Genomic DNA, 57,671 nt, shown 5'->3' with positions numbered 1-57,671 from the left:
GGGATTTTATTTGTTGTGTGATTTTATCACTTTACGTTACGAAGGCAAAGTGGGAAAATGGATGTCGGATAGTTTGTAAAAAGGGAGCAATGTGCATGAAATTAATTATTGCCGAAAAACCGGACCAGGGCTCAACGCTTGCTTCAATTTTTAAACATAAAAAACAAAATGGGTTTATTGAAATTTTTCCAAACGAAATATTTAAAAATGGAGCCTATGTGACTTGGGCAATCGGACATATTTGCCAATTGGTTTCACCTGAAAAGTATCAGCCCGGCTGGAAAAAATGGGCGCTGGAATCACTGCCGATGATTCCTGAGCACTTCGAATATGAAGTGACACGAGATAAAGCAAAGCAATTCACTGTTATTAAAAAATTAATTTCCGACCCGAAGGTAACCGATATCATCCATGCAGGCGATGCTGGAAGAGAAGGGGAACTGATCATTCGAAATATTCTCCGTTTAACAAAATGCAAAAAGCCGATGAAAAGATTATGGATTTCGTCTATGACTCCCAACGCCATCAGAGAAGGCTTTCACAAGCTATTGGATGAAAATGAAACCCGAAGCTTATTTTTTGAAGCATACACAAGGGCATGTGCAGATTGGGTTGTGGGAATGAATGCTTCTCGGCTATATAGTCTTCTCCTGCAAAATCAAGGCTTTTCAGATGTATTTTCAGTCGGAAGAGTCCAAACCCCAACATTAGCCCTTATTGTGAAAAGAGAATTAGAAATAGAAAATTTTAATCCCGAACCGTTTTGGGAAGTAATTGCTCATTTTTTCATAAATGGTAAACGATATAGCGGCAAATGGTTAAATGATGGAGAAACACGCGTTAAACATAAGGACCTTGCCGACAAAGTTGCGGCATTTTGTAAGGGAAAACCTGCAGAAGTTTCAGAAGTGATTGCTGAAAGAAAAGAATTTTACCCGCCTCTGCTCTATAATTTATCAGCTCTTCAAGCTGAAGCAAATAAACGTTTTAAATTCTCACCGAAAAAAACATTGGATGTCCTGCAAAAGCTTTATCAAAAAGGGAATGTTTCTTATCCACGTTCCGATTCGCGCTATGTTACGAAAGAAGAGGCAAGTACATTCCCGGAGATTTTGGGGAAATTAAGTCATATGAAAGCTTATGAATCATTCTTTCCTCTGCCAAACTCTTCTTTAATCGATAACAAACGGTATGTAAATGAAAAGAAGGTAACGGATCACTATGCCATTATCCCGACTGAACAAATTCCAAAAATCGATAGATTGGATCCGGATGAACGAAAAATTTATGAATTGGTTGTAACGAGCTTAATTGCTGCGCATTATAACAAGGCAATTGCTGAATATACAACGGTAACAACATTGGTGGATGGGCGTGCTGCTTTTCAATCAAAAGGTAAGGTACAAATTGAAGAAGGCTGGAGAAAGGTTTTACAACCGCCTAAGGAACAAGAAGATGAATCGGCACTTCCGTTTTTGGAAAAAGGGGAACAGGGCATTACTGAAAAAGTGAATGTAAAAGAAAGTCAAACCCAGCCACCAAAGCGTTACACCGAGGGACAATTGATTACCTTAATGAAAACAGCCGGCAAACATATAGAGGATAAGGAACTGGAAAAAGTTTTGACCAGGACTGAAGGACTTGGGACCGAAGCCACTAGAGCAGGAATTATTACGATGCTAAAGGACCGTCTTTATATTCAAGTTACCAAAAACCTTGTTTACGCCACTGCAAAAGCGAAAATTTTGATTGAGGCGCTCGGGCAACAAATCTTGGCTTCACCGGAAATGACGGCTAAATGGGAGCAGAAGTTAAAAGAAATCTCGGAAGGTGCTGCATCACCTAAGAATTTTATGGAGCAAACCAATAAAATGGTTGTACATCTCATTAACACAAGTGTTGATCAATCAAAAAAATGGAACTTTTCAGATGAAATGAGGGATAATTTTTCTCCAGGGAAGAAAAAAACAAAAACCCTCACTAAATTAGGCCCATGTAAAAAATGTGATGGGGCGGTTGTTGATAAAGGAAGCTTTTACGGCTGCAGTAATTATCGAAAAAATCAATGCGATTTTACTATTTCCAAAAAAGTTCTCGGAAAAAATATTACGCAAAAAAATATTAAATTAATGCTTTCTGAGGGGAAAACGGAATTGATTGAAGGGTTTACAAAGAATGAAAAAACCTTTAATGCCCGGCTTTATTTAGATGAAACCGATAAAAAGGTGAAGTTTCTATTTGAAAAGGTTCCACAAGGATAATTTTCTTTATTTGTGATAACTGTGACAAAGCATCTTGTCACTCAAAATTATCTATAGTACACTTTTAATGATGATTTGTTTGGAGGGAACGGGATGCCAACACCAAGTATGGAAGATTATATTGAACAGATTTATAAACTAATTGAAGAAAAAACCTACGCTCGAGTCTCTGATATAGCGGAAGCGTTGTCAGTACATCCCTCCTCGGTAACAAAAATGGTTCAAAAGCTGGATAAAGATGAATATTTGGTTTATGAAAAATATAGAGGACTTACGTTAACATCAAAAGGCAGGAAAATAGGAAAAAGGTTGGTCTATCGCCATGCCCTTCTTGAGCAGCTGTTAAAAATTATCGGTGTTAAGGATGAAAATATTTATAATGATGTGGAAGGAATTGAACATCATCTAAGCTGGGATTCGATTGACCGGATTGGCGATCTTGTTCAATTTTTCGAAGAAGATATAACGAGAATTGATGCATTAAGAGAAATTCAAAAGCAGAATGAAAGTGAATTAGAATAGCGATCATTGCAAAAAAGGAAGCACCTGGACATGTATGCCAGGTGCTTTTAAAATAAATTTGGATAGTCGTCGAAGGATTGTTCGAGTCCGGGGCCAAAGGTCAGATTGCCTTCAGAATCTACCTGTGCTTGAACGCCATCCAGCAAGCCGCTTTCAGCCTCCATTAACGCCTTGCGATAAGAGATAACCCTGCCTCCCGATGTAACGAAGCTAATGATTTCACCAAAATGATTCCGGTGAAGTCCAACAATCGTCTCCATAGTAGATACCTCCTTTTTCCATTATTCTTTCTAAATGGTATGGAGATTAATCAAAAGGAAATTTATAATTTGAAACGAATTATAGATATAAAGTTTAAATTTGGAGGTTTGACTTTGGATATTAAATGGGTTGATGAAGCTGAAAAACAATGGGATATGCGGGCAGACAGCTGGCATTCAAACAGCAGAGGGATGTGGGAATCAGGCAGTAGAAAGGAAATTATACCGTTTTTGAAAAAATATCTGCCGGATGGGGCGGCCATTTGTGATTTAGGCTGCGGGGATGGATTTGCTTCGGTTAAGCTTGCCAAAATGGGTCACCCCGTAACAGGAGTCGATTTATCAGAGCAAATGCTTGAAAAGGCTTCATTGCTGGCAAAAGGCACATCTGCTCAATTTATCAAGTCGGATATTTCAGAGGTTCCTCAAGCGGCAAATTCTTTCGATGCAGTTATGGCGATTAATTCTTTAGAATGGACGGAAAGCCCCATAAAAGTGCTTTTTGAAATTAAACGAATTGTAAAAGAAGAGGGCTTCGCTTGTATTGCAATTTTAGGACCGACCGCGATGCCGCGAATCAATAGCTTTCGAAGACTCTATGGAGAAAAAGTCATTTGCAATACAATGATGCCATGGGAATTTGAAAAGCTGGCAGAGGAAAATGGCTTAAAAAAAATAGCCGAAATGGGTGTGTACAAGCGGGAGGCAGAAAAACTGCCCGTTGAAAAGCTTCCGCTCGAGTTGCGGCAATCCTTGTCCTTTATGTGGGTATTTATGTTTAAGGTAAAATAAAAGGAAAGCATCGGCTCGTGTGAACCGATGCTTTGTTTAATCCCATAAATATGGTGTTTCTTGGTAGACGTAGTAATTCAACCAGTTTGAAAAGAATAAATGTCCATGTGAACGCCAGCGGTTAACGGGCGGGTTGCTTGGGTCATTATTAGGAAAATAATTCTCTGGAATATGGATATCGAGCCCTTTATTTACATCTCTCGTATACTCTTCTGCCAATGACTCGGATTCATATTCCAAGTGTCCGGTAATCATGACATGTTTTCGATCACGAGATGCAATTAATAATGGTCCCGCTTCTTCTGATGCGGCCAACAGCTTTAATTCAGAATGGTCCTTTATGGCATCGATCGATACATCCGTATACCTTGAATGCGGTGCATAGAAAATATCATCAAAACCGCGAAGTAAAATATCATTAGTATCAAATACACGATGTGAATAAATACCTGAACATTTACGTGGCAGCTCAAATTTACCAATATCATAATGGTAAAAAAGTGCGGCTTGTGCCCCCCAACAAATATGCAAGGTAGAAGTAACGTTCGTTTTTGACCAATCCATAATCTCGGTTAACTCCTGCCAATACTTAACCTGTTCAAACTCTAATAGTTCGACAGGGGCACCTGTAATAATCATGCCATCATACTTTTGAGACTTTACCTCGGGAAAGGTGATATAAAATTGTTCAAGATGCTGCTTACTTGTATGGGTAGATTCATAGGAACTTGTTTTTAAAAATTTCACATTAACCTGCAGCGGCGAATTTCCTAATAGTCTTAATAGCTGTGTTTCCGCTTTTTCCTTTATGGGCATTAAATTTAAAATCAAAATATTTAACGGACGAATGTCTTGGCTAATCGCACGTTCAGCTTCCATGATAAAAATATTTTCTTGTTCAAGAATCTCTCGTGCTGGTAAAAGCCTTGGTATATTTATAGGCAAGTGACCATCTCCTTCTTTGTGTTCAACAATTATGTCTTAATTAAATTTAAATTTTTAATATTTGGTCAATAACATTATAAACATTATCTTTCGTACAGAAAAGAAAATAATTTTTGATAAAATAAAAGTAATTGATTAAAAGCAGGTGAAAAATATGTTTGACCCAACTGCATTCGATAACATGAAGGTCGTCATCGAAGGTGCCATTTATGATTTGGACTTGGGTGGCGAAATCGTAATTACCGATCGCAACGATATAATCAATATGGCAAAAATGTCGCGAATATTTGAGATTTCTTTTAAAATGACTGAAACAATAAAGAAGAGTGCTTCTGTTAAAATTTCACTGGAATCCAGTATGATAAATCTTGCAGCAGAATTGATTCCAGGTATGAAGGCAGAAAAAATGGCAGGCTCCTCCTTGAAATTGGAGTTCTTTTTTGAATCTGTCGTAAATCAAGTTGATTATGATAAAATTGAGAAACTATTTTCTGATATATGGGGACCATCGAGAAAAATTTCACAACGGGTACAATTGGATCCATTATATAAGGAATCAGAGGCACTGCATACGATTACCGTTGAATTTGACCGGATCATTCAGGAAGCGCAATTAGATGACTTGATAGATATGATTGAATATATTATTACATCGGTAAAGCGGCTTGAGTTGCTCATTTAAAGGGGAGAGAAAAATGGGAATTTACGAGTTTCATGCAAAAACCATCGATGGTATGGAAGTTTCACTTGAGCAATTTAAAGGGAAAGTCCTCATGATTGTTAATACGGCTAGTAAGTGCGGATTTACACCGCAATATAGCGAACTCCAGCAAATCTATGAAAAGTATAAGGATAAGGGTTTGGTTGTTCTAGGTTTTCCGTGCAATCAATTTATGAACCAGGAACCCGGCAGTGAAGAGGATATTAAATCATTTTGTGAATTAAATTATGGGGTTACTTTTCCGATGTTTGCAAAAGTGGAGGTGAATGGCAGCAAGAAGCATCCATTATTTTCGTATTTAACATCACAAGCTCCCGGGGTTTTGGGATCAAAGGCAATCAAATGGAATTTTACCAAATTTTTAATAGATCAAACCGGGAAGGTCCAAAAGCGTTATGCTCCGAGTATTAAACCAAATGAGATTGTTCAGGATATTGAAGCGTTACTTTAGGTTTTTGAAGGTTTTAAATATTTACATTATTAATGTGTGAGGATACCATTAAAGTAATGATATTCCTAAAGTTACAGATTTTTGGGATAAGGAGTGGTCATTTTGGCCAAAACGGCTTGGGTAACCGACAGCACGGCATTTTTAGATGATGAATTAATAAATCATCCCGATTTATATACAGTCCCGCTTTCGATTGTTCTTGATGGTGAGGAATATTTAGACGGTATTGATTTAACATCCGGACAGCTTTTTGAAAAATTAAAATCGTTAAAGACCGCGCCAAAAACCTCACAGCCATCGGTTGGCGCCTTTCAGGCGATGTATGAGCGCTTAGAGAATGAGTATGATCAGGTGATAACGGTGCTCGTCTCCGGGAAATTAAGCGGCACGGTTTCTTCTAGTGGCCAGGCGGCCGAGCTTGTGTCGATTCCGGTCACGACCATTGATTCGAAAATCTTAACCTATCCTTTAAACGCCTTGATTAAAAAGGGAATGCAGTGGCTGTCTGAAGGAAAAAGCTTGGATGATATCGTGGAAGGGCTTGAAAGGATTAGAAATACGAACGAAGCCTATGTTTTGGTTGGAAGTCTCGAACAGCTCCATCGCGGCGGAAGGATGTCAGGCCTGCAATTTTTCCTTGGCAGTATGATGAACGTAAAACCGATTATTTCGATTGATGACGGGGCTTTATCTGTAAAAGAAAAGGTCCGAAGTGAAAAGAAGGCAAAAGAGAAGATTGTTGAATATTTGCGGCAATCCTATGAAAGGTACAGTATGAAGGAAGTATATATTTTGTACGGTTTACATGAAAATCATGCTGATAATTGGAAAAAAGAGTTGAGCATAGAGTTTCCGGAACTAACGATTCTCTGCTGCCCGCTTGGAGCAGTAATCGGTGTTCATGCCGGAGAGAATACCTTGGGGATTAGTTGGTTTAATGGGTTAGAATAGGTGATTTGGGTCTGCGGGTTTCCTGCGGATTTTTCTTTTTTAGAGCAAGGATTCATCTATCCCTCTTTTTCATGATAGAATAGCAAAGGTGAGGGTAGGTGTTTTATGTGAAAAAACAAATAATTGAACAAACGGAGAAGTTTGTCCAAATTGAACTAGGTGAAGATGCAACGGGGCATGATTGGTTCCACGTGGACCGCGTCCGCCGTAATGCATTATATATAAACGAACAAGAAAAATTAGGAGACCCGTTCATTATTGAAATGGCAGCTCTCCTTCATGATATACCGGATGAAAAACTAAATGAAACCGCAGAAAAAGGCGAAGCAAAGCTGGATGGATTTTTAAAGGCAAGCGAATTATCAGAAGAAGATAAAAAGCAAATCAAAAAGATTATCGCCTCTATTTCTTTTAAAGGTGGAAGAAAAATAGAACTAGAATCAGTCGAGGCGAAAACCGTCCAAGATGCTGATCGACTGGATGCGATTGGTGCTATCGGGATAGCCCGTGTCTTTGCCTATGGGGGGAAAAAGGGCCAGCAGATTTACGATCCTTCCTACCAAATAAGAGAAGAAATGACGATAGATGAATACCGAAAAGGGAAATCAACAAGCATCAACCATTTCTATGAAAAACTTCTGAAATTAAAAGACTTATTAAATACAGAAACGGCAAAAAAAATGGCTGAAAGCCGCCATCAAATGATGGAGAGATTTTTAGAACAATTTTATCAAGAATGGAATGGTCAATCATGAAAATGCTCACGGTGGAAAACGTTACAAAGACCTATGGGGAAAAACAGCTCTTTAACAATATTTCCTTTACAATCGGTGAAAAGGAACGTGTCGGTTTAATTGGGGTAAATGGAACGGGGAAATCATCACTATTGAAAATTGTAGCTGGATTGGATCAGCCGGACGAGGGGAAAATTATTGCCGGGAAGGATTATTCCATTGCATTTTTGGCACAACAGCCTGATTTTGATGTAGAGCGCACCGTTCTTGAGCAAGTCTATCATGGTGAGGCACCAATTTTAAAATTGATGCGGGATTATGAAAACACACTTCAGAAGCTGAATGCGGCACCTAATGATTCCAAAGTGCAGGACGAGCTTTTTCAATTACAAAAACAAATGGATGCGCTGGGTGCATGGGATGCAAGCACTAATGCGAAATCCATTTTAACAAAATTGGGAGTTGAGGATTTTGGAAAGAAGATTGGCGAGCTTTCCGGTGGACAGAAAAAACGTGTAGCGATGGCACAGGTTTTAATTGCTGAGCCGGATTTACTTATTTTGGACGAACCGACCAACCATCTTGATTTTGATACCGTTAAATGGCTGGAGGATTATTTAAGCAGGTATAGCGGCTCGATTTTGCTCGTTACCCATGATCGCTACTTTTTAGACCGCGTGACAAATCGAATGTTTGAGTTGGATGGCGGGAACTTATACAGCTATAAAGGGAATTATGCGGCATTTTTGGAAGCAAAAGCTATCCGTGAAGAAAATGAGGCCGCAACGTTTGAAAAAAGGAAAAACCTTTTCCGACGCGAGCTCGAATGGATCAGACGAGGGGCAAAAGCAAGAACAACAAAGCAAAAGGCCCGGATTCAGCGCTTTGAGGAGCTGGATGAAAAGCTTGCCGGTGGAAAACTTTCCGGGGAGAAGCTCGATATTTCCTTAAATGGAAGCCGGCTTGGCAAGCAGGTTTTTGAATTAAAGGATGCTTCCAAACGGTATGGCGCCAAAACAATTCTTAATCATTTTGATCTGTTGGTAAAGCCGGGCGACCGGATCGGTATTATTGGCAAAAATGGAGCCGGCAAATCCACACTCCTCAACATTTTGGCAAAACGAATTCCACTTGATGAGGGCGAGTTCGTAATGGGGCAAACGGTTAAAATCGCTTATTACACACAGGAAAGCGAAGACATGGATGAAAACATGCGGATGATTGAATACATTAAGGAAACAGCACAAATTGTCGAGACATCCGATGGCAAAACGATTTCAGCTGCGCAAATGCTTGAGCGTTTCCTGTTTCCGCCGTTTACTCATGGAACACCTATCCGTAAGCTTTCCGGGGGAGAAAAACGCCGATTATACTTGTTAAAAATTTTAATGTCGGCACCCAATGTTCTATTATTGGATGAGCCGACTAATGACCTTGATACACAGACGTTGACCGTTCTTGAAGACTATTTGGAAGATTTCCCTGGAGTTGTGATTAATGTATCGCATGATCGCTATTTCCTCGATAAGGTCGTCGACCAGCTGCTAGTCTTAAAAGGGGAAGGAGCAATCGATTCGTTTTTTGGAAATTATACGGAATTTCTTGAAAAAGAAGCGTTGACCGAAGTGTATAATGCGTCCAGTGTTTCTAGCCAGCCAGCAAAATCTTCAGAAAAGGAAAAAAAGAAAAAAATGACCTATATGGAGAAAAAAGAATGGGAAGAAATTGATGGCGTAATTGCTAAAACAGAAGAAAAACTGGAAGAAACATCGGCGGAACTTGCCAAGGTTGGCAGTGATTTTACGAAAGCACAGGACTTGATGAAACAAGAAGCAGAATTAAATGAGAAGCTTGAACAGCTAATCGAACGCTGGTCCTACCTAGCAGAGCTTGCGGAAGGTCAATAATCTCATACATCAAAAAAGTTGCCCTTGACGTTGCGGGCAACTTTTTCAATTCGCTGATAAAGTGGTAAGATCCATTGATAAATCCGGAAAAAATACCGATTTTTAGATTTTAAGTGTAATTTTACAAAGGGGAATTTTGGGATCCGAGATTATTTACCCTTACATCGCCAATGTCAACGGGTAGTAATAGAAAATGAATGTAATAATGATAATAATGACACCGCTTATCATTAAATATGCAGGATATTTTTTCGTGATGGCCATTTCTTCTGGATCATTCGCTTCAATCGGACGTTTTAAAATATTTTCTTGAAATTCCCGCTCTTCCTTGGAAATTTCTCCAAATTTAGAACCAATCCAAAGGGAGAATAAACTTAATACGACTCCAATAATAACAGGATTTAAATACACCGGAAGCACAACGCCGGCTTTTTTCAATGATTCCCCAAGAACTACCCCTAAAAATCCCATAATAATACTCCACAATGCCCCATTTTTTGTTACCTTTTTTGAGAACACACTAGCAAAGGCAATTGGGCCCCAGGAAGCAGCAAATAAGGTCGCCGCAAAATAACCAATCCACATAATGGAAGGCGGCTGCCATAGACCAATAAGCAGGATGACAATACTGGAGAGAATCATCGAAATTCGGCTCGTCACCAACAGACGCTTATCTGAGTATTTTTTGTTCCTAGATTGTTCCATGATGTCCCGTGTAATGCTGCTGCCGATGAGTTGAAGGAAGCTGGCACAGGAGGACAGCGCTGCGGCCATAATTCCACTTACGATGATAATCCCGAGCCATTTCGGAACAATATTCATTGCTGCCCAGATGAATACTTTTTCTGTCGGTTTAATATCTGGGTTGATCGTTGTAATCGTTGAAATGCTGATGTGTAGGAACAAGTAAATCGTGATGATGGAAATGGTTGCCCAAACACCCGAGCGAATTGCGACATGTTCATTTTTCGCCATTAAATAACGGCTGCTCTGCCATGGGCTGATGGAAATAACCGCTGACCAAACCATACCTAAAATGACGGCCCAGATAAACGCTTCCCATGGTGCTCCCATATAGTTATTCGGGCCGGTGATTCCATGCCAGCTTAATAAATCCGGGCGCGCCGGATTCGTCGCTGCTTTGACAATCGCATCCGGAAAACCTCCGGCAGAATGAATGATGAACGGGAAGGCTAAGTAAGTGGCAATCGAAAAGATGAAGAACATGATGGTATCATTGACCATAACCCCTTTAGCTCCGGAAAGAACAGTAAAGGAAGCATAGACGACCCACATGATCAATAATGCAAAGGTGTAAGAAATACCGGAAATTTCCGAAAGCAATACAGCGGCACCTTGTGTAACAGCGACCAAATAAGCAGCAATACCAAGAATCGTGGTGATTGCCGCAGCCATACGAACTTTATTGGATTGAAAGCGGTTACCGAAATATTCAGGAACAGTCAATGATTTACTTCTTCTTAAATACCGTCCAAAAAAGAATACTCCAACAACATAGCCAGTTGCATTAAAAATAACGAGGATTAGCAAAAGGATTGGGTATCCTTCATAGGAAAAACCAGCCTCACCCATGAAAGAGACGGTACTTAAAAATGAAGCCACTAGCGTTCCGGTAACCATTAAGGTTGAGCCCTTTCTCCCTGATACATAATATTCTTCAGAATTTTTTACCCTCCTCGAAAGAATGACACCGATGATAACGTACACAAGGAAGGAGACAGTTATACCGATTGTATAAATCATCTTTACATCCCCGCCTTTTCATCTTTCGTTATTTTTGTTGTTGTAATTACGTCTTTTTCCATTCTGCCAACGAAAAATTTAGTAATGAGTCCTAAAATGATAAGTGAACCTCCATAACCTAAACAAAAAAGCAATTCCCCCATTCTGATCACTCCTTGTAATTTGATTGTTCACTATAAGTTAATGCAATTTTCGTGCCAATTTCTAAAAATTCTGCTTACTACAATAATTAAGTCGTTTCATTTGTCGTCATCTGATACTTATGTAGTTTTCTCATGATGGTGGTTTGATTTACTCCTAATGCCTTGGCCATCTTCCTTGTCGATTTATATTTCTTTAACGCATAGGAAAGAACCAGTTTTTCTGTTTCTTCAACGGCCCTTTTTAATGGAAGCTGCTGTAGTCCCGGATTGCTTTCAGGATGAAATCGGTGGTCCAGTACGAGCGGTAAATCTTCAATTCTTATGATCGGTTTATATGCAGTGACAACAATTTGTTCAATAAAATTCTCCAGTTCCCGTACATTTCCACGCCATTCCTGGAGCTGCAGCAATAGTTTAGCATTTTCATCTAATTCAATCTGCTGCAAGTATTTATGATTAAAGTGTTTTAAAAAATATTCCGTTAATACTAAAATATCCTGCTTCCTTTTTCTTAACGGGGGGATTCTAAGCGGGACAACATGAAGGCGGTAGTATAGGTCTTGGCGAAACTTTTTTTCCTCAATCATTTGCAATAAGTCTTTATTTGTGGCGGAAATAATACGGATATCAATCTTCTTTTCGGTGGTTCCGCCAACCTTTTTAAAAGTTTTCTCTTGAACCAAGTGAAGGATTTTTACTTGCAGTTCAAGTGGCATTTCGCCGATTTCATCTAAAAATAAGGTCCCTCCATCCGCCATCTCGACAAGGCCGGCTTTCCCCCGCTTATTTGCACCGGTGAACGCCCCGGCTTCATAGCCGAAAAGTTCAGATTCCAGCAAGCTTTCAGGTATCGCCCCACAGTTCACTTGTATGAATGATCGCTCTTTTCTTGGGCTATTTTCATGAATAATCCGCGCTAATACGCCCTTTCCGACCCCCGATTCACCATGGATGAAAATCGAGGAGTCGAGCGGAGCCACTCTTTCCGCTAATTGCAGGGTGTTGATCATGTTTTTGGATTGAGTAATAAACCTTTGCTGGCCAATAGCTTTTTCAATGATGGCTTCATTCAGATTTTCTTTCGTTAATGCATGCATTGCGGCCAGTTTTCTTTTCATTTCAACTAACTCTGAAATATCCCGTGAATTGCTGACGATCCTATATAATTTTCCTTCTTCATCAAATACAGGTTTGGCTGTCGCGAGGACAGTTTTTCCGTTAGGATAATTTTGTTCATTGGACTGAACTGTATGGGTTTGCATTGCTTTTATCGTGACAGAGTCAGTAATAATTCCCTTCTCCACTAGTTCAAAGATATTTTTATTGATAAAGGCCTCAGGAGGCAAGCCTGTAAAATGTTTGCAGGAGTCACTCACAAATAAAACATTTCCATCAGCATCCGTAACAAAAATTTCATCATAAGAAGAATTTAATATTTGGGTAAGTTCCTTGATTTTTCGCAGTGCTATATCTAGCTGTTCTTGAAGAGATTCATTAAGTTTTTCCAACCGAATAATATTTTGTTGTGCTTTCAATTCATTGATCATTCATCAACCCATCCTTTTAAAAAAATGAACACATTTTGCATCTGAAATAGAGGTTGCTTCTTCCAAAACTTAGTTCAAACTGATTATTTATAGGTGTTGGGCCAAAGTGAACCTTTTTTGCAACGATTGATGCAAAAAAGACCCGCTTTTTTCTTTCATTATACAATTAAATATTGCGGATAATTATGAACTGTCAAAAATAAAGGAAAAATTTCACTGCTTATACGACTGAAGTAGTTTGGCATGGTTTTTGCTAGTTACCTTGTTAAATCGAAACGATAAGGAGTGAGTCAATTTGACAAACTATAAACATTTATTTAGCCCTATCCAAATTGGTCACACAGAATTAAAAAATAGAATTCTCAGTACTGCACATCAAACCAATCATGTTGTTGATGGGATTCCAACTCCTGAAATGACAGCTTATCACTCTTCACGGGCAAAAGGTGGCGCGGGACTGATTGTATTGGAAGCAGCCGCTGTACATCTTTCGGGAATGTTGACAACTCATACGATTGCGGGGTTTGATCAAAGGATTGTACCGGCTTATTTAGAGTTATCGAATAAAGTCCATCAATATGGGACAAAGGTGTTCAGTCAATTATTTCACGGTGGAAGAGAAGTGGTATCAAGCGATTATCGCACTGCCGCATTAGCACCATCTGCAGTACCAAGTTTACGATTTGGTACGATGCCAAGACCGATGAGCATTGAAGAAATAAAAGATGTGATTGAGGGCTTTGCCCATTCAGCGAAACTTGCGAAAGAAGGCGGGCTTGATGGCGTTGAAATCTGCTGCTCGCATGGCTATCTTCCAGCACAATTCTGGTCCAGTCATACCAATCATCGTATAGATGAATATGGAGGGGCCTTCGAAAACAGGATGAGGTTTATTGTCGAAGTGATGAAGCGGGTATGGCTGGAAGTCGGCGAAGACTTTACAGTCGGAATCCGGATGAGTGCAGATGAGATGACAATGGATGGGTTGGATATAAAGGATTCCGTCAAAATTGTTGAATATTTGGTGGAACAAGTACGTGTTGATTTTATTAATGTCACGGCAGGGGATTCCAGTACCTATGCGGGCTCGACGCATATTGTGCCGCCATCCCCAATCAACCATGGATATAATTCGTCGCAAGCCTTTAAAATCCGCATGGCTGGTGCCGTACCAGTGTTTGTCGGTTCCCGGATTGTCGACCCGGTCGAGGCGGAACAAATTGTCGCAACAGGGAAGGCAGATATGGTCGGGATGACGCGGTCTTTAATCGTCGACCCTGAAATGCCCAATAAAGCTAAGGAAGGGAATCACCATTTAATTGATGCCTGTATTGGCTGTCTCCAAGCCTGCATCGGGCATTACCATAAAGGATTAGCAATCGGCTGTGTTCAAAATCCTTCTGCCGGAAAGGAAATTGAAGTGCAAGATTTACAGAAATCACCCCGGGAGAAAAAGAAAGTTCTTGTCATTGGCTCAGGTCCTGCAGGGTTAAAGGCTGCCTTAACATTAGATGAGAGTGGTCATGAAGTGATTTTGGCAGATAAAGCGGATGAGGTCGGTGGGCTTCTGCATACGTTAAAACGTACGCCCATGAGACAAGAGCTTGCAGAAACGATGCTCGATAATTTTATTAAAAAGCTGTCTATCAGCAATGTAAATGTCAAGCTTGGCTGGAATATCCAGCCTGATGATATTAATGGGATTGCACCTGATTCGATTATCTGTGCGGTCGGTTCCCGTCCGTTCATTCCGCAAATTCCTGGTATAAACGACCCAAGAGTACAAACGGTTGACCAACTTTTTAATCGCCAAAGAATAACGATTGGAAAAAATGTCCTTGTCTTTGATTTCGCCGGGGATTGGCCGGGGATGGAGGCAGCTATAGATCTTGCGGAAAAAGGTCATCAAGTATCGTTAATTTCATCTAGGCTTTATATTGGTGAGGAAGTCCATCAATATTTAAGAAATGAATATTTAAAGAAACTTTATCAACTAAATATTAAAATGATTCCTCACTATGATTTAGGCGAAATTAAAGAAAATGAAGTAGTGATTCGAAATTTATTTTCCTATGAGAAAGAATCGATTAAAAATGTCGACTCAATTATTCTTTCATTGGGGCGTGTTCCGAATGTGGAATTGTATGAACAAATTAAATATTCAGCTCCTGAGGTATGGCAGATTGGCGATTGCTTAGCTCCAAGGACATTGGAAGAAGCAACGTTCGAGGGACTGATTACATCGCTTCGAATTGGAATTAAAGGCAAAAATAGTGTAACAGCTAAACCGTAAGGAAAAAGGGAGTTTATCACTACATATGTGATAAGCTCTTTTTTTTTGAATGACCGCAGCAACCATGTAGATGCATCCATAGTGAATTTAACCTATTCATTATGTTAAACTGTTTACAGAAAACAAAGAAGGTGATTCATTTTGAAAATTAAAGCAATTGAGCCAACTCCAAGTCCAAATACAATGAAAATCCTCTTAAATGAAGAACTCCCTATGGGGAAAAGCCATAATTATAAAAAAGAAACCGCTGGGGATGCACCACAGGTAATTCAAAAGGTTTTACAAATAGAAGGTATCAAAGGTGTATACCATGTAGCTGACTTCCTTGCAGTGGAACGGAATGCAAAATTTGATTGGAAGGAACTATTGCCGAAGGTCCGTCAGGCATTTGGTGAAAATACTGATGATATTGCTAAAAATAAAGTAGCCATTGATGAACATTTTGGTGAAATCAAAGTTGAAATCCAGATGTTCAAAGGGATTCCTTTGCAAGTTAAATTAACCGATGGCACGACTGAAAAACGGTATGGGATGCCGGAATATTTTTTAAAGGCAAGGGAGGCGGCACAGCTTCCGGAAGAAAATTATATTTTATTGCGGAAATGGCAAAATCAAGGGGTGCGCTATGGTGACTTTGATCAAATCGGCCAGGAAGTGGTCGAAGAATTGATTGCTGCTTATCCAGATGCCCGGCTCGTGGCATTGGTTGAGAAAGCACAATCAGGTGACACAGCGGATAAAAAAACAGCAGTTTCTCGGAAAAAGGTTTCAAAATCGGATTTAAGTAACCCCGATTGGCATGTACGCTACCAGTTACTTGAGCAGATGGATGATCCTGAACTAGAAGATTTGCCAGTTCTAGAAATGGCTTTAACTGATGAGAAACCATCAATCAGAAGATTGGCAACCGTTTACCTTGGAATGATTAAAGATACGAAGGTCCTGCCATATTTATATAAAGCGCTTAGCGATAAAACTGTTACTGTCCGCCGTACAGCCGGTGATTGCTTGTCAGACCTTGGGTTCCCGGAAGCCCAAGACGAGATGATAAAAGCATTGAGAGATTCAAGCAAACTAGTCCGCTGGAGGGCGGCAATGTTTTTATATGAAGTAGGTGATGCAAAGGCAGTGCCTGCTTTAAAGGCTGCTGAGGAAGATTCTGAATTTGAGGTCAGCATGCAAATAAAAATGGCAATTGAACGAATCGAGGGCGGCGAAGAAGCAAAAGGATCTGTTTGGAAGCAAATGACCGAAGCTAGAAAAACAGGGGAGTAATCTTGATTGCAATTTAGCGATTTCTTATAGTATGCTAACACTGAAACAGGAGGGAATATTTATGTCAAATGCGTATGAAGAATTTATGAAACAAATGGTTGTACCAATGCGCCAAGAATTAACCAGAACTGGTTTTGAAGAGCTGACTACAGCTGAAGAGGTTGAAAAGTTTATTGAAAATGTTAAGGGGACTACCTTAGTCGCAGTGAATTCAGTTTGTGGCTGTGCTGGTGGATTAGCTCGTCCAGCTGTTACCCAAGCGGTTTTGAACAACGAGAAAAAACCGGATCACCTTGTGACGGTTTTTGCCGGACAAGATAAAGAAGCAACCGCAAAAATGCGCGAATACTTTGCAGGTTATGAACCTTCTTCCCCATCTTTTGTCTTATTAAAGGATAAAGAGGTAGTCCATTTTATTCCACGCCACGATATCGAAGGCCATGCAATGGAAGAAGTCATGCAAAACTTAATAAATGCGTTTGAAAACCATTGCAAATAAGGATGTCAGAATGACGTCCTTTTTCTTCTTTATAGAAGCTTATAAACATTAAAGAGGGATAACATGTTTGTTACGACAGCAGGACGAACGAACGAAGAAATGATAGAGAAAGCAAAAGATCTGGCAGAAATCCTTGAAATCCCGTACTTTCCAAGAAAAAAGAAATCAATTAGCAAAGTTCAAAAAGAGGCAGACTCTAGCTGTCTGGTAGTTGGGAAAGAGCGGTTGGAACTTTACAACCAGGAGCATCAAGAGCCGTTTTTCTTTCATCCAAACTCCGCGATGTTTCGGATTAAAAGACTATTAAAAGGCGAACATGATCCACTTATTGAAGCATCAGGACTATCAAGGGGAATGTCTTTGCTCGATTGTACTCTTGGACTTGCATCCGATGCCATTGTCGCAGGCTTTGTCGTTGGAAACGAAGGGGCTGTAACGGGGATAGAAGGACAGAAATACCTTGCTTATCTCGTAAAGGAAGGGCTCCAATTGTGGGATCCCGGACATGAGGAAATCGAAGCAGCCATGAAACGAGTTAGGGTGATGAACACATTTTCTCTCGATTTTTTAAAAAGCCAGCCGTCAGCCTCGTTTGACTGCGTCTATTTCGACCCGATGTTCGAAGAAAGCATTCTTGAATCAGATGGAATCAAATCGTTAGGACATTTTGCGCTACATTACGATTTGAATGAAGAAACGGTACACCAGGCACTGAGGGTTTGCAAGAAAAGGGTCATCTTAAAAGATCATTTTAGAAGCCAGCGTTTCGAACAATACGGATTCAACATATTCCGTAGGAAAACAGCCAAATTTCATTTTGGGATTCTTGAAAAATAACAGCTGAAAGCCGACGGTTTTCAGCTGTTATTTTTTATGGAAATTGAAAAAAATATATAACTCGATTTTTTTCAATTTCCATAAAAAAGAAGTATAATAGTTTGTAAGAATAAAATGGATTTTTGCACTCTTCCATTTAAAAAGGAGAGTTTAATATGAAAAAATGGGTCCGTAAATCTTTCATGGTGATGGTTTCGATTTTGACCTTTGGTCTTGTCTCACCATCCCAATTAATGAACAATATTAATGCTGGGAAACCTTCTGACCAAGCCACAGCACCATCGGGCAGTTTTGCCCAAACACCTAAAATTGCAGAAGAATCGGAGTTTAATCGGGAGCGATTTATGGAAGATCTCCTAAAACAAGCGGAAGAACAATCTTATCAAAAATTTGGCAGCAAAATAAAACCGGTAATCGCTCAGGAATTCCGTTCGATTATTTTACCTAATATTGAAGCAGCCATTACTGAAACCGCTGCCCAATTTCCCGAGGAGGATTTAAGAAATCTTACCATCACCGAACAGCCAAGTGGGGGTCTTTCGGAAAAAATTTTTCATATCAAGAACAGTGAAACAAATAAAGACATCCTAAGGTTTCATGTAAGAAGGGATCAACCTCCGCAACAGGGATACTGGTTTAATTTTCATTATCACACCTATCATGACAATTATCAAAACCACTATAGCCTTGGTTCAATCTATTGGGCAAAAAACACACCGCCTAAATGGATGAGTTGATGGAAATATTTGCAGAGGCTAGGTAAAAAATTTTATTATAATAATTGAAACCTTTTTAAGAAAAACTCGTAAAAAGACTATAACCCAAAAATGGAGGAATGAAAAATGGCAATTAGTTTATCAAAAGGGCAAAAAGTAGACTTAACAAAAACAAATCCAGGATTAACAAATGTTGTTGTTGGTTTAGGCTGGGATACGAATAAATATGATGGCGGTCATGATTTTGATTTAGATGCATCAGTTTTTCTTTTAGGAGAAAACGGTAAGGTTACAACTGATTCAGACTTTGTGTTTTATAATAACCCTCAAGGCGCAAATGGTTCTGTTGTACATACTGGAGATAACCGCACCGGTGCGGGTGATGGGGATGACGAACAAGTAAAAATCAACCTTACAGCAGTACCTGCCTCTATTCACCGGATCGCCTTCACGATTACCATTCATGAAGCCGACGTTAGAAATCAAAATTTTGGGCAGGTATCAAATGCTTATGCGCGTATTATTAACGAAGCAACAGGCGAAGAATTAATCCGCTATGACCTTGGAGAGGACTTCTCCATTGAAACTGCATTGGTTGTAGGTGAATTATACCGCCATAATAACGAATGGAAATTTAGTGCAATCGGAAGCGGATACCAAGGTGGACTAGCAGCGTTAGCTACTGATTTTGGACTACAGGTTGGCTGATAATTAAAACTTAGAGACCCGCCTAATATGCCGGGTCTTTTCTAGGGAAAATACAAGAACATCTGGGAGGAATTTTTTTAATGTCGGTTTTACAGGGAATATTGCACACCTATGCTCAGTTTTTTGAATGGGATATGTGGGTGAAGGTCTTAACGGATCCGGTAAGCTGGGGATTAATTGGTACTTTGATCATTCTTGAGGGATTGCTGTCTGCAGATAATGCCCTGGTGTTAGCGGTCATGGTAAAACATCTGCCCTCGGAAAAACGTAAAAAGGCTCTTTTCTATGGGTTATTAGGTGCCTATGCTTTCCGTTTCGTTGCGATTGGGCTAGGAGTTTACCTTATCAAGCTTTGGTGGGTAAAAGCACTGGGTGCAGCGTATCTTGCTTGGCTTGCGATTAAGTACTTTATTGATAAACATAAAGGCAGCGACGATGGTGAAGAGGAAGCAGAGGGGATCAATCAAAAAGGTTTATTAATCCGGATGTTTGGAACCTTTTGGGGAACGGTCGCTTCAGTAGAATTAATGGATATTGCTTTTTCTGTAGACAGCGTTCTAGCTGCATTTGGGGTAAGTAACGAAGTTTGGGTATTACTAGTAGGCGGAATGCTCGGCGTATTAATGATGCGTGGGGTTGCCGGTGTCTTCCTTGCCCTTATTGACAAAATACCTGAGCTTGAAACAACGGCCTATATTTTGATTTTAATTATTTCTATTAAGATGTTCGCAGGTGTCCTTTTCCATTATGAATTGGAACCACTTTATTTCTTTATTATCTTACTCTTTACGTTTGGTGCTACTTTTATCGTCCATTTCATCAACAAGAAAAAAGAAGTTAGCAAGGAAAATGGTTAATCAGCATATATATTTATTTTAAAGGGGGAGCTGGCGAAAGTCCGGTCCCTTATTTTTATCTGAGGAGTTAGCAAAATATGAAATTTTTCTCCTATTTTTATGATGAAGAGCTGGAGCATCTATTCTTTCAGAAACCGCAAAAATTTAATAAGTTTATAAATCGTGAGCTTTTATCCTATGGCCTTGGCGCCACTCTTTATATGCCGGCAACCCGCAGGAATATCCATCAGGAAATCTTATCAAAAAAACATGAAGGATTAACATCCCTTGTGATCGATTTGGAGGACGCAGTCGGGGACTTTGAAGTAGCTAGAGCGGAAGACAAGCTTGTTGAAGAGCTTTCAAAATTATTTAAAGAAGTAAATAAGCAATTTTTGAGTTTTGAAGATTTACCATTAATGTTTATCCGTATTCGCGACCGCTTGCAGCTTCAACGGCTGAAAGAACAATTAGGAGATGCGTTAAAACTGTTAACGGGTGTGGTGCTGCCAAAGTTTTCAACTGAAAGTGGGGATAAGCTTTTAAGAGAAGTCAGGGAAATACATAGTGATCACCATCCCTTTTATGCGATGCCAATCCTTGAGTCCGCAAAAGTTATACAAAAAGAGACAAGAATGGATGAACTGCTAAAAATAAAAAATCTTCTTGATCATGATCGTGAGTTGATTTTGAATGTAAGAATTGGTGCCACCGATTTTAGCGGTCTTTATGGCATACGAAGGAGTGCTGATACAACGGTTTATGATATTGCCATTTTAAGAGATTGTATCGGTGATATTGTTAATGTCTTTCAAAGAGGGGACGACCCCTATATTGTTTCAGGACCCGTTTGGGAGTATTTTTCCACAAAAGAAAGAATGTTAAAGCCTCAGCTCAGACAGACACCTTTCCGTGAAAGGTATGGGGACGAAGGGCTGAAATTGCGGGCCGAATTAATTGATCAAAATTTGGATGGATTAATTCGCGAGGTCCTCATGGACATTGCAAATGGTTTGACTGGAAAAACGGTCATCCACCCATCCCATATAAAAACCGTTCAAGCGCTGAATGCTGTTTCATTTGAGGAATATATGGATGCCAGTACGATTGTGGAAGCAGCCGGCGGACATGTTGGCGTAGTCCGGAGTGGCTTTTCGAATAAAATGAATGAAATTAAGCCCCATTATGTTTGGGCAAAAAAGATTCTTTTAAAATCACAGCTTTACGGGGTGTTACATGCAGAAGTTACAAACATCGACATTATTAAAAAAGAAGTTTACGTTTAATATTTTGGATTCCATTGAGGTTCAAGTGGAAGTGGCTGAAAATCCTTACGGGCTGCCGGTTGAGAAGCTTTTCACAATGGCGGCAAGAATTAATAAAAAACGTTCCTTTTTATTTGTTAGTAAAGTCATCGGGAAGCATTTGCCAATTGATGCAAATAAAGGGCTTCTGTCAGCTGCATTACTAGCTGCCCAATACTTGGAATCAGGAAAAGGAATAAAATGTTCGGAAACCTCGGATTTATTAGTTTCATTTTTTCGAAATGAACGATTTTCAGGCGGGGTCTTTTTACCAGCGGCAATCAATCCTGTCGTCATTGGATTTGCGGAAACCGCCACAGCACTGGGGCATGCTTTTTTTGACAATTTTCAATCAGCAGATTTTTTCCATACGACAAGAGAAGCACTGACCTGCCGGGAGCCTGAACTAACATTTGAAGAAGAGCATTCCCATGCCACTTCACATCGCTGTTATATTCCTAAAGAAATCATTCAGAATGAACGGGAAATTATCCTTGTCGATGATGAAATGACGACAGGAAAGACTGCTCTCAATATCATTCAATCCATTCAATCTCAGTGTCCGAGAAAAATTTATACCGTTGTTTCAATATTAGATTGGCGCTCCGATGAGCATAAGTTGAAATTCATCCAACTGGAAAAGGAACTAGGAATTACAATCCAAACGATTTCGTTGCTAGCGGGAAGGGTCCAAGTGAAGAAGCTTAGGGAGATTGAAGAAAAAAATAAGGAAATTGAATGGGATAGCCATTTCTCATCCTCAATTGAATTCATTCAATTAGCGCGATTTTTTACAAGCTCGAAGCAATGGACGGAGCGAAATAGGGCGGAATTCATTTGGGAAACAGGCCGTTTTGGACTCTCTAGTCAGCAAAATCAGTCCAATCACCAGCGAATTTCAATCGCAGCAGCATTTTTGCGCGAACAAAGAACGGGTTTGAAAACTTTATGCCTCGGTACAGGGGAATTTATGTACATCCCGATGAAGTTTGCTGCAGAAATGGGTCCAGATGTTTCCTATCAATCTACAACAAGAAGTCCGATACATGTAGAAAACGAGGAGGGGTATGGGGCAAGATTCGGTGTGACCTTCCCGTCACCGGAAGACCCGGAAATCACCCAGTTTGTCTATAATATTCCTCCTTGTGAATATGATGAAGTTTTTGTCTTTTTTGAAAGAGAGGTAGATCCCCTTCATCTTAAGCCGATGGTAACTGAACTTCAAAAATTACAGTTTAAATCTATCAAGTTCGTATTTTTTTCTGGAAATAGAGGTGAATGATATGAATAAAATTATTCAGAGTCCTTTCAAAATTGGTTCTTATCGGGAAGACGATGTTGTATTTCTCCTCAAGGATCTGAGCGGTTACCAACTTGAGGATTCGACCGCCAATCGTGAGTACCGGGTACAGTCAGGTCAGCATTATAGTGAGTCGCTCCCAATAGAGTACCAGCCTTCAAAAGCTTATGTGGACTTATTCTGGCAAACCCTTCATGACTATAAACGAATGGTTGCCTTGTGTATTGGGATTGTTGCAGAACAAATCTATCAGTTAAAAGGGGCAAGCACCGTCCTCTGTTCACTAGCCAGGGCAGGAACCCCTGTAGGGATTTTAATTAAACGTTATCTTAAGCAACGCTATGCTGTCTCCCTGCCACATTATAGTATTTCGATTATCCGCGACCGAGGGATTGACGAAAATGCCCTTCATTATATTCTGGAAAATCATCCAGAGGGGAAAATTCAATTCGTGGACGGTTGGACTGGAAAAGGGGCCATTTCCATTGAACTCGCCAAGGCCTGCCGGGACTACGAAAAAACATATGGTGTGAAGGTGGATCGCCTGCTTGCAGTCCTTGCCGACCCCGGTTATTGTACAACGTTATTCGGAACGAGAGAGGACTTTTTAATCCCCAGCGCCTGCTTGAATTCAACGGTTTCCGGACTGGTTAGTAGGACGGTTTTGAATGAAAATTACATCGGAAAGGAAGATTTCCACGGAGCAAAATTTTACCGTGAGCTTCTGCCCTCCGATGTCTCGAATGAATACATTGATATGATCACAAAGGAATTCCCCGCAATTATACCTGATGCTGTGAAAGAAGCAGCAGAAAGAAACCGCGAAACAATTGCGGCCGAATTTTTAGGGATGCAGGATGTAAAAAGAATCCAAGTCGAATTTGGGATTGAAAGCACGCACTATATTAAACCTGGGGTTGGTGAAACAACTCGGGTGTTATTAAGAAGAGTTCCATGGAAAATTCTAATGCGTGACCCATCGAGCCCATATGTCCGGCACATTCTAATGCTCGCAAAAGAAAAGGGGGTTGAAGTGGTAGTATATCCCAAACTGAATTACTCTTGCTGCGGGCTGATTAAAACAGTAAAGGCGGTGATAAAATGATCATTGCATCTGACCTTGACCGTACATTAGTTTACTCCCAAAGGGCCATTGAACAACTTGGTGTCCCTTTGGGAACCGTATTAAAACCGGTGGAAGAGAAGGATGGATTCACAGTCGGTTATATGACAGAAACTGCATATAATACTCTTTTTGAGCTTTGCCGGCACTGTATTTTTATTCCCGTTACAACAAGAACGACGGCTCAATACAAACGGTTTACGATTTTTGAAAAAGAACTTACCTTACCTTATGCGATTACATTTAATGGGGCCGCCATTTTGTATAAAGGGGAACCGCTTCTGGAATGGTCAGAGCATATATTCTCCCAATTCAGATGGGAGTCGGCTCATAGAGATGAATTACAGGATGGAATAAAAAGGAGCGGCTTTCATATTAATGGGCAGCTAAAGTCAGCTGAGAATCTATTTTTCTATTACATATTAGAAACCAGCCTATCACTTTCCGAACAGCAAAATTTAAGTGAAATCGTTTCCAACTATGGCTGGAAGGTTTCCTTGCAGGGCAGGAAGCTTTATTTTATCCCGAAGGCTATTAACAAAGGTGCAGCTCTTACCTATATCATCAATCGTGAGGAATTACCGGTCCTTGCAGGTGCAGGGGATTCGGTGTTGGACTGGGACTTTCTTACATCCTGTCAAAACAGGATTGTCCCGGCTCACGGAGAACTTGCTTTGATGAATCTGAATAAAACAGCTTCCATTACAACAAGAGCAGGCATTCTTGCAGGCGAACAAATCTTGCAGTATTTCCTAACAATTCTTAAACATTCTTTTAAAAATAAACAAGTAAACACTAGTAAATAATACATAGCTGCTTAAGAAAAAAACAATAAAATGGGGAACCGTTTGCAGTACCGGAGTAAGCAGCAGGCTGAAGATTAGGCTTAGCCAAAATAAGTCTAAGAGAATAAATATGTCAGAACTCATGACATCCATAAGGGTATCCAGTTCCTCGTTTACTTGCTCCATCTTTGGTCGCTTATAGAGAAATCTCATTCGAGTCACCTTCTTCACATATCAGTACTCAATGATATGTAAGGACAAGGAAAAAGGTGAAAAATTAGGAATAGGATTGGGAGATGAAACATTTTTTCGTTGTATTCGTATTAAGAAATGAACCAATGGCCCATCTATGTTATGATGGAAGAGAAAACTAACATAATTTTCTATCTTAATTAAGGCGCTTTGCTTTTAGAGGGAAGGGAATATGAATGAATCCATCATATAACCAACTAAACGTCAAGCAGGTATCCCTTTCATATGAAAATTGGCTCGAATTGATAAAAGAACCATTGAACGCGCGCCCGGATTTTTCATTAGAAAATGGTGCGATTAACATCGGGCAAGTTCTTGGAAGATTCCTTGGTATACCTCTAGACGCAGATGAATATTATAATAATCTTTTTGACTATGTAAATAACGCTGAATTGCATTTACAACTGTTAAGTGAAGATTCATTGAACAAAGCAATTGATAATTCGCATTTTCAATCGATCCAAAAGGTTTTAAATATATATCAGGAACAGAAGCTTTCCATCAATCGTTTTACCGCTTTTCTCGATGGCGAGCAGCTCTTATTAAAATCAACCATCCCTGCCATTCATCGAAAAATAAGGGAGGCCATGATTTCAATACTTGAGCACTTTGCCCAATTTGAACAGAATGGATTAGAAAATCCCGAATTAAGGCGTGTCCTTGTCGATGTGGTGAAATGGTCCATTAATCACTTGCAGCCTGTCTTAGAAAAGGCTGACCTTCAAAGTGACATGCCAAAGTTTTTATGGTATGGTGACTTCAAAAAAAGCCATCAATATTTCTTATATTATTTAATAAAAATAGGCTGTGATTTGGTTATTTTTCACCCGGAGGGGAAGGATGCTTTAGCAGGTTTCATAGATGGTGAGATATTTACGTATCACTACCAAAATACTGAGAAGGCTGAACCCTTTCCAACCGAAAAAAGAAGCAGGAAAACGACGGTTGCTTACCGGGCTTCACGGGAAATTGAATCAATTTTGAACCAAGAAGGATCCGGTCTTTATAAACCATGGCAGTTGCGGGAGTATACCCCGTCTTCGCTGACTCTTCGAACCACATATGATGAGCTTTATCTCATCGGGAAAGAAATTGCGATGATTCGGCCGGATTTTGAAGTCGCAAACGGACAAGTTAAGATCCCGACGATTTTTGCCAAGATCAAGGGTGTGAGTAAAAATCGAAAAGAGTACTGGGAGCGCTTGCATGCATTTTCTGAATCAGAGTATAGCCTCCTGATTCGAAAGCTGCCATTCACGATGCCGGGTACGAGCGATTTCCGCTATCATTATCGGAATGTACTTGATCCTGATGGATTATTAAGTGTAGAAAAAATGATGCAGGCTCATTACTGGCCGTATTCTTTCCTTGCATCCGGCCTGCAAAAGGGAATTGCCCATGCAGTAAGAAGAATTTGCGATAAGCCTGATCTAAAACCGCTTCATGGTGAAAGTGAAGAAGAAGTAATAATTTATTTGTTCAGCCAGGCGATGCATATGCCAAAAAGCTTAATTCAGCTATTGGAGAGGTTTGACTACTCACAGCAGGTGCCGAAAATCATTGTTTACAATAATGAACATGCCGGAATGTTTTCAAGATCTGATGCTGCACTTTTACTGCTTCTTAACCATTTTGGAATCGATATTATGATTTATAATCCACCGGGTCATAACGATATTGAAAATTATCTTGATGAAAGTCTTTATGATACCCACTGGCTTGATGAGGTGGTTTTTGATTTGGAATATAAAGAACCATCGATTTTAAAAAGAGTTCTTTTTCAAGGGATATTAAAAAATTTAAGGGGAGATTAACAAGTGGACCAATCACTAAATCCTTCCGGAAGCTTGACAACTACTGCTACGGATGATCAACTTTTGGAAACAAAGGTATCTGATATAAAGCTTGCACTTCGCAAAGAACCGGAAATTCAAAATCTGGCCCACGCAATCGATGAACGCGACCAGATTCAAATCTTGGAATTTGGGAAAGAGCCGGCAGTGCAAATTTCCCGTTTTTCTGATCAAATTTTAGGTAATATGCGGACGACAAAGGTTGAAGATTCTGGTGAGCTTCTAAAACAGCTGGGCCGAATCATGGATAAATTTGATGCCAAGGATTTTCAAAAAACATCAAACGGATTTTTCGGCAAGCTTTTCAAAAAAGGCGAAAAAATGGTAGAAAAGCTGTTTGGAAAATACCAGACGATGGGTCAGGAAATTGATAAAGTCTATGTGGAAATTTCCAAATACCAAAAAGAGATGGCTGATTCAACCAACATGCTAGAGCAAATGTATGAGCAAAACTATCAATATTATTTAACACTGGAAAAATATATTGTTGCCGGCGAACTGAAGGTAGAAGATTTGAAAAACAATCAGTTGCCACAGCTTGAAGCGCGCGCAGCATCGGGTGACCAGCTTGCTTCCATGCAATTGGATTCACTCCGAAATTCAATCGAATTATTGGAGACTCGTATTTATGATTTAGAAATGGCAAAAATGGTTTCCTTGCAAACCGCACCGCAAATCCGCCTGTTGCAGCGAGGAAACACAAAGCTGATTGGCAAAATCAACTCTGCGTTTGTAACAACGATTCCCATTTTTAAAAATGGCTTAATCCAAGCGGTTGCCGCAAAAAGGCAAAAGCTGGTCGCTGACTCGATGAGCGAGCTTGATCGTCGCACAAATGAGATGCTCTTGAAAAATGCCCAAAACATTTCTCAGCAAAGCGTCGATATAGCAAGACTTGCCGGCGGGCCAAGCATTAAGATTGAAACTGTCGAAGAGTCATGGAATATTATCATCAAAGGAATGCAGGAAACAAAAGCAATCGAAGAAGAAAACAAACGCCTGCGTGAAGAAGGAACAAGACGTTTAGAACAGCTGCAGGATAACTTTAAAAAGATTAAAATACAAAGCTAACTATGAGGTGATGGAAATGGCAATTAATTTGCAAAAAGGCCAAAGGGTGGATTTAACAAAATCAAATCCAGGATTAACAAAAATCTTGGTGGGTTTGGGCTGGGACCCTGTTAAAACCGGTGGGGGCGGTTTATTTGGTTCCTTATTCGGCGGCGGAGGCAGCTCAGCGAATGTTGACTGCGATGCATCGGTCATCATGCTTGGCGAGAACGATAAGCTGCAAAATAATAATGATGTCGTTTATTTTGGGAATTTAAAAAGCAGGGACGGCAGTGTACAGCATACCGGTGATAACCTAACTGGTGACGGGGATGGCGACGATGAGCAAATTATCATTGACTTAAGCCGTGTACCTGCTAATATCCAAAAGCTTGTTTTTGTCGTTAATATTTATGATGCAGTAAAAAGGAAGCAGCATTTTGGAATGATTCAGAATGCATTTATTCGAATTGAAAATTCCAGCAACCATACAGAATTACTGCACTATAGCTTAACAGACAACTACAGCGGGAAAACCTGTCTTGTTGTAGGGGAAATCTACCGTCACGGCAGCGAATGGAAGTTTGGTGCTGTTGGAAACGGCACAAATGCAGGCAGTCTCGGTGAAGTTGTCCGTTCTTTTAGTTAGGCTGTGTTAAAGGTCAATGTTGATTTTTAAAACAATGTTGATTGGAGCGGAAATCAACAACCGAGATTAACAGTGCTTTTAGTTAAAAAGATTAAATAGTTAGCGATGAGGTGATTCGTTTGGGTATTAACTTAGCAAAAGGACAAAGAATTGATCTTACAAAAACAAACCCGGGGTTAACAAAGGCGATTATTGGTCTTGGCTGGGATACAAACCGCTATAGCGGAGGACATGATTTTGACCTGGATGCTTCTGCTTTTTTAACAGATGCAAACAACTGTGTCGTCAATGATATCGATTTTATTTTTTACAATAACTTAGTTCATCCATCCGGCGGTGTTGAGCATACCGGTGATAACCGTACCGGCGAAGGTGAGGGGGATGACGAACAAATCAAGATTGATTTTAGTAAAATTCCATCGAGTATTCACCGGATTGCGATTACTGTAACGATTCATGATGCTGAGGTAAGAAACCAAAATTTCGGACAAGTTTCGAATGCTTTTGTAAGAGTAGTCGATGAGGAGAGCGACCGCGAGATTTTACGTTTTGATCTTGGCGAAGATTTCTCTGTTGAAACCGCCATCGTCGTCTGTGAACTCTATCGACATAACAGTGAATGGAAATTCAACGCTATTGGGTCTGGTTTCTCAGGCGGTCTTGCTGCACTTTGCCGGAACTTTGGGTTGGAAGTATAGGAGTCGTCTTTTTTGACGGCTCTTTTTATGTTTTTTATTTTGCCATCTTTAAAAATGACCAAGTCATTGTTAAAATATAAAAATGATGTCCGGACAAAGGAGTGTAAAAATTGAAGCAATATTTGCAGCTATGTGAGCATGTTCTAAACAACGGTACCGTCAAAGGAGACCGCACCGGTACTGGTACAATCAGCACCTTTGGCTATCAAATGAGATTTAATTTGGAAGAAGGATTTCCACTTTTAACAACTAAAAAACTTCATATCAAATCAATTATCTATGAACTACTTTGGTTTTTAAAAGGAGATACAAACGTTAAGTATCTTCAAGAGCATGGGGTACGCATTTGGAACGAGTGGGCCGATGAAAGCGGAGAACTAGGCCCGGTTTATGGCCATCAGTGGCGTTCATGGACAGGTGCAGACGGAAAAACGGTCGATCAAATCAGTGAATTAATCCAGCAAATCAAAACCAACCCAAATTCAAGAAGACTTCTTATCAATGCATGGAACGTGGCTGAAATAGATAACATGGCCCTGCCGCCTTGTCATTGCATGTTTCAGTTTTATGTAGCCGACGGAAAGCTATCATGCCAGCTCTACCAACGATCTGCGGACGTCTTCCTTGGGGTGCCGTTTAACATCGCATCCTATGCTTTGTTAACCCATATGATTGCCCATGTATGCGGCCTAAAAGTGGGTGAATTTATTCATACATTTGGCGACGTACATATTTACCAAAACCATTTGGAGCAGGTGAATCTGCAAATGAGTCGGGAACCGCGCCCACTGCCACAAATAAAAATCAATCCGGATGTAAAAGATATCTTTGGGTTCGAGTATGAGGATTTTACCTTAGAAGGCTATGACCCACATCCACATATTAAAGGGGTGGTAAGCGTATGATTTCCTTCCTAGTAGCGATGGATGGTAAAAGAGTGATCGGCAAGGATAATCAATTGCCTTGGCACCTTCCTGAGGATTTAAAATATTTTAAAAGAGTCACAATGGGCCACCCAATCGCAATGGGGCGAAAAACACATGAGTCGATTGGGCGAGTCCTGCCTGGGAGAGAAAATATCGTGATTACACGTCAGCAGAATTATCAGGCAGAGGGTTGCAAAATGTTTTACTCCGTAGAGGATTTCGTTGACTACTGCCGTAAGCAAGACGAAGAAATCTTCATCATCGGCGGGGCAGAAATTTTTAAAGAAACCTTCAAATCCGCTGACCGATTATACATCACGGAAATTCATGCGGAATTTGAAGGAGATACCTACTTCCCTGAATTCAACACATCAGAATGGAATCTCATTTCTTCGGAAAAGGGGATAAAAGATGAAAAAAATCCCTTCGATTATGAATTTAAAGTGTATGACCGAAAAAATTAACCGCTAAAAAAGCACCAGTTCGCTGGTGCTTTAAAAAGAATAGGTTCCATTGATTTCGTATTCTGTTAATTTGGCAAGCATGCCTCTGAATTCATGTGGGTAACAGAATTCCTCTTCGTGAAAATACGTTTTGACCCATTGAATTAATTCTTTCGGGCTATTAAAATATTCTCCACTTCGATCACTTTTGCGAATCGTATATCTTCCATTGTCATCATCAAGGGTTACCTCAACTGGAAGGGCACCGTCAAAACAGCAAAGAGAAAATTCCATCAAATCACATCCAATTCATTGAATTTATAATTTGTGGCTTTAACACAAATTATAATCCAGAGAGTGTGCAATAGTCAAAATATTTTAAATATTAGGCAAGTTGTATTGTACATTGACTTGAAGAATAGTTATTGTTAAATTGACTATAGTGAATGATTAGCCTTGTATAGTTATTTTGTTAAATTTTGAATAAAAATGTGAATTTATTATGAATTCTTCCGATGAATGAATTCAAATTAGCTTTTTAACACTATAATTGTATTAGTATTGAACATCTGAAAAAGAGGAGGTTATTCCATGTTATCAAATATTGGAATTCCTGGTTTAATCTTAATATTAGTGCTTGCCTTAATTATTTTTGGTCCTAAAAAATTACCGGAAATCGGTCGTGCCTTTGGACAAACGTTAAAGGAATTTAAGAAATCAACACGTGAACTGGCCGATGATGTCATGCCAGATATTGATGAGGAAAAGAAAAAATTGACTAAATAAGGTGTAAGATAACGTGTCTTGCACCTTTTTCTACTTTTCATAAAATGCTTAATATATTGCAAAATAATTTTTCAACCTTTGAAATTGGCAGGGGAGTTTATGGACGATAAAGAATTGCAGTTAGTCGATCATTTGGAAGAATTACGCAAGCGGATTATTATCACCGTGCTTGCATTTCTTGTTTTTTTTATTGCTGCATTTATTTATGTAGATGATATTTATAAATGGTTTGTCCGTGGCCTTGATATGAAATTGATGGTTCTCGGTCCGAGTGATATTATCAGAGTTTATTTTATGCTTGCAGGTGTAGTGGCTGTTGCCGGAACGATTCCGGTTTTAGCTTTGCAAATTTGGCTGTTTGTAAAACCCGCATTAAGACCGGTGGAAAGAAGGGTCACTCTTTCCTATATACCTGCATTATTTTTGTTATTTATTATCGGTCTTTGCTTTGGCTATTTTGTCATTTTCCCAATGGTCTTTAAATTCTTGATTGGGATTGGCGGAGACATGTTTGTCACCAATTTCACCGCCGACCGCTATTTCAGTTTTATCATGAATATGACATTACCGTTTGGTGTTTTGTTTGAATTGCCGCTTGTCGTGATGTTCTTAACATCCCTTGGGATTATCAATCCATTTGTACTATCAAAAATTCGTAAATATGCTTATTTTGTTTTGATTGTTATTGCAGTAGTCATTACGCCCCCAGACTTTATGTCCGACTTTGTCGTAACACTGCCGCTCTTACTACTTTATGAAATCAGTATTAATTTATCGAAGTTCGTTTATCGGAAAAAAATGAAGAAACAGCAGGAAGAGGAATTAGTGGAAGCGTAAAAAACGACCTTAAGAGCGTTCTTAAGGTCGTTTTTTATAGTACAAGAATTTATTAATTGCTTTGAGAATGGTCCAGCTCCGGCGCCTGCTCTTTTCTTATTTAATTGGTAGAATTACTGCGATAGATGTTCCTTTTTCACCACTATCAATTTGAATTTTGCCATGGTGGTTTTCGATGATTTTCTTACTTATCAATAATCCGAGACCGGTTCCTTTTTCTTTCGTTGTAAAAAAAGGCTCGCCGATTCGTTTTAAATGCTCGGGAGGAATTCCGCTTCCCGTATCAATACAGCGAATAATGATCTCATTTTGATTCATACATTCTGATTGTATCGAAATTTTCCCGCCAGAAGGCATAGCTTCAAGCGAATTTTTAAGGAAATTAATAAATACTTGTTTCAATTGATTTTCATCACAAATGATTTCTGGAAGGGTGGGGGAATAGACCGTTTCAATTTGAACATTCGTCATAATCGCCTGTGTATTAATGAGTGTTTTCACGCCTTCGATTAATTCCCTAATATTCGTTTTTACTGTTTTCATTGCTTGTGGCTTTGCAATTACTAATAATTCAGTTAAAATCATTTCAATTCGATTAATTTCAGAATGAATAATATCGAGATAATCCTTCTGCTCGTGGTTCACATTCAATAATTGTAGGAATCCTTTGATAGCGGTTAACGGATTTCGTACCTCATGGGCTATTCCAGCCGCCAGTTGTCCGGCAACGGAGAGTTTTTCTGAATTGATTAAAAGCTCCTCTGTTCGTTTCCTATCTAAATCTGCATTAATTCGTTCGGAAATATCTCGTAATACAGAAATCACTCGCACTTCTTTATTACTATTACGATATGGATTGCTAAGAATCTCCATATAAATAAAACTGCCATCTTTTTTCCTCACGCGGTAAGTATCCATTGATTTAGGCTGAATGTGGACTGCATTCTGATAATTAAAAAGATAGCGGTCAAAATCATCCCTATGAATATATTCTAAGGAGGATTTGCCGACTAGTTCTGAAGGTGTGTGTCCAAGAATTTGTTCGCAAACAGGGGATACATAAATGAAATTTCCAACAATATCTGTTTGAGCAATCATGTCCATTGAATTTTCCGTTAAAATACGGTAAAGCTCTTCACTGTCCTTTAATCGCTGTTTCTTTCGTTTGATCTCTGTTATATCCTTGGCTACTCCATAAACACCAATAATTTCATTATTGACGGAAATCGGCAAATTGGTCACATTTAAATCAACACTTTGACCATTCTTTTGAATTATTTTACAATCGTAATTTTGAAAGCTGCCTTCTAAAGCTTGGTAAAAGTAAGCCGAAACCTTCGCTACATCTTCAATCGCACTGACCTCAGTAAATTTTTTTTTCGCAATTTCTTCTTGGCTATATCCTGTTATTTGCTCACAGGCCGGATTAAGAAATACATAATAACCAGATAAATCAATAGCAAATAAGGCATCCGAGTTGCAGGCAAATAGGGATTGATAGCTATTTAATCCATCTTTTAAATGTTTTTCTAATATATTTCTTTTCTCGATTAGGATTGCAGAACTGTCCATTTTCTTTCTACCCAGTTCCTTTCGATTTATCTACTATTATAATTATATTAATTTTTATTAAGTTATTTTTCAAGTGAATTTCCATACTTTTGGCTTATGAATTGGAAAAATAACGGAAAAAACCTGACGGGAGATAGCCCAATTAAATATAAAAAATATTGTTTTGTTGTCATACTAACTCAAAACAGAAAAACAATATACGATTTGTTATGTATTTTTTCGCAAGCACTTTCCAGTAAAAAATTCACAAATATTTTTCTGTACAGGCACAATTAGACACATTTCGCGGTTGGGAAGGTGTATAATATAAACAAACGGGTAAAAAGGATTGATATTTTTGTTATTAAAAAGCCTAGAGTTCAAAACAATTGTTGGACAGAAGGTTAAAGTCATGGAGATTCCTGTATTGGAGAAAGATAGCCCTTTTAAATTTATGATCCAAGTCCGTTTACAGACGTTCATCACGTCCATCTACAATGAGCCAAGCCCAAAAAAATGCTACTCCTTTAGAGAGTATCTGAAAAAGGTCATCAAGTGGCCGGATTATGAAAAACTATTTAAAGTGGATGAATTAAAAAACAATGCATAATTGATTTCGAGCGCCGGCTTGCCGGTGCTCTTTTATTTTGGAAAAAACTACTTCATTAAAAGAAAATGAGAATCTTATTCCCTTCAATAGCCCTAAACTGTATAATCAAAGCAGTAGGAATGGGGAAGTGACTGAATGAGTAAAATTAAAATTGTAACAGATTCAACCATGGACATGCCTCAAGAAATGCTCGATCAACTTGAAATTGAGATTGTGCCATTGGCTATTACGATAAATGGAGAAACATACCTGGACCGGGTAGAATTAGATCCGGCTGATTTTATTAAAAATATGAATAAATCCGAAGAACTGCCAAAAAGTTCGCAGCCATCAACAGGAGCCTTTCTTGAAGTTTATGACCGTTTAGGTAAAGAAGGCTATGAAGTGCTTTCCATCCACATGACGGGCAAAATGAGCGGAACCGTCCGTTCCGCGGAAAGTGCTTCGCAGATGACGAAAACAAATGTAACCGTTATAGATTCCAAGTTTATTTCAAAAGCCCTTTCCTTCCAAGTAAGAGAAGCCGCAGAGATGGCTCAACAGGGAAAAAGCATGAAGGAAATTTTGAATCGTCTGGAAACAGTCCAAAATCATACTAAACTTTACATTATGGTCGATACGTTAGAGAATCTTGTAAAAGGCGGCAGGATTGGCAAAGGAAAAGCGTTTATTGGTTCCTTGTTAAATATTAAACCGATTGCTTCACTTGAAGGAGCCGAATACACACCGGTAACAAAGGTACGGAGTTACTCCCAGGTGGTTAAGTTTTTTGCTAAACAATTTGCTGAAGACGTAAAAGGAAAAACCATTCGCCGAGTCGGAATCGCTCATGCCGAGGCCCATGGACTTGCAGCTAAAATAAAAGAAAGTATTGCCGAAATGACCGGCTTTCAAGATGTGGAAATTGATTATACCAATCCAACTGTTAGCACACATACCGGCCCAGGTGCCCTTGCTTTAATGTATTACTATGAATAATGAATGATAAATTGGATGGTGCTGCAACACCATCCGTTTTTATAGAGGATGTATTTTATGAAAGCCTATCAACAAAATGAACGTATTGATACACTTGATTACTTAAGAGGTTTTGCCCTTTTAGGAATTATCCTTGTTAACATCCTTGCACTGCTTTCTGCGAGAAAACCGCTTCTCGATACGCCTGATGCCACTTATCAAAGGTTTTTGTTCCTTTTTGTTGAAGGGCGATTTTACCCGATTTTTTCCTTTTTATTTGGTGTGGGAATGTATATTTTTTTAACGAAGGCTGAGGAGAAGGGAAAAAATGCGCCGGTTCTTTTTTTACGCAGAATCATTGTGATCTTTATCTTTGGATTTGTCCATTTTCTTTTTCAGCCAGGGGAAGCCCTCACCGTTTATGCAAGCTGCGGTTTGATACTATTACCTTTTTATAAAGTAAAAAAAGAGCTGAATCTGGTAATGGGGATTTTGTTGTTAATCCTTTTTGCTTTATTCACTATGAAAATTTTTATGACCCTGCCGTTAATGTTATTGGGTCTTGCTGTGGGGCAATATCGAATATTTGAAGAAATCAAACAGAAAAGAAGACAAATTGCTATTTTTACAGGGTTAGTCTTTATTTTGGGTACCCTAGGTCTCTTGTTTCAATATCAACATGTTCCTGCAAAACCATTCAACCCTTTTCAATCAAATCAGTTTTTAATTATTGGAATCATGATTGGGCCGATTCTTTCGGCTTTTTATGTCGGGACACTGATTTTACTTTTGCAACAAAGATTTTTTCAAAAATTATTGCTCCCTCTAAAAAGCTATGGGCGGATGTCACTCACCAATTATGTCTCGCAAACCGCCTTCATTTTAATTGCCGGTAATGCAATCAATCTATATTGGAAAATTTCCTATTTTCAAACCCTTTACATCTGTATAATCATCTACATCATACAGTTGGTATTCAGTGCAGTTTGGCTGCATTTCTATCGATACGGGCCGCTTGAATGGATATTGCGGCTTGCAACATATAAAGAAAAACCCTGAAATGAATATGAAACACATATAAGAGGGAAGCCGCTTACAAAGGCCAGAATGGAGACGATTATTTAAACAGGCCACTTTTGATATCCACGTGAAAAATACAATTGTTAAGACAGGCGTTATTGATTAATATTCATTTACTTTCTTCTTTTTCAAAACTTTGTTACACTATTCTCGGAATGAAAAAGAAAATAGTTATGGGTGATATCATGAAAGTTCGGTTTTGGTTGACATTTCTGTTATTATGTACATTGATTTTGTCAGCATGTGGAAAAAAGGAAATCAAAAATGCTGTGAATTGGCCAATACAAGATTTTTCAGCCACAACACAAGCGGGTAAGCCATTTAAGGTGAAGGATTTAAAAGGGAAGGTCTGGATTTCCGATTTTATTTTTACCAGCTGTGTCGATATCTGTCCGCCGATGACGGCCAACATGAAAAAGCTCCAACAAAAAGTAAAGGATGCTGGATTGAAAAACGTCGAGTTGGTTTCCTTTAGTGTGGATCCAACAGTAGATACACCAAAAAAGTTGACTGCGTTTGCTAACCAATATCAAATTGACTTTAAAAATTGGACATTCTTAACCGGTTATTCCCAGTCTTTTATCGAAAATTTTGCCTTGAAAAACTATAAAGCCCTGGTCAAAAAGCCGGAAGAGGGGAACCAAGTTATTCATGGTACTTCGATCTATTTAGTCGATCAGGACGGAAATATAAAAAAATCCTATAACGGATTTAAAGAAGTTCCATATGATGAAATTATCAAAGATATTCAAGCATTGCAATAGACCTATAATCGGGTCTATTTTTTTACACTTTGAAATGGGCTGCTGCTAATTTGGAAACGTTTTTATAAAATAGCTTGTTAGTTTTTGTATATTTGCTTTGAATGTTTTTTCACATGTTATAATATTTATAGTTTGAAAGGAAGGTGAAAGTTCATTGAGAAAGTTTTTCACTTTTCTAATTCTTTCCTCGATTGTTCTTTGTTCCTGTGCTTCATCAAATCATATGAGGTTTCACTCCTATAAAAAGATTGCCAAACTGACTTTAAGTCAGGCACCTGCTGACTTTATTCCCCGAAAATTAATAATCGTATCTGCCGGAGATTCCCTGACAGAGGGTGTTGGAGATAGTACCAATAAAGGCGGCTATTTACCCTATCTAAAAAAAATGCTTGAAAATGAAAAGGGTATAAAAGAAGCGGAATTTTATAATTTTGGTGTAAAGGGAAATCGGACAACACAATTATTGAAACGGCTGGAACAACCTGAATTGAAGTCAGCAATTTCTAATGCAGACTTAGTGATTTTGACCATCGGCGGAAATGACATAGTAAAAGTGCTCAGAGACAATATTATGGACTTAAAATTTTCTGATTTTACAAGGGGAAAAGAGGAATATATTGTTCATTTGACACAAATAATGGAGACAATAACAAAAGAAAAACCTAATGCCGCTATCGTGCTGGTCGGCTTGTATAATCCATTTTTGAAATGGTTTGCAAATATGAAGGAACTGAATCAAATTGTGAGTGAGTGGAATCATGCCGGTCAAGCAGTAATGGCTAATTATCCAAATGGTTATTTTGTCCATATCGAAGACTTGTTTAAAAATGATTCAGAAAACCTTTTATTTAAGGATAATTTTCATCCAAATGATAAAGGATATAAATTAATTGCACAAAGGCTTAACCAAACATTGGAAGAACGCGCACTTCCTGATCTGGATAGAAATTCGTTTATGGTCAGCAAAGAGGAGAATTAGTTATATATGAAAAACAAATGGAGAAGGGGATTCCTGCTTTTATTAGGGATTGACCTTTTAGTTGTCATCATCATACTTGGCTTACTTTTGTCACCGTCAACGCAAAAGATGAAAAGCCTTGAGAAAGGGCAAAATGGAGAGTTTGTTTCCTTTCGGATTCGTTCAAATAAGCAGGATTTGAATCGGCTAATCAACCATTACTTGCAAAAAGAAACGGCTGGTTCACCAATTGCTTATCAGGTTCTTTTAGGGAATGAAGTCGAGCTTTATGGAACCATCCCGTTTTTTAGTGAACAGCTTAATTTAAAAATGTCTTTTATTCCGAAAGCATTGGCAAATGGTGATTTAGTTCTACAGCAAAAATCGATTAAAATTGGAAACTTAAATTTGCCTGAATCCTATGTCCTAAAATTCATTGATGAAAACTATAAGCTGCCAAAAGGGGTTGACCTCCAACCGGAAAATAAACTAGTTTACGTCCATATGCAGCAATTAAAGCTGAAAAGTGACTTGAAAATTAAAACAGAAAAGTTTGATTTGAAAAAGGATGATATTTCCTTCATTATATTAGTTCCAGTAGATTAAAATGGGTGCCTTATTCATGTTAAGCACCCTGTTTTGTTATGCTTGATTTCTAAGCCCTTTTGGGTAAAAATTCTTTAAAATCCCTTTTGCTTCTTTTCCCCAGCCGAGTGGGTAGCCATCGATGGTGAGGAGCATCCAGCCACGGTCATTTCCCGTTGTTAATGTTTCTCCTTTTAGATAATGCAACCACTCGTCATCTTTTAATGTAAAGCAGTGCTTCGCCTCGTTTGCCTTTAATCCCAATGCAAGTGCATGATTCGGTTCAAACCTGTTTTTCTTTAATTCGCCAAGATGAAGCCCGGCTCTCAGGATTTTTAACCCTTGGAAATTTGGACATTGGTCTGGCAGTGCATAAAGCTGTTGATTAAATAAATAGAAGTGATCAATTGTTTTTCCATCGATGGTTTGATTGGAAAACTCATAAAAATCCTTTAGCTGTGTCCTGTTGGCGTTCGAGGCCATTTCTTTTATTCTAGAAGGGGCCGGCACAGATGTTTTACGAATCTTTGCGACGAAATGGCCTTCTCCTCTTAAATGTTGCGGCCATAGCCGTGCTGTTTTTTCAAGCTCGTTTAGATTGCTGTTGGACCATTCAGGCCGGCCTTTTTGGATTCCGTTTGTTTTCTCAATGGGCAACAACTCTAAATCGGGATATTTTTTTAAAAAATACTCAATGGTTTGTTCGTTTTCTTCCGGTGAAAAAGTGCATGTTGAATAGACAAGGATGCCGCCATCTTTTAGCATGCTATAGGCAGAATCAAGAATATTTTTTTGCTGTTTCGCGCATGCTTCAACATGGGCCTCACTCCAAAAAGCAATTGCTTCCACATCCTTGCGGAACATTCCTTCACCTGAACAGGGGGCGTCGACAAGAATTTTATCGAAATAGCCTTGAAACCGTTCGGCAAGTCGTTCCGGAGTTTCATTGGTAACCAAAACATTGGATATTCCTAATCGTTCGATGTTTTCTGACAAGGCTTTTGCCCGTTTGGAATTAATTTCGTTAGCAACAAGGATGCCCCTTTGTGCCATTTTCCCTGCAAGCTGCGTCGATTTTCCCCCGGGAGCAGCACATAAATCAAGAACCTTTTCGCCCGGTGTTGGTGCAAGCTGTTCCGCAACAAACATGGCACTTGGTTCTTGGATATAATATAGACCTGCCGCATGATAGGGATGTTTTCCCGGCTGGCCTATCTCAGAATCATAATAATAACCATTAGGGACAAAAGGAATTTTTTTTAATGTAAATGGTGATTTTTGCGCCCATTCCTCTTCAGATATTTTAAGCTGATTTAACCGCAGTCCGCTCATTTTGCTTTCTTCATATGTATGGAAAAAATCTTTGGATTCCTCTTCCAGTAAATCCGTAAACTTCCGAATGAATCCGGAGGGAAGTTGCATCGTAATGCTCCTCTCTTCTCTCTTGTTTCAAATTCTATCATGATTATTGGGTTTTGTATGCTGGAAGTCAAGCGGAAAAAAGACTGAGATTTCAACTCAGTCTTCGCTTATTCTTTGATAATAATCGATTGCAGCTCCGGATTTCCTTTGGATAAACCGACAAAGAAAACCGTGTAGACTTCATTTGCTTTAAAATGCGAATTTGGCATTGGAAGTATTACATTTTTTGTACCTGCTTCCCTAGCTTCAAGATCTACTGTCATCGGGGATAATGCCAGGTATTCTGTGGCTTGCTTATAGGCTACCTTTGGAAAAATAACATCGCGGTCTTTTACAGCAACGTCCAAGGCATGAGTATCCGGCGAAAGGTGGATAAAGCGTACCTTTGCTTCATTCATCGGTACTTCCGGCTGATTTAGATATACGAGAAGACGCATTTTTTTGCTTGGATCAATAACGGCCCATGTGTACGATTTTCCAGGTTCAATCGTGATTTTTTTATTTAAGACACTATCCACCATATTACCAGCAGGATAGATATCGACATGATATTTACCAGGTCTTATGGTCAGTGCTTGAGCTGCTTCTTTAAAACTTAGGTCTCTTACCACCCGCTTCCCGTTGATATAAATGTCCAAATTAGGGGCATCAGGTGAGGTGTTTAGAATACGGATTTTTGACTCTGCCTGCATTTGCTGAGAGTGGATCCGCATCATATTGAATGCCTTATTAATATATTTCATATGTTTTAAGTAGAACTGCATATGCAGATCAGGGTTCGAGTATTTATAAAATTGGGAGAGTGTATCATACATGGCCGCCCTTTGAAGATAATCAGAATGAGTTCGATTTTCGGACATACTGCTCGCTCCTATTCTCTAATTTACTAGTACAATATTCAGCCGGGAATGGGTAGGTGTCTCTAGAATGGATTTTTATTTGCATGTTCCCTTTAGGGCAATCAGGTTATTTTATTTTTTGAATTACATTCGGTATACTTGGGTCAAGATGATTACTTGTGAGGTGAGCAGTTTGGAAGGAGCAGAGCAATTAGCAACCTTTGCCGGCGGCTGTTTTTGGTGCATGGTCAAGCCATTTGATGAGCAGCCCGGTATTAAAAGTGTGATTTCCGGCTATACAGGCGGTACGGTGGAAAACCCAACGTATCAACAGGTTTGTACTGATACAACCGGGCATTATGAAGCCGTCCAAATTACTTTTGATCCGAATATTTTTCCATATGAAAAATTGCTTGAATTGTATTGGCAACAAATTGATCCAACCGATCCTGGAGGACAATTTTACGATCGCGGTCAATCCTATCAAACGGCTATTTTTCATCATAGTGACACACAAAAAGCACTCGCGGAAGAGTCAAAACAAAAATTACAGGAAAGCGGCAGGTTTTCCAAACCGATTGTAACGCCAATTTTACCGGCTAAACCTTTTTATCCTGCAGAGGACTATCACCAGCAGTATTATATGAAAAACCGCGACCACTATGAATCCTATCATGTAGGTTCAGGCCGTGCGGGCTTTATTGAAAGACATTGGAGGGATAAAGATGGTAAATAAGGGCGAGTTAAAAAAGAGGCTGTCACCCATCCAATATGAAGTGACGCAAAATAATGCAACAGAGCCCCCTTTTCGAAATGAATATTATAATGAGAATCGGGAGGGCATTTATGTAGATATTGTTTCCGGGAAACCATTGTTCAGCTCGCTCGATAAATTTGATGCCGGTTGCGGCTGGCCAAGCTTTACAAAGTCGATTGAAGCGGAAGAGGTTGTAGAAAAAGAAGATTACAGCCATTTTATGATTCGGACAGAAGTGCGCAGTAAAACGGCGGATTCCCATCTAGGCCATGTTTTTAACGACGGTCCGGGACCAACAGGTTTACGCTACTGCATAAACTCTGCTTCGTTACGGTTTATTCCGAAAGAGAAACTTGAAGAGGAAGGGTACGGAGAATTTACAAGTTTATTTAATAAGTGAAAAAAGCCGCGATTGTAGAGCGGCTTTTTTCATTGAAATGGGTAAAAGCGGATAGTTTTTGCTGAATATGGGCGAATGCACATACAGGACAGGTGCCTAGTTCATAATGTATCAGTGTGAAGAAACAAATTGCCAAGGAGTGAACGTTATAATGTACGGTTATGGTTTTGGATATGATGGCTGCTGCGGAAACCCTTACGGGGGGTTTGGCTATCCGGCAGGCGGTGTTGGCTGCGGATATGGTTTTGGATTTGGCGGCTTTGCGCTAATCGTCGTGCTCTTTATCTTGCTCATCATCATCGGAGCAAGCTGGCATACTAAAATATAAAACGAAACGCTGACTCTAGATTTTTTATAGAGTCAGTTTTTTCTTGGCGAATTAACTAATTTACATCCAAATCAGTCGAAGAGAGCAATCCGATAATTTTACAAAAATCAACATCTTTTGTGAAAGCGTTTTAAAAAATTTCAAGTTTCTCGAAGGGTTTAAAAAATTTACAGCGAACATTAATTAATAGACCCAAATATATAAGTAACCAAGAAATATACCTCCTACATATGCACAAACTTCTGGTCATACAATTTAGTAAAGCAGACTAGAGCTAAAGGGAAGTGGTATGGGTGGTGGAACGTACTTATTTAATAAAACCGGTGATGGACGAAATATACCCAGTCATTGATTACGGCAAAGGGGTCTATTTGTATGATTTGGATGGAAAAAAGTATCTAGATGCTGCTTCAGGTGCCGTTACGGCAAATATTGGGCACGGGGTACCGGAAATCATTGAAGCAATGAATAAACAAGCTGAAAAAGTTTCATTTGTTTATCGCTCGCAGTTTACCAGTACTCCCGCTGAAGAGCTGGCTAAAAAAATTGCTGAACTGACTCCGGGAGACTTGAATTGGAGCTTTTTTGTCAATAGTGGGTCGGAAGCAACGGAAACCGCTATGAAAATGGCCATTCAATATTGGCAGGAAAAAGGGATTCACACGAAAACAAAAATCTTATCAAGATGGGTGAGCTATCATGGCATTACAATGGGGGCTCTTTCCATGTCAGGGCATGCCGCCAGACGGGCCAGGTTTGTCCCCTTACTGGAAGACTTTCCTGTAATCAACCCGCCCTATTGCTTCCGCTGTCCCTATAATCTAGTGCCATCAACCTGCGCCTACCAATGTGCACAAGAATTAGAAACGGCCATCAATCGCATTGGTGCCGACAAAATAGCCGCGTTCATTGCAGAGCCAATCATCGGCGCATCAGGAGGAGCAATAACCCCGCCAAAAGATTATTTTAAAGTTATTAAAAAAATTTGCGACCAATATGACATTCTTTTTATCGCAGATGAAGTCATGACGGGTTTTGGTCGTACTGGCACGATACTTGCATTAGAACAATATGGGGTAGTTCCGGATATTGTTACGTTTGGAAAGGGAATGGGTGCCGGCTATACTCCGATCGCCGCAGCGGTTGCAAGCGAAAAAGTGATGGAGCCAATACTTGCTGGTACGAAATTCGTCATGAGCGGCCACACGTTAAGTGCAAATCCGCAAGCCTGTGCCGTTTCCTTGGCTGTGCTTGAATACCTTGAAAAAAATGAGATTATGAAGGAAGTAGAAAACAAGAGTGTGTACTTAGGAAATCTGCTTGATAAATTAAAAAAACAATTTTCATTTATCGGTGAAGTACGAGGTAAAGGATTGCTATTTGGGATTGAGTTTGTTGAAGACAAAATAACCAAACGGCCTTTCGAAAGGAAAGCAGCTGTCACTCCAACGATGGTCACTCTCGCAAAGGAAAATGGCCTTCTCGTCTATCCTGCAGGTGCGGGAATGGACGGGGTTAACGGAGACTCAATCATTATCTCCCCTCCGTTAACCATTACCAAAAGAGAGATGGAAGAAATTTTTAGCTTATTAATAGCTACATTTGAAGCTTTTTCGAAGCGTTTTGCTGATCTCGTTTAGAATGGTGGTGCAGGAATGGAAAATCCATTTGGAAAAATTACTACACTGGAAAAAGTAATGGAGTTTTTCCATGACGGGATGTCATTATTGTTCGGTGGCTTCGGCGGGGTCGGCTCTCCGCCGACACTTATCGATGGAATTTTAGAAAAGGGAATTCGAGATTTGACGTTAATTGGGAATGATACAGGGTTTCCGCACATCGGTATCGGTAAAATCGTCAGTCAAGGGAGGGCAGTAAAAATAATTGCCTCTCATATCGGTTCAAATCCCATTGCTGGCCAATTAATGCATGAAGGGAAACTTGAGGTGGAATTTTCACCGCAGGGAATTTTATCGGAACGAATCCGCGCAGGCGGGGTTGGACTGCCCGGGATTCTATCGGATATTGGGATGGACAGTGAAATCGTTGCAAAAAACAAACCGATTATAAAATTAAATGGAAATGATTATCTTGTCGAAACCCCGCTGACGGCAGAAGTCGGCATTATTTATGCCAAAAAGGCAGACGAGTTTGGAAATTTGGTCTACGACAAGAGTGCGCGCAACAATAATCCGCTTGTGGCAATGGCTGGTGATTTGACGATTGTAGAAGTAGATGAAATCGTCCCTCTGGGCAGTCTTAATCCGGAAGAAATTGTGACTCCAGGCGTGTTCATAGATTATATCATTCCTTCCAAGGGGGTGAATTGGAAATGGGCATGGGAGTAGATATCCGCAATCAAATGGCAAGACGTGCCGCCGAAGAAATTAAGAATGGGATGGTCGTCAACCTTGGAATTGGGATTCCATCGCTCGTTCCCAATCATTTATCGAAAGACATTAAGGTGATGTTTCATGCTGAAAACGGGATTACCGGAATGGGGCCAAGTCCCCAAAAGGGTGAAGAAGACGAAAACCTGTGCAATGCAGGTGGTTTTCCGGTAACGCTTGTCAGTAGCGGTTCTTATTGTGACAGTTCAACTGCCTTTGGGATGATTCGAAGAGGCAGAGTGGATATTACCGTCCTCGGTTCCCTCCAGATAAGTCAAAATGGAGATCTTGCAAACTGGATTGTTCCGGGGAAAAAGGTACCGGGGATGGGCGGAGCAATGGAACTTGCCCAAAAGGCAAAAAAGGTCATTGTTTTAATGAATCATTGTGATAAATTCGGCAATCCCAAAATCGTAAGAGAATGTACGTTGCCTTTAACTTCTTCAGCTTGTGTCGATTTGATTGTTACGGAGATGGCTGTTTTTAAAGTAACAGAGAATGGGCTGATTTTAACGGAATTATTTGTCCCATTTGACTTGGAAAAGGTGAAGGAAAAAACAGGCTGTGATTTTGCAGTCAGTAATCAGATTCGGAATATACCATATTAATTCTTTTATCCAGCTCTTAAGGAGTGAACCGATTGAAAACAAAAGAAAATCAAGTGAAAACATGGCTGAATGAAAATCGCGGTCGGGGTGCAAAGCTTTTGCAATTAATGGTCCAAGAAAACAGCACAAGGGGAAATGAAAGTGGTGCCCAGGCCATCGTCATTGAAAAATGCCGACAACTGGGACTGGAATTGGATATTTGGGAAATTGGCGACGAAGATTTAAAAAATCATCCAGCCTTTTGCTGTGATCGCCATAATTTTGAGGGCAATCCGAATGTAGTCGCCGTTTTAAAAGGTACCGGAGGGGGAAAATCGATTATTCTTAATGGCCACATCGATGTCGTTCCTGTAGGGGATTCGAAAAACTGGACGCACGACCCATTTAGCGGTCATATTGAAGATGGAAAATTATATGGCCGTGGGGCTACTGATATGAAAGGCGGCTCAGCAGCTCTTCTCCTTGCAATCGAGTCATTAATCAAAACAGGGATTAAGCTCAAGGGCGATGTTATTTTTCAAAGCGTGATTGAAGAAGAGAGCGGTGGGGCTGGAACGCTCGCAGCTGTTTTACGTGGTTATCATGCTGATGGGGCGATCATCCCTGAACCGACAAATATGAAAATTTTCCCAAAACAACAAGGTTCCATGTGGTTTCGCATTAAGGTGAAAGGAAGGGCGGCACATGGAGGAACAAGGTACGAAGGAGTAAGTGCGATTGAAAAATCTGTTCGTGTGATTGAGCGATTGCAGCAATTAGAAAAAGACCGAAACGCGAGAATTACCGATCCTTTATTTAATTCGATCCCAATACCGATTCCAATCAATATTGGAAAAATCAATAGCGGAGAATGGCCATCTTCCGTTCCGGATTTAGCTTTCATTGAAGGTAGAATGGGAGTGGCTCCTGATGAAACCATACCTTCCGCCAAGGAAGAAATGGAAAATAGTTTACAAGAATTAAATCAGACGGATGAATGGTTCCGTGAAAATCCACTGCAAATTGAATGGTTTGGTGGGCGCTGGATACCTGGATCTCTCGAAAGTGATCATCCATTAATAAAGGAAATATCGGCAAGTTTCCAGGAAATTATCGGTGAAGCACCTGTGATTGAAGCTAGTCCATGGGGAACAGATGGTGGGATTCTGTCATCTGTAGGTAACACGCCTGTTGTCGTATTTGGCCCTGGCATTACCGAAACTGCCCATGATGCAAACGAACATATTGAACTGGAGGATCTTTATATCGCCAGTGAAATAATCGCACTTACAATATTGAAGTGGTGTGGTGTCAGCAATTAATTTGGAAAAGTGACCTAAATCTTTAGATTTTAGTGAGCCTGACCTTTTCCGGTCAGGCATTTTAATGTAAAACATTATTAGGGGTGATTATAATGAGAGAAACAGCATCAACCATTATCATTGAAGAAAATAACTTTTACTTAAACGTGTATGTAGACCCATTTAATAAACGAATTCGTGTTGATGATTATCGGGGAAATACTAGTATAGTATTAAAGCAGGCAGAAGAACTCGTTTATCAACACAAGGCCGAAAAATTAATCATAAAAGGACGTTTGGAGGATCTCCGTTTCTTTTATGAAAAGGGCCTTCAGCCAGAGGTGATTCTCGATGGTTATTTCCTTGGTTCAGATGCTTATTTCTTTTCGAAATTTTATACGAATGATCGGAAGAAAAATGAGCATTGGTTAAAAGAGGATGAAATCATTCAAAACATTTATCAATTGGATAAATCGGTTGAAAAAGCCTATCCGCCGAAAGAATATGAGTTGAAAAAAGCGGATGAAAGCTGTGCTGAGCAACTTTCCACACTATATCGTCAAGTTTTTGAAATATATCCAACGCCATTACATGACCCTGAGTATGTGAAAAAGACGATGAAGGAAGGAACTGTCTATTATGTCTTTTTCCACGATGGGAAAATTGTTAGCGCTGCATCAGCGGAAATGAATTTATTTTACAAAAATGCGGAGTTAACCGATTGTGCGACACTTCCAGAATACCGCGGAAAATATGGGTTGATGAAAATTTTACTGAAAGAGCTTGAAGGGGAATTAAAGAGTCAGGGTGTTTTTTGTGCCTATTCTATTGCAAGATCGCTTTCCTTTGGCATGAATGCAGCCTTGTATCAACTCGGATACAGCTACCGGGGAAGATTTATGAATAATTGCTATATTTACGACAAGCTTGAAGATATGAATTTGTGGGTGAAGAATCTGGCAAACTGCTAAATTTTCGGCTTTAGTGACGAAATTTCGGCACCTTGTTTTGGAAAGATTTTTGGTAGGTGAAAATAGTTGATTCAATTAACGGCATTAACATCAGAAGTTTTAACAGCAATTTTAAAAAGTATTGATGAAGGGATTCACGTCGTAAATACAAATGGGAAAACAATCTTTTACAATGAAGTAGCGGCAAAACATGATGGAATGGATGTAAAAGAGGTACTAGGAAAACATGTATTTGATGCCTTTCCTTCCCTGACAGAGGAATCAAGCACCCTTCTAAAGGTAATCAAGACAAAGAAGCCTATCTATAATCAAACACAGGTATATGTTAACTTACATGGGACAAGGATTGATACCATCAACACAACTCTGCCGATTTTTCTCGAGAAGGAAATCATTGGTGCTGTTGAAATTGCCAAGGATTACTCTAGGATGAAGCTGCTTGCGGAAAGGCTATTAGACCTGCAAAAAGGCTTAAATAAAAGCGGCAAGAAAAAAACAGTCAATCAAGTAAAGTACACACTGGATGATTTAAAAACCGAGAATGAAACCTTTAACAATATGAAAAACGAAGCGAAAAAGCTTGCAAAATCAGATGCTCCGATTCTTGTATATGGTGAGTCCGGAACGGGGAAAGAGTTGTTTGTCCAAGGAATTCACTATGAATCACGCAGAAGCGAGGGGCCTTTTATCGCCCAAAACTGTGCGGCTATCCCGGAATCGCTGCTCGAGAGTATATTATTTGGCACAGCGAAAGGAAGCTATACAGGCGCGGTTGAGCGTAAAGGTTTATTTGAACTCGCAGATGGGGGAACCCTTTTTTTGGACGAGCTGCATGCAATGCCGGTTGAATTGCAGGCAAAGCTTTTAAGGGTTTTAGAGGATGGAATCGTAAGAAGAGTCGGGAGTGCTCAAAATATTCCCGTTGATGTTCGGGTGATTGCTGCCATGAACGTTCATCCAAGCGTGGCCCTTGAGGAGCAGAAAATCCGTTACGACGTGTATTACCGGTTAAATGTTTTCACCTTTTCGCTTCTGCCATTAAGGGAAAGAAAGGAAGATATTTTCTTTCTAACTGACCATTTTATTAAAAGTTTTAATCAAAAATTACAAAAAAACGTAAAGGGATTGGACGGCAGGCTGGAGCAATTCTTTCGAGACTACGCGTGGCCCGGCAATGTCAGAGAATTAAAGCATACACTTGAATACATGATGAACATTACTGATGGATATTTTCTAACAAATGAGGATCTGCCCATCATGCTCAGGCAGCAGGCGGTAACGTATAAGCCAAAACGGATAGAAGTGGAAAGCGAGACCCTTTCCTTAAGAAAAAATATGGAGGAGCTTGAGAAGCAATTGATTGAAACTGCGCTCGGCCAATCAGGTGGAAATATCAATCAAGCTGCTAAACTATTAGAAATTCCAAGACAGACCCTTCAATATAAACTGAAGAAAACGAATTTATAGATGCCGAATTTTCGGCATCTTTTTTTATTAAAATTTTGAATCTTCGCTTAAAAAATCAGGAGTTTAAAAAAAACACTGATATTATCAAGGTTTTATCCCTTTGGCACACTTCTTGCATATTAATAAAGTGTAATCATTGATTGGAGGAATGTAGTATGAAACAAACATTATACAAGCCTGAGCGTCATTGGAAAGAAATTGAACTTTGGAAGGATGTAACAGAAGAACAGTGGAACGATTGGCTATGGCAATTGACAAATACCATCCGTACTGTGGATGATTTAAAAAAGGTAATTAATTTAACTCCTGAAGAAGAGGAAGGCGTAAAAATTTCAACTAAGACCATTCCTTTAAATATTACACCTTACTATGCTTCACTTATGAATCCAGATGATCCACGTTGTCCGATTCGGATGCAATCTGTACCGATTTCAGCAGAAATTCATAAGACAAAATATGATTTGGAAGATCCATTACATGAAGATGAAGACTCACCAGTTCCAGGCTTAACTCATCGTTATCCGGATCGTGTTCTTTTCCTAGTAACGAATCAATGTTCTATGTATTGCCGTTACTGTACAAGAAGACGTTTCTCCGGCCAAGTCGGAATGGGCGTACCAAAGAAACAGTTAGACGCAGCGATTAATTATATTCGCCAAGCTCCACAGGTTCGGGATGTGTTAATTTCCGGCGGGGATGGATTGTTAATCAATGACAATATTTTAGAATACATTTTGAAAAATTTAAGGGAAATTGACCATGTTGAAATTATCCGGATTGGAACAAGAGCACCGGTTGTTTTCCCGCAGCGGATTACCGAAAATCTTTGCAATATTTTGAAAAAATATCATCCAGTTTGGTTGAATACTCACTTTAATACATCAATCGAAATCACTGAGGAGTCAAAGAAGGCGTGTGAAATGCTTGCAAATGCCGGTGTACCTGTTGGAAACCAATCTGTTATCCTTGCTGGAATCAATGATAGTGTAGCGATTATGAAAAAACTTATGCATGATTTAGTTAAAATTCGTGTTCGTCCTTACTATATTTATCAATGTGACCTATCAGAAGGAATTGGCCATTTCCGTGCACCTGTATCAAAAGGTCTTGAAATCATTGAAGGTTTACGTGGACATACGAGCGGCTATGCAGTACCTACATTTGTTGTCGATGCTCCTGGAGGCGGTGGGAAAATTTCCTTGCAGCCAAATTATCTTATTTCTCAAAGTCCTGAAAAGGTTGTACTTCGTAACTTTGAAGGCGTTATCACCTCTTATCCTGAGCCAGAAAACTATGTTCCGGGAAGAGCAGAAGATTATTTCGAAGGTATCTATCCTGATTATCAAGATAAACGCTCTTTGGCGGGAATTGCCGGCATCATGAATGACCAGCACTTTAACCTTATCCCAGAAGGCCTAACACGTTTAGATCGCCGTAATAATTACACCGAAGACCCTGAACATCATTCATTAAAGGATAACCGCAGCAAACGTGATGAGATGAAAGAGAAGAAATACCAGTCGCTAATTCAGAAAGAAGAATTGAAAAAAACCGGTACAGCCAACGATCAAGCAAAAGAATAGGGGGTGTCTTCATGAGCCATAGTTGTGAGTGGTGCGACAGTAAGAATATTAAAGAAATTACCGATTCAGTGTATTGGGAATTGCCGGATGGCACAAGAGCCATTGAAATTACGGAGACCCCTGCAGTTACCTGCAGCGAGTGTGCAATGACCTATCAAGAAGAAACGACCGTTAAAGGAATTGAAGATCAATTATTTTTAATTGATTGCAAACAAATCGGCAAAACTATTTCATATAAAGAATTGATGGAATTTCCAAGATTATTAAAGCGAAATTACTTTGATTTTTCCTCATAAAAATAATAAGCGGCCTGCATGATTGCAGGCTTTTTTTCTATTTATCTGGACGTCAGGATTGCTATCAGTTATAGTTTTCATAAAAAACACGGAAAGGAAGGTGTTTTTTATGAGGAAATCCTTTTATCATTTTTTAATGAAGTATCGGCACCCCGAGCCAAAGGATGCGATTAGCAGGTTTGCAAATGATGCTTTTGAGGATCACAGCTTTCCAAAAACTTTTGAGGATTACAATGAATTATCCTCCTATCTTGAACTGAATGGACATTATTTAGAGTCCATGGCAGTCTTTGATGAAGCGTGGCAGGAATATCTTTTATCGGAAAAATGAAGTATGAAATCGTCTCTTAAAAGCGAGGCGGTTTTTTTTTTTTTAGTGTAAGAATTATAAATTGCTCTAAGAATGGTCCAGCTCCGGCGCCTACCCCCTACCCCCTTGAGGTCACAAGCCAATCCGTCCAAAAGGTTTGAGAACAACATTTCGGCCTGCTTGTCTTGTTCTATGCCTAAGGCTGTTCAAGGCGCCTTCACTTTTCTTATTTTAATGATACACTTTACTTAATTTTTGACTAGCGGGTGCCGGTAACCAAATTAGTGCATATACTATTGTAATCAAAGTTCACGGCTCAACACCTGAGAGGATGGAGGATATGGAGAAACGAAAAAAACCGAAATATAAGATCGGTGATACGGTCGTGATTACGATGTATGGAACAGTCGGTAAGATTACAGATGTTAACTTTCTATTTTTATTGGGATACTACATAGCAAAGGAGTGGTAAACCAAAATGTCTTTGGCTGCTATTTATTTACGTTTGTCAAGGAATGAAGAGCAATTAAATATCGAGGAGGTTTTAATGAGTCATCGACATGCTTTAACGAAACTTGCTAATCAACACCATTTAACCTATGACATCTACCAGGAAATTTCTAGCGGTGTAAACACGGAAAGACCGGAATTGAATCGATTATTGGGTAATCTACATCAGTATGATTATATTCTTGTCATGGATATTGACCGGATTTCCCGTGATAATGCCTATGCAGAGCAAATAAAGACCATGCTTATTGCCCACGATATAAAAATTTTGACTCCTCAAGGAGAAATAGATCTGACCCAAGAAAGCAATGAAATGTTATTTTCATTTCAAGCGATGATGGCAAATTTTGAATATAAGCAAATCAGAAAGCGTTTAGGAAGAGGGCGACTCGCTGCCGCAGAGCAGGGCAGATGGGTGATGAGCAATAAAGTACCTCTGGGGTATAAAAAGGACGAAAATCAAAAATTAATAATTGTTGAGCAAGAAGCACAAATTATCAAATACATCTTCGAAAAAACAAAAGAAAGAGTATCAGCAAATGAAATTGCCAAACATTTATACGTTCTTGGGTGGCGGAGCAGAAGTGGAAAATTGTTAACCACTTCCCATATATCTTCAATAAGAAAAAATGTGGTTTATTATGGTGTGGTATCCGCATGCAGAAGAGTCAATGGGAGAGTAGTGGATAAAGTATTTGTAGAAAATGCTCACGACCCCATCATTTCAAAACAGCAATGGTTAGAAGTTCAAAAAATATTGGATGAAAATTCAACAGGCAATTTTTTTAATAAAAAGAAAGCAACCAGAAAGTTTCAAAATTTGCTTTATTGTAATCACTGCGGTAGAAAAAGATACATTCAAATGGACGGTAGTGATACGGATTTCATCAAATCATGTTCATACAAAATAAGCAATAACACTTGTAAAGATAGAGGTCATAAGTATCGACCTGTTGAGGAGTTTGTTTTACAAAAAGTTAAAGAGAAGAAGAAAGACTTTCACCAAGCATTATTACAATTAAAAGAATTCGACAATTCAACCGAAGAAAAGAAATTAGTTTTTCATATGGAATCCCTAGATAAACAATTAGAAAAGTTTCACAACAGACAAAAAAACCTTAAAATAATGCGAATGGACGGAGAAATTACAAAATCAGACTTTTTAGAATTTAGTAAGGAAAACGAAGAGAAAATGAAACAAGTGGAACAGCAAAAAGAATTAGTAGCCATACAATTAGAAAATTTAAATAATTCGGAAGAAGAGCAAGAGCGGTTAGAGCAATGCATTAAAACGTTAAATAATATAGAATTACTTGATCCTGAGGAATGCAATACATTTCTTAAAACATTTATAAAGAAAATATGGTTCTCAACGAATGCAATAGCAGACCATAATACCAAAAAAGGAACCGCTGATGTCACAATAGAAATTGAATGGCTCTAATAGCCGTAAATATCCCGATGAATTAAAAAATAAAAGAAACCAAAAGACGATGGACTATTATCCATCGTCTTTTGGTTTCTTTGTTTTCAGGTCGATAAAGAATCTATATTAATTGGATTAAATTGGTAATAGTCTATGAGAAAGTCTATGAAATATGATTATACCATCAAACACAGATTACACAGATTTCACTGAATTATTTACCGGTAGGTTCCAATAGGTAGGGGGAGACTATTTAGTGCAATCTGTGATTTCTGTGTATGTAAATTTGTCTATTGGGTAATACTGGATATTGAGGTGGTAATAAGTTGAAACAACTAATTGTTGAAACGATAAAGAAGTGCTATCAAGAAGAAGGGGTTATAAACAGAAGATTGTATGAAAATAAACCCTACTCTTTCTCAGCTTCAACAGTAAGAAGGCATTTTGGAACATGGAATAATGCGGTAGTTGAAGCAGGAGTTGAAACAAACCTCTTAAGCGATTCAGAAAAAAAAGAGGCAATAATTAATTCCTTGAAGAGATATTACAGCGAAAATGGCAAAGTGAATCGGGATGATTTTTTAAATAAAAGTTATGTTGCGTTCAAGAGGACCATCATTGAAAGGTTATTCGGATCTTGGGAAGAGGCACTTGTCGAGGCAGGATTGAAGACAAAAGTCCCAATTATTAAAGATGAAAAAGCAGTTGCTATGCTTGAACAAATTCTAACAGCGATTAAAAGTTTTATTGATGTAGAACCCGATAATAGGACATATAAAGCCTTCAAGGATAAAGGACATCGTCTAAGCAATCAAACTATAAAAAAGTATTTCAGCAGTTGGGATGAAGCTTACGATATAGCAAAATTCGGGGAGCCTCTTTATTCCAAATCGGAATTAATAAATCGTTATAACCTTCCCGAAAATTTTGTAAGAGGCGTACAGCACATCCCTGCCTTTAAGGAAAAGTTGGTGGTTTCAGGAAAAAATAACAAAGAAGGAGACGTTTACAAAATCAAGAAAAGCGACATTGTTTTTGTGGTCACCTATTATGAAAACCTAAAAAAAGACCACGATAATCACAAGAGTGAAAAAGGTTGGTTTACGTTAGAGGAAAGCTTGCAAAGCGTTTATGCAACAGAAGAAATCGTATTAAAGATGGAATGTGAAGGGAAATTGGAACGCGGAACAGATTTTGTTTATTTAGACCGGCTTGATTGGAAACACGTCGATATTACGAACATCGAAAACCAGTGTCAAATAATGTATTTACACAGGGATGCCTATAAAAAATTCCAAACAGTAAGATTACTAACGATGCTAAAAATTTTCCAAAAAGAAGGCGTTCGTACTTCCTTTGAGACGCTAGCCAAGTTGAGGGACGAAGAACTAATAGAAAAAAAAGCCGTGGCAAAATGGGGAGATTCACTTTTAGAATATTATGACGCTAAAACTGTTCTAAAAACATTAACCCATTATTTGAATAACGCTTCCAGGGTAAGTAATAACCTTGCATCTTATAATTTTTTGAATGATGAACAACAGCAAATGATTGACTCGTACATTGAAGCAAGAGAAAATGGAGTCGTAATCAGTTGGAATGGATATCGACCAAAACGTAATGTAGCTCACGCTGAGCTTCGTTTGCCAGAAACGAAACATCGTTTAGCAAATGTGTTTTTCAGTATTATCTGTGGTCGCTGCAGACTAAATTATTCGAACGGCACCCTTGACCACCTTCCAAACGAAGAATTGGACAAGATTGATCCAGATGTATTTAAGGTGTTCGATATAAACATCGACGATTACGCTTGCATAAGTAAAAATCGAAAAACCACCACTTTAATGGGGATTTATAGAGATTTAAAGCCCTTTTATTATTGGTTGTTAATGAGAAAAGATTTAGAACCAAAGAACACATTCGACGATTACCAAAATTTCGAATCACTAAAAAAGAATATCCTAACTTTCCTAAATCAATTTCCACAGAGACAATCGGACGCTCCGGCGAAAGAAAAAATAGACCGTATCACAAAAGTTTTCTTGACTAGAGAAGAATTAATCCGTTGTCGTGATACGATTTTAAAAATGTATAGAAGCGATTTAGCGTTAAGATATGCGGCAATTTGGGTTCTTTGTGCAACAACAGGTTTACGACCAGAAGAACTTGTTCATCTTAGACTTGATCAACATTTTGTCTTGGATGAGCACGGCTTAATAGCTTTAAATGACAAAAACTACGGTGAAATGATTGTCGATAAAGAAGCGGGTAAAGGTGAGTATTCCATTTCTCATCAAAAATACAACTCTCCCATTCCTGTTGCTGCAGTCGAACAAATTAACCTGTATTTAAAGGATCTGTATAAACGACAAGGCCAACACATTCCAAAAGGAAAAGGATATTTTCTTCGATCGCATCCGATGGCATACGAAAAGAAATTAAAAGTACTTGATAAGAAGTTTATTAGGCGTTTAAGGGTTGCAGCCGATTTTTTACCACCGAAAAAACGTGAAAACATCATATTAAAAAGCACACGTCATTCTTTGAATACTTTAATGAAAAAAACACATATCAAGGATGACCACTTAAGAGATAACGTGAAAGAATTAGCAATGCATTATCAAATGCGGCATAAACCTAAAGGTCAATCAATGGGGGATAAGTATTATCTCGAAGATATTAGTCGGGATGAATACTACGCTTTTTTAGAAAAAACTATAAATTTCCCTTGGAATTTAGAACTTTTAAAAAAATGGGAATTAAGTCAAGGAATAGTTACTTTTGAAAACGACGAAGAGTATTTGCTGTCAGAGGAAAAAGAAGAACTTGTTCAGAAGGGTATCGAAAAAGATATCGAACAAAGCGACACTCGAAAAGAGCTTTTGAAAGAACTTGAAAAAATACAGGAGAGTCTGCGGAAGCTAAAAGTAAGAGATAAAAAGATGGAGATAAAAGTCTGGATGGAAACCCGAAAAGAACTTCAAAAAAGACAACAGCATCTTCTGATAAAATTGTCTAGCTAATAAATAGAAAAGAGGTAAAAGGGATGACATTTGGAGAGGAGATCCAAAAAATGTCATGGCGGGAATTCGAGAAGGTAGCACAAAATTATCCTTATAAGCTGCCCCGAATTTTTTCCATGATTGACGATGAAATGTTATTAGGGACATCTGATATCGCCGAGTTAACCGGCGTTACAAAAGAAACCGTGAGAAGCTGGTGCAGGCAGGGTAAATTAAGAGTTGCATCACCCATTGGTAAAAAGGTAATTTACGGAGACGATTTAAAGGAATTCATGTTTGAAAGGTTTAAAAACGATTTCATTAAAGCTTAAAAAATGCCCGTCAACCTTTTATGGTGATGGGCATTTTTTATAGTAATCGATCAAATCCTCTATCCTATCGGCTAACGCTAATAGGCCGTCGTCATGATATTTTGCCGCTGTTCTTTCCAACTTTCCAATAATAGATGACAGCTCTCTTTTAGGATTATAAATTTTATATTTTTTAGCGTTGCTGGGTTTCGAATGCAGAAAGCGATGAAGAGTGATTATGTTTCCTTCTTCCCTGCAATGAACACAATTCCATTTCGTCGTAACAGCATCCATTGTGAGCTTTTTTCCACAATTAAAACAAGGAAAATCGACATATTGCTTTCCGTCAAAGATATAATCAATCTTCTCGGATTTCAAAAAACTTAATACTGTATATGCCTGTCCTAATTTACTCAACTCATCAAGCCTCCACATTTTGAATCCAATGTGGCTTGACCCTACTCAGTTTCATGAATTCCATGAAATCTTCTCCGGTTACGACATATTTTTTTCCAAATTGATATGATGGAAGCTTTCCACTTCTACACCAAGCACGAACCGTTTCCTGCGTCATGCCTACCATTTCAGCAATAGTTTCTACATGTAAGATAGCATCACAATCAACCTTGAACATCTTATTAATTTCATTATAACCTGTATTTACCATATTTATCACCCCTTGGTAATATTTTGGGCAGAATACACAGAATTTATACGTTAAGAAAGAAATTAATGAGTAGATTTGTTGTACTGGAAAGCCATGAATCAATTGTTCAAGATTCATCCTGAATATAAAGCCATTCTACAAGAAGCCGGTTACACGATGCTCTCGAGCTTTTTTGATGAGTCTTGGAAGATGTATAAAGCAAATTACTCATAAAGTTAACAAGTGGTTTCGCCAGAATATAGGGTGTCAACGAATAAAATTTGTTACTTCTGAGGATCTAATATGTAGACCAGCTGCTATTATTTTAGGGGGGCCGTTTTGGGAGGCGGTGCGGGTTTTTCTAGTAAGGCCATCACGAGTGAAATTGATAAGAGTCTAAAGAAAACCCAATCTTCTTTGAACTGCACCCCAATTGTTAGACACCATCTATC

59 protein-coding genes and 1 pseudogene are annotated in these 57,671 nt (G+C 39.1%); 49 read left to right on the top strand and 11 right to left on the bottom strand.

Annotated features, from left to right (window positions below; genetic code table 11):
* The first annotated feature begins 95 nt into the window (after positions 1–95).
* Positions 96–2,261, top strand: coding sequence for a DNA topoisomerase III (locus BIV60_RS09840; protein ID WP_071355560.1), 2,166 nt, complete (start codon positions 96–98; stop codon positions 2,259–2,261).
* Positions 2,262–2,354: 93 nt separating this feature from the next.
* Positions 2,355–2,783 carry a transcriptional regulator MntR gene (gene mntR, locus BIV60_RS09835; protein ID WP_071355559.1) on the top strand — a complete coding sequence of 143 codons (429 nt, stop codon included), beginning with the start codon at positions 2,355–2,357 and terminating at the stop codon, positions 2,781–2,783.
* Between the two features lie 47 nt (positions 2,784–2,830).
* On the opposite strand, the gene BIV60_RS09830 is transcribed toward mntR, so the two are convergent.
* The gene (locus BIV60_RS09830) at positions 2,831–3,043 is read right to left on the bottom strand and encodes a DUF3892 domain-containing protein (RefSeq protein ID WP_071355558.1); all 213 of its coding nucleotides are present in this window, start codon (positions 3,041–3,043) and stop codon (positions 2,831–2,833) included.
* Between the two features lie 156 nt (positions 3,044–3,199).
* Between BIV60_RS09830 and BIV60_RS09825 the strand changes: the two genes are divergently transcribed.
* The gene (locus BIV60_RS09825) at positions 3,200–3,835 is read left to right on the top strand and encodes a class I SAM-dependent methyltransferase (protein ID WP_071355583.1); all 636 of its coding nucleotides are present in this window, start codon (positions 3,200–3,202) and stop codon (positions 3,833–3,835) included.
* Positions 3,836–3,871: 36 nt separating this feature from the next.
* Here the strand turns inward: BIV60_RS09825 and metA are convergent, their stop codons facing one another.
* Positions 3,872–4,780 (bottom strand): homoserine O-acetyltransferase MetA, encoded by a 909-nt coding sequence (metA, locus tag BIV60_RS09820; RefSeq protein WP_071355557.1) that lies wholly within the window; start codon positions 4,778–4,780, stop codon positions 3,872–3,874.
* Between the two features lie 154 nt (positions 4,781–4,934).
* Between metA and BIV60_RS09815 the strand changes: the two genes are divergently transcribed.
* The 5 genes from BIV60_RS09815 (at position 4,935) to BIV60_RS09795 (ending at position 9,544) form a co-directional block, all read left to right on the top strand.
* Complete coding sequence (locus tag BIV60_RS09815; protein ID WP_071355556.1) at positions 4,935–5,462, top strand: hypothetical protein; 528 nt, start codon at positions 4,935–4,937, stop codon at positions 5,460–5,462.
* Positions 5,463–5,475: 13 nt separating this feature from the next.
* Entirely contained in the window at positions 5,476–5,952 is a 477-nt protein-coding gene (locus BIV60_RS09810) for a glutathione peroxidase (RefSeq protein ID WP_071355555.1), read from the top strand.
* Between the two features lie 102 nt (positions 5,953–6,054).
* Positions 6,055–6,903, top strand: a complete 849-nt coding sequence (locus BIV60_RS09805) for a DegV family protein (protein WP_071355554.1) — start codon at positions 6,055–6,057, stop codon at positions 6,901–6,903.
* A 107-nt stretch (positions 6,904–7,010) separates the two neighbouring features.
* Positions 7,011–7,658 (top strand): HD domain-containing protein, encoded by a 648-nt coding sequence (locus BIV60_RS09800; protein ID WP_071355582.1) that lies wholly within the window; start codon positions 7,011–7,013, stop codon positions 7,656–7,658.
* Entirely contained in the window at positions 7,655–9,544 is a 1,890-nt protein-coding gene (locus tag BIV60_RS09795) for an ABC-F family ATP-binding cassette domain-containing protein (RefSeq protein ID WP_071355553.1), read from the top strand. The genes BIV60_RS09800 and BIV60_RS09795 overlap by 4 nt, the downstream gene beginning before the upstream one ends.
* 159 nt (positions 9,545–9,703) lie before the next feature.
* On the opposite strand, the gene BIV60_RS09790 is transcribed toward BIV60_RS09795, so the two are convergent.
* The 3 genes from BIV60_RS09790 to BIV60_RS09785 form a co-directional block, all read right to left on the bottom strand.
* A complete protein-coding gene (locus BIV60_RS09790; protein WP_071355552.1) occupies positions 9,704–11,308 on the bottom strand; it encodes a sodium:solute symporter family protein in 1,605 nt (534 codons plus the stop codon).
* Between the two features lie 2 nt (positions 11,309–11,310).
* Positions 11,311–11,451 carry a hypothetical protein gene (locus BIV60_RS29570; RefSeq protein WP_177177263.1) on the bottom strand — a complete coding sequence of 47 codons (141 nt, stop codon included), beginning with the start codon at positions 11,449–11,451 and terminating at the stop codon, positions 11,311–11,313.
* 86 nt (positions 11,452–11,537) lie between these two features.
* Positions 11,538–12,998: a sigma-54 interaction domain-containing protein gene (locus tag BIV60_RS09785; protein WP_083402185.1), complete on the bottom strand. Its 1,461-nt coding sequence runs from the start codon at positions 12,996–12,998 to the stop codon at positions 11,538–11,540.
* A 295-nt stretch (positions 12,999–13,293) separates the two neighbouring features.
* On the opposite strand from BIV60_RS09785, the gene BIV60_RS09780 reads away from it, so the two are divergent.
* The 17 genes from BIV60_RS09780 to BIV60_RS09695 all read left to right on the top strand — a co-directional run bounded on the left by BIV60_RS09780 (position 13,294) and on the right by BIV60_RS09695 (position 30,566).
* A complete protein-coding gene (locus tag BIV60_RS09780) occupies positions 13,294–15,291 on the top strand; it encodes an oxidoreductase (protein ID WP_071355551.1) in 1,998 nt (665 codons plus the stop codon).
* A 141-nt stretch (positions 15,292–15,432) separates the two neighbouring features.
* Complete coding sequence (locus BIV60_RS09775) at positions 15,433–16,566, top strand: conserved virulence factor C family protein (RefSeq protein WP_071355550.1); 1,134 nt, start codon at positions 15,433–15,435, stop codon at positions 16,564–16,566.
* A gap of 61 nt (positions 16,567–16,627) precedes the next feature.
* A complete protein-coding gene (locus tag BIV60_RS09770) occupies positions 16,628–17,065 on the top strand; it encodes a BrxA/BrxB family bacilliredoxin (protein WP_071355549.1) in 438 nt (145 codons plus the stop codon).
* 63 nt (positions 17,066–17,128) lie between these two features.
* Positions 17,129–17,902 carry a class I SAM-dependent methyltransferase gene (locus tag BIV60_RS09765; protein WP_071355548.1) on the top strand — a complete coding sequence of 258 codons (774 nt, stop codon included), beginning with the start codon at positions 17,129–17,131 and terminating at the stop codon, positions 17,900–17,902.
* A gap of 155 nt (positions 17,903–18,057) precedes the next feature.
* The gene (locus BIV60_RS09760) at positions 18,058–18,639 is read left to right on the top strand and encodes a YpjP family protein (protein ID WP_071355547.1); all 582 of its coding nucleotides are present in this window, start codon (positions 18,058–18,060) and stop codon (positions 18,637–18,639) included.
* A 105-nt stretch (positions 18,640–18,744) separates the two neighbouring features.
* Positions 18,745–19,326, top strand: coding sequence for a TerD family protein (locus BIV60_RS09755; RefSeq protein WP_071355546.1), 582 nt, complete (start codon positions 18,745–18,747; stop codon positions 19,324–19,326).
* 80 nt (positions 19,327–19,406) lie between these two features.
* Positions 19,407–20,183 (top strand): TerC family protein, encoded by a 777-nt coding sequence (locus BIV60_RS09750; RefSeq protein WP_071355545.1) that lies wholly within the window; start codon positions 19,407–19,409, stop codon positions 20,181–20,183.
* 77 nt (positions 20,184–20,260) lie between these two features.
* On the top strand, positions 20,261–21,448 hold the full coding sequence (locus BIV60_RS09745; protein WP_071355544.1) for an HpcH/HpaI aldolase/citrate lyase family protein: 1,188 nt from the start codon (positions 20,261–20,263) through the stop codon (positions 21,446–21,448).
* On the top strand, positions 21,399–22,748 hold the full coding sequence (locus tag BIV60_RS09740; RefSeq protein ID WP_071355543.1) for a phosphoribosyltransferase family protein: 1,350 nt from the start codon (positions 21,399–21,401) through the stop codon (positions 22,746–22,748). Before BIV60_RS09745 ends, BIV60_RS09740 begins: the two co-directional genes overlap by 50 nt.
* 1 nt (position 22,749) lies before the next feature.
* Positions 22,750–23,871 (top strand): cysteine protease StiP family protein, encoded by a 1,122-nt coding sequence (locus BIV60_RS09735; protein ID WP_071355542.1) that lies wholly within the window; start codon positions 22,750–22,752, stop codon positions 23,869–23,871.
* Positions 23,868–24,695, top strand: coding sequence for a hypothetical protein (locus BIV60_RS09730; RefSeq protein ID WP_071355541.1), 828 nt, complete (start codon positions 23,868–23,870; stop codon positions 24,693–24,695). Before BIV60_RS09735 ends, BIV60_RS09730 begins: the two co-directional genes overlap by 4 nt.
* Positions 24,696–25,102: 407 nt before the next feature.
* Positions 25,103–26,740 carry a YceG family protein gene (locus BIV60_RS09720; protein ID WP_071355539.1) on the top strand — a complete coding sequence of 546 codons (1,638 nt, stop codon included), beginning with the start codon at positions 25,103–25,105 and terminating at the stop codon, positions 26,738–26,740.
* Positions 26,741–26,743: 3 nt separating this feature from the next.
* Positions 26,744–27,850 carry a toxic anion resistance protein gene (locus tag BIV60_RS09715; RefSeq protein ID WP_071355538.1) on the top strand — a complete coding sequence of 369 codons (1,107 nt, stop codon included), beginning with the start codon at positions 26,744–26,746 and terminating at the stop codon, positions 27,848–27,850.
* Positions 27,851–27,866: 16 nt separating this feature from the next.
* Complete coding sequence (locus tag BIV60_RS09710; protein ID WP_071355537.1) at positions 27,867–28,478, top strand: TerD family protein; 612 nt, start codon at positions 27,867–27,869, stop codon at positions 28,476–28,478.
* A 119-nt stretch (positions 28,479–28,597) separates the two neighbouring features.
* A complete protein-coding gene (locus BIV60_RS09705) occupies positions 28,598–29,176 on the top strand; it encodes a TerD family protein (protein ID WP_071355536.1) in 579 nt (192 codons plus the stop codon).
* Between the two features lie 110 nt (positions 29,177–29,286).
* Positions 29,287–30,081, top strand: coding sequence for a thymidylate synthase (locus BIV60_RS09700; RefSeq protein WP_071355535.1), 795 nt, complete (start codon positions 29,287–29,289; stop codon positions 30,079–30,081).
* Entirely contained in the window at positions 30,078–30,566 is a 489-nt protein-coding gene (locus tag BIV60_RS09695; RefSeq protein ID WP_071355534.1) for a dihydrofolate reductase, read from the top strand. Before BIV60_RS09700 ends, BIV60_RS09695 begins: the two co-directional genes overlap by 4 nt.
* Positions 30,567–30,596: 30 nt before the next feature.
* On the opposite strand, the gene BIV60_RS09690 is transcribed toward BIV60_RS09695, so the two are convergent.
* Complete coding sequence (locus BIV60_RS09690) at positions 30,597–30,839, bottom strand: hypothetical protein (protein ID WP_071355533.1); 243 nt, start codon at positions 30,837–30,839, stop codon at positions 30,597–30,599.
* A gap of 297 nt (positions 30,840–31,136) precedes the next feature.
* Between BIV60_RS09690 and BIV60_RS09685 the strand changes: the two genes are divergently transcribed.
* Together BIV60_RS09685 and tatC are read left to right on the top strand one after the other, a co-directional pair.
* Positions 31,137–31,331, top strand: a complete 195-nt coding sequence (locus BIV60_RS09685) for a twin-arginine translocase TatA/TatE family subunit (protein WP_071355532.1) — start codon at positions 31,137–31,139, stop codon at positions 31,329–31,331.
* Between the two features lie 99 nt (positions 31,332–31,430).
* A complete protein-coding gene (gene tatC / locus BIV60_RS09680) occupies positions 31,431–32,168 on the top strand; it encodes a twin-arginine translocase subunit TatC (protein WP_071355531.1) in 738 nt (245 codons plus the stop codon).
* 96 nt (positions 32,169–32,264) lie between these two features.
* Here the strand turns inward: tatC and BIV60_RS09675 are convergent, their stop codons facing one another.
* Positions 32,265–33,740 carry a PAS domain-containing sensor histidine kinase gene (locus BIV60_RS09675; RefSeq protein ID WP_071355530.1) on the bottom strand — a complete coding sequence of 492 codons (1,476 nt, stop codon included), beginning with the start codon at positions 33,738–33,740 and terminating at the stop codon, positions 32,265–32,267.
* Between the two features lie 337 nt (positions 33,741–34,077).
* Between BIV60_RS09675 and BIV60_RS09670 the strand changes: the two genes are divergently transcribed.
* From BIV60_RS09670 to BIV60_RS09645, 6 genes are all read left to right on the top strand, one after another.
* Complete coding sequence (locus tag BIV60_RS09670) at positions 34,078–34,329, top strand: DUF2535 family protein (RefSeq protein ID WP_071355529.1); 252 nt, start codon at positions 34,078–34,080, stop codon at positions 34,327–34,329.
* Between the two features lie 135 nt (positions 34,330–34,464).
* Positions 34,465–35,307 carry a DegV family protein gene (locus BIV60_RS09665; RefSeq protein ID WP_071355528.1) on the top strand — a complete coding sequence of 281 codons (843 nt, stop codon included), beginning with the start codon at positions 34,465–34,467 and terminating at the stop codon, positions 35,305–35,307.
* A gap of 57 nt (positions 35,308–35,364) precedes the next feature.
* Positions 35,365–36,345 (top strand): DUF418 domain-containing protein, encoded by a 981-nt coding sequence (locus BIV60_RS09660; protein WP_071355527.1) that lies wholly within the window; start codon positions 35,365–35,367, stop codon positions 36,343–36,345.
* 206 nt (positions 36,346–36,551) lie between these two features.
* The gene (locus BIV60_RS09655) at positions 36,552–37,130 is read left to right on the top strand and encodes an SCO family protein (protein ID WP_071355580.1); all 579 of its coding nucleotides are present in this window, start codon (positions 36,552–36,554) and stop codon (positions 37,128–37,130) included.
* A gap of 154 nt (positions 37,131–37,284) precedes the next feature.
* Positions 37,285–38,109 (top strand): SGNH/GDSL hydrolase family protein, encoded by an 825-nt coding sequence (locus BIV60_RS09650; protein ID WP_071355526.1) that lies wholly within the window; start codon positions 37,285–37,287, stop codon positions 38,107–38,109.
* 6 nt (positions 38,110–38,115) lie between these two features.
* A complete protein-coding gene (locus BIV60_RS09645) occupies positions 38,116–38,694 on the top strand; it encodes a YpmS family protein (protein WP_071355525.1) in 579 nt (192 codons plus the stop codon).
* 36 nt (positions 38,695–38,730) lie between these two features.
* Here BIV60_RS09645 and BIV60_RS09640 read toward each other — a convergent pair whose 3' ends face one another.
* Together BIV60_RS09640 and BIV60_RS09635 are read right to left on the bottom strand one after the other, a co-directional pair.
* Entirely contained in the window at positions 38,731–40,095 is a 1,365-nt protein-coding gene (locus BIV60_RS09640) for an RsmF rRNA methyltransferase first C-terminal domain-containing protein (RefSeq protein WP_071355524.1), read from the bottom strand.
* A gap of 107 nt (positions 40,096–40,202) precedes the next feature.
* On the bottom strand, positions 40,203–40,955 hold the full coding sequence (locus BIV60_RS09635) for a DUF4397 domain-containing protein (RefSeq protein WP_071355523.1): 753 nt from the start codon (positions 40,953–40,955) through the stop codon (positions 40,203–40,205).
* 223 nt (positions 40,956–41,178) lie between these two features.
* On the opposite strand from BIV60_RS09635, the gene msrA reads away from it, so the two are divergent.
* From msrA to BIV60_RS09565, 16 genes and pseudogenes are all read left to right on the top strand, one after another.
* Positions 41,179–41,670: a peptide-methionine (S)-S-oxide reductase MsrA gene (gene msrA, locus BIV60_RS09630; protein WP_371261521.1), complete on the top strand. Its 492-nt coding sequence runs from the start codon at positions 41,179–41,181 to the stop codon at positions 41,668–41,670.
* The gene (gene msrB / locus BIV60_RS09625; RefSeq protein ID WP_071355522.1) at positions 41,660–42,091 is read left to right on the top strand and encodes a peptide-methionine (R)-S-oxide reductase MsrB; all 432 of its coding nucleotides are present in this window, start codon (positions 41,660–41,662) and stop codon (positions 42,089–42,091) included. Before msrA ends, msrB begins: the two co-directional genes overlap by 11 nt.
* Before the next feature lie 235 nt (positions 42,092–42,326).
* Positions 42,327–42,419, top strand: a pseudogene (locus BIV60_RS30900) (YjcZ family sporulation protein); the annotation flags it as partial.
* Positions 42,420–42,715: 296 nt separating this feature from the next.
* Positions 42,716–44,059: an aspartate aminotransferase family protein gene (locus BIV60_RS09620; protein ID WP_071355578.1), complete on the top strand. Its 1,344-nt coding sequence runs from the start codon at positions 42,716–42,718 to the stop codon at positions 44,057–44,059.
* A gap of 15 nt (positions 44,060–44,074) precedes the next feature.
* Positions 44,075–44,767 carry a CoA transferase subunit A gene (locus tag BIV60_RS09615; RefSeq protein WP_071355521.1) on the top strand — a complete coding sequence of 231 codons (693 nt, stop codon included), beginning with the start codon at positions 44,075–44,077 and terminating at the stop codon, positions 44,765–44,767.
* Entirely contained in the window at positions 44,752–45,417 is a 666-nt protein-coding gene (locus BIV60_RS09610) for a 3-oxoacid CoA-transferase subunit B (RefSeq protein ID WP_071355520.1), read from the top strand. Before BIV60_RS09615 ends, BIV60_RS09610 begins: the two co-directional genes overlap by 16 nt.
* A gap of 32 nt (positions 45,418–45,449) precedes the next feature.
* A complete protein-coding gene (locus BIV60_RS09605; protein ID WP_071355519.1) occupies positions 45,450–46,718 on the top strand; it encodes a peptidase in 1,269 nt (422 codons plus the stop codon).
* A gap of 92 nt (positions 46,719–46,810) precedes the next feature.
* Positions 46,811–47,668 (top strand): putative beta-lysine N-acetyltransferase, encoded by an 858-nt coding sequence (ablB, locus tag BIV60_RS09600; RefSeq protein ID WP_071355518.1) that lies wholly within the window; start codon positions 46,811–46,813, stop codon positions 47,666–47,668.
* A 66-nt stretch (positions 47,669–47,734) separates the two neighbouring features.
* Positions 47,735–49,135, top strand: a complete 1,401-nt coding sequence (locus tag BIV60_RS09595; protein WP_071355517.1) for a sigma-54 interaction domain-containing protein — start codon at positions 47,735–47,737, stop codon at positions 49,133–49,135.
* Positions 49,136–49,290: 155 nt separating this feature from the next.
* Entirely contained in the window at positions 49,291–50,718 is a 1,428-nt protein-coding gene (gene kamA / locus BIV60_RS09590) for a lysine 2,3-aminomutase (protein WP_071355516.1), read from the top strand.
* 11 nt (positions 50,719–50,729) lie between these two features.
* Positions 50,730–51,014: a YokU family protein gene (locus tag BIV60_RS09585; RefSeq protein ID WP_071355515.1), complete on the top strand. Its 285-nt coding sequence runs from the start codon at positions 50,730–50,732 to the stop codon at positions 51,012–51,014.
* Positions 51,015–51,123: 109 nt separating this feature from the next.
* Complete coding sequence (locus BIV60_RS09580; RefSeq protein ID WP_071355514.1) at positions 51,124–51,345, top strand: YozE family protein; 222 nt, start codon at positions 51,124–51,126, stop codon at positions 51,343–51,345.
* A gap of 319 nt (positions 51,346–51,664) precedes the next feature.
* Positions 51,665–51,796, top strand: coding sequence for a hypothetical protein (locus tag BIV60_RS30315; protein WP_256218366.1), 132 nt, complete (start codon positions 51,665–51,667; stop codon positions 51,794–51,796).
* A 6-nt stretch (positions 51,797–51,802) separates the two neighbouring features.
* Positions 51,803–53,278: a recombinase family protein gene (locus tag BIV60_RS09575; protein WP_071355513.1), complete on the top strand. Its 1,476-nt coding sequence runs from the start codon at positions 51,803–51,805 to the stop codon at positions 53,276–53,278.
* Between the two features lie 647 nt (positions 53,279–53,925).
* Positions 53,926–56,283, top strand: a complete 2,358-nt coding sequence (locus tag BIV60_RS09570) for a site-specific integrase (RefSeq protein WP_141770437.1) — start codon at positions 53,926–53,928, stop codon at positions 56,281–56,283.
* A 50-nt stretch (positions 56,284–56,333) separates the two neighbouring features.
* Positions 56,334–56,594 carry a helix-turn-helix domain-containing protein gene (locus tag BIV60_RS09565; protein ID WP_177177261.1) on the top strand — a complete coding sequence of 87 codons (261 nt, stop codon included), beginning with the start codon at positions 56,334–56,336 and terminating at the stop codon, positions 56,592–56,594.
* 18 nt (positions 56,595–56,612) lie between these two features.
* On the opposite strand, the gene BIV60_RS09560 is transcribed toward BIV60_RS09565, so the two are convergent.
* Together BIV60_RS09560 and BIV60_RS09555 are read right to left on the bottom strand one after the other, a co-directional pair.
* Entirely contained in the window at positions 56,613–56,990 is a 378-nt protein-coding gene (locus tag BIV60_RS09560; protein ID WP_071355510.1) for a hypothetical protein, read from the bottom strand.
* 4 nt (positions 56,991–56,994) lie between these two features.
* Positions 56,995–57,240 carry a helix-turn-helix domain-containing protein gene (locus tag BIV60_RS09555; protein WP_071355509.1) on the bottom strand — a complete coding sequence of 82 codons (246 nt, stop codon included), beginning with the start codon at positions 57,238–57,240 and terminating at the stop codon, positions 56,995–56,997.
* Between the last annotated feature and the right edge of the window lie 431 nt (positions 57,241–57,671).

Origin of the sequence: Bacillus sp. MUM 116 (assembly GCF_001866655.1) — a bacterium.
Lineage (GTDB): Bacteria > Bacillota > Bacilli > Bacillales > Cytobacillaceae > Neobacillus.
The sequence above is the reverse complement of the archived record's forward strand: the minus strand, read 5'-3'. Positions and strand labels throughout refer to the sequence as shown.

Bases quoted from the DNA above. Each gene is read 5' to 3' on its own strand.
- BIV60_RS09745 (WP_071355544.1), top strand. From the start codon at position 20,261: ATGAAATTTTTCTCCTATTTTTATGATGAAGAGCTGGAGCATCTATTC.
- BIV60_RS09555 (WP_071355509.1), bottom strand. From the start codon at position 57,240: ATGGTAAATACAGGTTATAATGAAATTAATAAGATGTTCAAGGTTGAT.
- msrB (WP_071355522.1), top strand. From the start codon at position 41,660: ATGGTAAATAAGGGCGAGTTAAAAAAGAGGCTGTCACCCATCCAATAT.
- BIV60_RS09840 (WP_071355560.1), top strand. From the start codon at position 96: ATGAAATTAATTATTGCCGAAAAACCGGACCAGGGCTCAACGCTTGCT.
- BIV60_RS09685 (WP_071355532.1), top strand. From the start codon at position 31,137: ATGTTATCAAATATTGGAATTCCTGGTTTAATCTTAATATTAGTGCTT.
- BIV60_RS09660 (WP_071355527.1), top strand. From the start codon at position 35,365: ATGAAAGCCTATCAACAAAATGAACGTATTGATACACTTGATTACTTA.
- BIV60_RS09640 (WP_071355524.1), bottom strand. From the start codon at position 40,095: ATGCAACTTCCCTCCGGATTCATTCGGAAGTTTACGGATTTACTGGAA.
- BIV60_RS09830 (WP_071355558.1), bottom strand. From the start codon at position 3,043: ATGGAGACGATTGTTGGACTTCACCGGAATCATTTTGGTGAAATCATT.
- BIV60_RS09785 (WP_083402185.1), bottom strand. From the start codon at position 12,998: ATGATCAATGAATTGAAAGCACAACAAAATATTATTCGGTTGGAAAAA.
- BIV60_RS09750 (WP_071355545.1), top strand. From the start codon at position 19,407: ATGTCGGTTTTACAGGGAATATTGCACACCTATGCTCAGTTTTTTGAA.
- kamA (WP_071355516.1), top strand. From the start codon at position 49,291: ATGAAACAAACATTATACAAGCCTGAGCGTCATTGGAAAGAAATTGAA.
- BIV60_RS09695 (WP_071355534.1), top strand. From the start codon at position 30,078: ATGATTTCCTTCCTAGTAGCGATGGATGGTAAAAGAGTGATCGGCAAG.
- BIV60_RS30315 (WP_256218366.1), top strand. From the start codon at position 51,665: ATGGAGAAACGAAAAAAACCGAAATATAAGATCGGTGATACGGTCGTG.
- mntR (WP_071355559.1), top strand. From the start codon at position 2,355: ATGCCAACACCAAGTATGGAAGATTATATTGAACAGATTTATAAACTA.
- BIV60_RS09585 (WP_071355515.1), top strand. From the start codon at position 50,730: ATGAGCCATAGTTGTGAGTGGTGCGACAGTAAGAATATTAAAGAAATT.
- BIV60_RS09710 (WP_071355537.1), top strand. From the start codon at position 27,867: ATGGCAATTAATTTGCAAAAAGGCCAAAGGGTGGATTTAACAAAATCA.
- BIV60_RS09645 (WP_071355525.1), top strand. From the start codon at position 38,116: ATGAAAAACAAATGGAGAAGGGGATTCCTGCTTTTATTAGGGATTGAC.
- BIV60_RS09825 (WP_071355583.1), top strand. From the start codon at position 3,200: ATGCGGGCAGACAGCTGGCATTCAAACAGCAGAGGGATGTGGGAATCA.
- BIV60_RS09565 (WP_177177261.1), top strand. From the start codon at position 56,334: ATGTCATGGCGGGAATTCGAGAAGGTAGCACAAAATTATCCTTATAAG.
- BIV60_RS09795 (WP_071355553.1), top strand. From the start codon at position 7,655: ATGAAAATGCTCACGGTGGAAAACGTTACAAAGACCTATGGGGAAAAA.
- BIV60_RS09610 (WP_071355520.1), top strand. From the start codon at position 44,752: ATGGGCATGGGAGTAGATATCCGCAATCAAATGGCAAGACGTGCCGCC.
- BIV60_RS29570 (WP_177177263.1), bottom strand. From the start codon at position 11,451: ATGGGGGAATTGCTTTTTTGTTTAGGTTATGGAGGTTCACTTATCATT.
- BIV60_RS09815 (WP_071355556.1), top strand. From the start codon at position 4,935: ATGTTTGACCCAACTGCATTCGATAACATGAAGGTCGTCATCGAAGGT.
- BIV60_RS09635 (WP_071355523.1), bottom strand. From the start codon at position 40,955: ATGTCCGAAAATCGAACTCATTCTGATTATCTTCAAAGGGCGGCCATG.
- BIV60_RS09690 (WP_071355533.1), bottom strand. From the start codon at position 30,839: ATGGAATTTTCTCTTTGCTGTTTTGACGGTGCCCTTCCAGTTGAGGTA.
- BIV60_RS09720 (WP_071355539.1), top strand. From the start codon at position 25,103: ATGAATCCATCATATAACCAACTAAACGTCAAGCAGGTATCCCTTTCA.
- BIV60_RS09810 (WP_071355555.1), top strand. From the start codon at position 5,476: ATGGGAATTTACGAGTTTCATGCAAAAACCATCGATGGTATGGAAGTT.
- BIV60_RS09735 (WP_071355542.1), top strand. From the start codon at position 22,750: ATGAATAAAATTATTCAGAGTCCTTTCAAAATTGGTTCTTATCGGGAA.
- BIV60_RS09755 (WP_071355546.1), top strand. From the start codon at position 18,745: ATGGCAATTAGTTTATCAAAAGGGCAAAAAGTAGACTTAACAAAAACA.
- BIV60_RS09760 (WP_071355547.1), top strand. From the start codon at position 18,058: ATGAAAAAATGGGTCCGTAAATCTTTCATGGTGATGGTTTCGATTTTG.
- BIV60_RS09575 (WP_071355513.1), top strand. From the start codon at position 51,803: ATGTCTTTGGCTGCTATTTATTTACGTTTGTCAAGGAATGAAGAGCAA.
- BIV60_RS09655 (WP_071355580.1), top strand. From the start codon at position 36,552: ATGAAAGTTCGGTTTTGGTTGACATTTCTGTTATTATGTACATTGATT.
- BIV60_RS09765 (WP_071355548.1), top strand. From the start codon at position 17,129: ATGTTTGTTACGACAGCAGGACGAACGAACGAAGAAATGATAGAGAAA.
- BIV60_RS09730 (WP_071355541.1), top strand. From the start codon at position 23,868: ATGATCATTGCATCTGACCTTGACCGTACATTAGTTTACTCCCAAAGG.
- BIV60_RS09675 (WP_071355530.1), bottom strand. From the start codon at position 33,740: ATGGACAGTTCTGCAATCCTAATCGAGAAAAGAAATATATTAGAAAAA.
- BIV60_RS09665 (WP_071355528.1), top strand. From the start codon at position 34,465: ATGAGTAAAATTAAAATTGTAACAGATTCAACCATGGACATGCCTCAA.
- msrA (WP_371261521.1), top strand. From the start codon at position 41,179: ATGGTCAAGCCATTTGATGAGCAGCCCGGTATTAAAAGTGTGATTTCC.
- BIV60_RS09740 (WP_071355543.1), top strand. From the start codon at position 21,399: ATGCAGAAGTTACAAACATCGACATTATTAAAAAAGAAGTTTACGTTT.
- BIV60_RS09770 (WP_071355549.1), top strand. From the start codon at position 16,628: ATGTCAAATGCGTATGAAGAATTTATGAAACAAATGGTTGTACCAATG.
- BIV60_RS09580 (WP_071355514.1), top strand. From the start codon at position 51,124: ATGAGGAAATCCTTTTATCATTTTTTAATGAAGTATCGGCACCCCGAG.
- BIV60_RS09615 (WP_071355521.1), top strand. From the start codon at position 44,075: ATGGAAAATCCATTTGGAAAAATTACTACACTGGAAAAAGTAATGGAG.
- BIV60_RS09790 (WP_071355552.1), bottom strand. From the start codon at position 11,308: ATGATTTATACAATCGGTATAACTGTCTCCTTCCTTGTGTACGTTATC.
- ablB (WP_071355518.1), top strand. From the start codon at position 46,811: ATGAGAGAAACAGCATCAACCATTATCATTGAAGAAAATAACTTTTAC.
- tatC (WP_071355531.1), top strand. From the start codon at position 31,431: ATGGACGATAAAGAATTGCAGTTAGTCGATCATTTGGAAGAATTACGC.